We start from the raw sequence: 56623 nt of genomic DNA on the forward strand, positions 1-56623 counted from the left end.
TGCCGACGGACGACCTTTTTCTCGACGACGACCTTCTTGTGGACGACGACCGGCGGACGGCGGTGATCGGCCGCACTCGCTTCCGATGCGACGATCGGCGAGAGCAGGAAAGAGGCGGAAAGAAGAGCTGTAAAAATCTTTTTCATGGGGCTTCCTCGTGTTGAACACACTCCGAAACTACGTCTTCGAAAATGAACGAAATCTGAAAATAAAATTAAAGATCTGTAATGAAATCGGTGGTTTATGCCGGATTCCTAATATCCTAATTTCAGACTAATATGTGATGGCGAGATCATGCCACCAGGGATCACGACTATGTAATCAGGCGTGATGAGAATGGCATTTGCCGCGTGATGAACAGCACCACTTAAAAGGGAAGAGGCCGCCTACCGGAAGATCAGCGCCATGTTGATGACATCCGTGTACTCGCCATCGACGCAGAAGGCATCGCGGCTCACCCCTTCCCGCAAGAAGCCAACCCTCTCATAAAGCCGGATCGCCCGCGCATTATCGGCATGCACGCCGAATTCGATGCGCACCATGCCCGCCTCACGCCCGCCCGCTATCGCCGCCTCGATGAGGCGGCGGCCGAGCCCCTGCCCGCGATAAGCGGGAAGCAGGCCCATGCCGAGCGAGCCGCGATGGACATGCGAAGGAAAGAAATGCCTGCGGATATCGCACCAGCCGACAATCTCGCCGCCATCGACAGCGACGAGGTTCACATTACCCGCGGCAATCGAGGCCAACGCGAACTTGCGCGTCTCCTCCAGCGAGGGCGCCTGGAGAAGGCTCAGATATTTCCGCTCGCGCGCCACCGTATCGAGAACCCGGTGAAAGCCCTCGATATGCTCCTCGCTCATCGGCTCGATACGGATATCGCCTGCCATCGCGGCCCTCACAGTTCCTCGTAGTTGAACCAGTCGAAATCGGCCGTCTTTGCCCGGCCCGACGTATCGAAAGCGAGGATGCCCGCGAAGGCGCCGGTAAACGAGCCATGCTCGCCGCGCCCGCCTTCATCCGAGACGACGCCGGCATCGAGAACCGGGCCGATCGGCTGCCAGGCGCCCTTGCCTTCCGTCTGCCAGAAGAACTGCAGGTCGTTGTCGCGGATTTCCATGGAGAGCTGCACGCGGCCATCGGCCGGAATCGCCACGCCCGCACCGGCGGGGAACGTCATGCGGCCGTTCGGATAGTCGCCATCGCAGGAGAAGATCGTAACGCAACGGCCGAGCTTCTCATGCAGCGTCACCACGACGGCATGGAACTTGTGGCGGTTATAGTAGTGCGTCAGGCCCGCCACCTGCTGATAGGTATCCGGCGCAAATTCCACGACTGTTTCGGCGCGGAAACTGTGATGCTCCTGCCGGCGGGCGACAAGTGCCTGTTCGAACCAGGAGCCGACGCTTTCGCGACCGATCAGCCGCAGATGGCCGGGACGGTCCGTGAGGTTGAAGATGCGCTCCGGCTGCGGCGTGCGCAGCCACTGGAAATCATCAGGCAGTTTGCCGCCGTCGAAGGAATATTCGCTTCGCATCGGCTTTTCCGCCCGCGCAGCACCGCCAAGCCCCGGCACCTCGACATCGGGAACCGTCGTGCCGTTTTCGAGGTAGAGCCAGCCATCCTCACGCCAGACGCATTTCTGCAGCGCCGTCTCGCGCCCCAGCGTGCAGCGGCGCTTCGGCGGCAGCGGCCGGCCGCAGAGATGTGTATGATAGACCTGGCCATCTGATGTTTCGACGTACTGCCCGTGCCCTGCCCTTTGCAGCACCGCTTCCGGATTGTCCTTGGACGTGATCAGGTGCCGGTTCGGATGCAGCTCATAGGGGCCGTCGATATTGCGCGAGCGCGCCATCGTTACCGCATGGTCATAGCCCGTACCGCCCTCGGCGGTCGTCAGATAATACCAGCCGTTCTTGCGGAAGAGATGCGGCCCTTCGACGAGGCCGAGCGGGCTGCCCGCAAAGATGTTCTTGATCGGGCCCTTCAGCGCCTTCGTCTGCGGGTCCCATTCCTGCAGCAGGATGCCGTCGAAGGCCGGCGACTTCGGCGAGCCGCCATAGCTTTCTGTACGGTGGTTCCACTGCATGTTGATGAACCACTTGCGGCCGTCCTCGTCATGGAAGAGCGACGGATCGAAGCCCGAGGAATTGACATAGACGGGCTCGGACCATTCGCCCTCGATGGTGGGCGAAGTCACGATGTAATTATGCGCATCCTTGAAATTGCCGTCGAAGCGCTTGACGTCGGTATAGACGAGCCAGAACTGTCCGTCGGCATAGGAAAGGCATGGCGCCCAGATGCCGCAACTATCAGGATTGCCGCGCATGTCGAGCTGCGAGGCCCGCTCCAGCGGCCGCCGCACCAGTTTCCAGTTCACCAGATCGCGCGAATGGTGGATCTGCACACCCGGATACCATTCGAAGGTGGAGGTCGCGATGTAATAGTCGTCGCCGACGCGGCAAATGGACGGATCGGGATTGAATCCAGGCAAGATGGGATTGCGGATCATGGCGGCTCCTCCAGAGGTAAGATTGCGGTACGTACGTCAGACACGAGCGGGCAGACTTCCGCCTCCCCTCATCTCTGTGCTTGTCACAGAGATCAAGCCAGCCCAAGTCATTGGGCTGAAAGGACTCTTCTCGCCGCGCCGACGCGCGGCGGCTGGATTCCTGTGACAAGCACAGGAATGAGGGAGTACGGGGCACTGCGCTGCCACAAACTCCCCCTGCCTTACGCTATTCCAGCTCTGCGGACTTGGCCCAGAGGTTGATGTCGGCCTCCTTGGCATAGACATCGATCTGCTTCAGCTCCTCTGCCGAGAACTCGAGATTGTCGAGTGCGGCAACGCAATCGACGATCTGCGAGGAGCGGCTAGCGCCGATCAGCGCCGAGGTCACGCGCCCGCCGCGCAGCACCCAGGCGATCGCCATCTGCGCCAGCGTTTGGCCGCGCTTCTCGGCGATCTCGTTGAGCTTCCTGATATTGTCGATGATCGAAGGGCGGATGAAATCCTTCTTGAGGAAGTGGTTCTGTGCCGCACGGCTGTCGGCGGGAATGCCGCCGAGATATTTCGTCGTCAGCATGCCCTGGGCGAGCGGCGAGAACACGATCGAGCCCATGCCGACCTCGTCGAGCGTATCGAGCAGCTTGTCATCCTCGACCCAGCGGTTGAGCATGGAATAGCTCGGCTGGTGGATGAGGCAAGGCGTTCCCAGATCCTTCAAGATCGCGGCCGCCTCGCGGGTGCGCTGCGAATTATAGGAGGAAATGCCGACATAGAGTGCGCGGCCGGAACGCACGATATAGTCAAGCGCGCCACAGGTCTCTTCCAGCGGGGTGTCCGGATCGAAACGGTGCGAATAGAAGATATCGACATAGTCGAGACCCATGCGCTGCAGGCTCTGGTCGCAGGAAGCGATCAGATACTTGCGGCTGCCCCACTCGCCGTAAGGACCCGGCCACATGTCGTAACCTGCCTTGGACGAGATGATCAGTTCGTCGCGGAGACCAGCAAAATCGGTGCGCAGGATTTCGCCGAACGCGGTCTCGGCGCTGCCGGGAGGCGGGCCGTAATTATTGGCGAGGTCGAAATGGGTGATGCCGAGATCGAAGGCCGTGCGGCACATATCGACCTTGCGGTCATGCGGGGTGTCACCGCCGAAATTGTGCCAGAGGCCGAGGGAAACGGCCGGGAGCTTCAGGCCGGAACGGCCCGTGCGGTTATACTTCATCTTCGAATATCGGTCTTCGGCCGGTTGCCAGCTCATCTGAGGTCTCCTCAACCTGTAAAAGTGCTTCTCTTTCGTAGCCGCACGGGGCGCGGTCGAAAGCTGAAAACGCCGCCGCCCTCTTGTCGGGCAAAGCGCGACGGCCACTATTGGAGTAAGCGCGCCAATACGGCAAGCGCATGGCGCGTGTCCTGTACGACTTCGGCAGGGGTCGGGCCTCTCCAGCGGTAGGCCGCTACCGTTCCATGTCGTCATCCTCGGGCTTGTCCCGAGGATCTACTGATGGCGCGGCAGATCCTCGGGACAAGCCCGAGGATGACGGAAGCGTTGGAGCAAGCGCGCTGTTACGACAAATGTACGGCGCGCTCCCTCACCTTACTTCAACAGCGCCTGCGCCTCTTCGATACCCAGCGCCGCCGGCTGCGTGCAGGTCGTCGTGAGCTCCACGAACCGGCCTTCCGCACCCGACTTCAGGATCGAAGTCATGATGTCGACGCCATGCAGTGTGCGGTCGAGCGAGCAGCGTGCATCGCGGCCCTCGATCAGCGCCATGGCCATGTCGGCAAGGCCGGCGGTGCGATAGTTGGCGCGCGGGCCGTTCGGGCTTTCCTGGTTGAACTTGCCGAACGGGTGATCCCAGGCGCCGAGCGCCTTGATGTCCTTGTCGCGGCCGCTTGCCTCGACGACACCGCCAAAGAAGTTCGGATCCGGCACGTAGAGCGATCCGTCCGTGCCGTAGAGCTCCATATTGGCATGGCGGTGCGACCAGACATCCCAGCTCGCCGTCAGCGTCACGGTGGCGCCCGAGACGAATTCGAGCAGCGCCTGGATCGTCGTCGGTGTCTTGACCGGGATGGTCTCGCCATTGCGCGGCTGGCTGGTGATGGTGCGGATCTCCGACGCCATCGAGGTCAGGCCGGCGACACGCTTCACCGGTCCGATCAGGTTGATCAGGTTGGCGATGTAATACGGACCCATGTCGAGGATCGGGCCGCCGCCCGGCAGGAAGAAGAAGTCCGGGTTCGGGTGCCACATTTCCATGCCCGGACCCATGACGTAGCAGGCGCCGGACGTGATGCGGCCGATACCGCCGTCATCGACGAACTTGCGGGCAAGCTGATGCGCGCCGCCGAGGAAAGTATCCGGGGCGCAGCCGACCGAAAGCCCCTTCTCCTTGGCGATGCGGCGAAGGTCTTCGCCCTGCTCAAGCGAGAGAACCAGCGGCTTTTCCGAATAGACATGCTTGCCGGCTTCGAGTGCTGCCTTGGATACCGGATAATGTGCATCCGGGATCGTCAGGTTGACGACGACGTCGATCTCGTCATTGGCGAGAAGCTCTTCGATCGTCTGCGCGATCACGCCATATTCCTCGGCGCGATGCTTTGCGGCCTGCACATTGATATCGGCGCAGGCGAGCACCTTCAGCCCCTTGAAGAGCGGTGCCAGCGAAAAGTAAGTGGTGGAGATATTGCCGCATCCGATGATGCCGACGCCAAGTTCCTTGGTCATGGTCTGCCTCAGTAGCTCTTGAAGGAAGCGATCGAGCGCGTGATGTTGCGGTCGATATCATTGGGATTGTCATGCTCGACGACGAAATGCTTGGCCTTGGTCTTGGCCTTGACGACCGGAAGCAGCTTCGCCCAGCCGATCGTGCCGTGGCCGACATCGGCCCAGCCGCCTTCGTCACTGGCTTCGCCGGCCGGTGCGATGTCCTTGACGTGCACGGCGCTGATACGGGAGCCAAGCTTCTCGACCCAGGCATAGGGATCCGCACCGCCGCGAACGACCCAGGCAATATCCGCTTCCCAGGTGATGCCGGGCGCGCCTTCGAAGATGCGCTCGATCGGCAGCGAGCCGTCGGAAAGCTTCACGAATTCGAAGTCGTGATTGTGCCAGCCGAATTCATAGCCCGCATCCTTGTAGGGCTTGCTCATTTCCTGCAGGCGCTTGCCGAAGGCGAGCCAGCCGGCAGCATCCGTCGGGCGCTGGTCGGGCATCAGGTGCGGCGCATAGATGGAATCCATGCCGAGGATCTTGGCGATCTGCAGCGACTTCTCGACATTGCCGTCGAGGAAATCGGGGCTGAAGTGGCCGGTCGCCATCACGAGGCCGTTCTTGTCGAGATCGGCGCGCAGGTTCTTCAGACCGGCCTCGTCGAGTTCGGCATAAATGCCGCCGAAGCCTTCGACTTCGCCGTAGCCGGCCTTGCCGAGCTTTTCAAAGATCGCCGACAGCGGCGGGAAATTGCGGGCGCTATAAAGCTGATAGCTGAGCTTGGTCATGTCATCCTCCTCGGGCCTCGTGCCCGTTCTCACGTAAGATCAATCTGCCGACTGGCAGGAATGCAGGTCGTAGAAGCGGAATTCCGGCAGCTTGCCCTCTTCGAGCGGTTTTGCCGGCGTAAAGGTGATGCGGCGGCTTTCGCCGGCTGCAAGGTCGAAGGCATTGTCGGAATATTTGCCGTCCACATCCGTCTCGATCATCACGAAGAGCGCCAGGCCCTTGGCGGTGACGTCGATATCGATCGAGCCGTTCTCCTCGACGAATTCGCGGATGACGGAAAGGCCCGCCGGCTCCAGTTCCAGCGCCTTGTAGGTGCCGTTCACATAGTGCCCCTCGCCGCCCATGCCGTTCGAGGCCGTGAAGTGCCAGGCAAGCAGCGTACCCGGGGGTATCTCGGACAGGTCGAGCGTCGCCGCAGTGCAGGCCGCATCCGGCGCGCACATGGCCTGCACATTCTTCAGGTGCTTGCGTTCGCCCTGCATTGTCAGGATGGAGATCGCGAGATCGACGCTCACCTCGGCAAGCGTGTCATTGACCAGCGAGAAGCGGATCGACTTGCCGTCGTCGGACGGAATGGCGGCGACCGCCACCGGCTGGAAGAAGCGCTTGACGAGATAGTGCATCGCCTTCCAGCGGCCACCGTAGTCGAGGCTCGACCAGGAGGCCACCGGCCAGGTGTCGTTGAGCTGCCAGTAGATCGTGCCCATGCAATGCGGCTTCAGCGAACGCCAATATTCCACCGCCGTCTTGATCGCCAGACCCTGCTGAATTTGGCTGAGATAGACGAAATTCGGGAAATCCTTCGGGAAGCGGAAGTAGCGGAACATCGTGCCGGCAATGCGCTCGTTGCCGCCGGCGTTCTTCTGGTGCAGCTCCATGACGGGTGACGCGACATTCATGTCCTTGGCGTCGGCATAGGTCTTGATAACAGGCAGCGACGTATAGGACTGGAAACCGAATTCCGAGCAGAAGCGCGGCCTGACCGAGCGGTAATTGTCGAACGATTTGTTCTCGTGCCAGACCGACCAGTAATGCATGTCGCCGGAACCATCGGCATGCCAGGCATCGCCGAAATCGAGATAGCCGGAAGCCGGGCTCGACGGCCACCAGAGGGCGCCAGGCATCGCCTTCTTCACAGATTGTTCGATGGTGCGGTTCAGGCGGTCGTAGGAAACGAGATAGCGGTCACGGTCCTTGCGGGACTCCTCAAACCAGGTGAGCGCGCCGACAAGCTCGTTATCGCCGCACCAGAGCGCGATCGAGGCATGCGAGGACAGCCGACGAACCTGGTAATCCACCTCGACGGCGACATTCTCGAGGAAGTCTTCGGTCGAGGGATAAAGGTTGCAGGCGAACATGAAGTCCTGCCAGACCATCAGGCCAAGGCGATCGCAGATATCGTAGAACCAGTCGTGCTCGTAGAAGCCGCCGCCCCACACACGGATCATGTTCATGTTGGCGGCCTTGGCCGACTGCAGCAGGTCCTCGGTCTTCTCCTGCGACGAGAGCGAGAACAGCGCATCGGCCGGGATCCAGTTGGCGCCGCGGCAGAAGATTTCGTGACCATTGACCTTGAAGGCGAAACGGCTGCCGGCGGCATCGGGCGTGGTGATAAGCTCGATGGTGCGCAGGCCGATCTGCTTCGTCACGCTGTCGGAGTCAAGCTCGACGGTGAGCGTATAAAGCGCCTGCTCACCGCTGCCGGATGGCCACCAGAGACGCGGATTGTCGATCTGGAAGACGTGGTTGATGTCAGCCTCGCCGGGGTTCACGCCAACATCGAGCCGCACACGCTCGCCATCGAGATCGAAATAGAGCTGGGCGATGCCGGCATTCTTGGCGTAGAGCGTCGCCGTCACCTGCAGTTCCACCGAGCCATCGGCATTATGCGTCTGGCGTGTCAGCACATGCTCGATGCGCGCCGTCTCCAGCTTCTTCAGAGCGATCGTGCCGTAGAGGCCGAGAGGGGCAATGGCGATATTCCAGTCCCAGCCGAAATGGCACTGCGGCTTGCGCAGCATGTTGCCGTCAGGGATCGGCGAGTTGCCGGTGCTATAGGGAATGTAGAAGGGTTGCTTCTTCTGCCGTTCGGCACCGGTGGCAATGCTTGAGGCAAAGACGATGCGGATCGTGTTCTCGCCCTTCTTCAGCATGCTCGAAACATCCGGCCTGTAGCGGCGGAAGCTGTTATCGGCTTCGAGCGCCAGGAAGCCGTTGACGTGAACGCTGGCGACCGTGTCGAGGTAGTCGATGTCGAGATACCAGTCGCCCTCGGCATCAGGAAGCGTGAAGCTGCGCTCGACCACCCATTCGCGCTGGGCGACCCACTGCACCTTTTCCTCGTTTCGACCGAAATAGGGATCCGGGATCAGTCCCGCGCGGTGAAGCGCGGTGTGCACGTCGCCCGGCAGCGTGATGACGCTGCGAATCTCGCCATCGGCGGAGGCAAGCTGCCACGAGCCCGAAAGTTCGATGTTGAAACCGTTCTTCGGCAAGGATGTCATAGTCTTATCCTGATCGGGCCGCTCCTGGGAGTGCCGGACAAGCCGGACTGCGGCCGAATTTTGGCTGGCCTGACGGCCGATTGGAGGATCGGGCGGCACTGTTTCCAGCGCCGCCCGCAGAACTTTCTAGAGGCGCAGTTCGCTTTCGGCGTCGAAGACCGAGGCGAGCGACATGTCGAAGCTGAGCTTCACCTTGGCTCCGACGCTGAAGCGGCGCGCACCGTTGATGCGTACCGACATCGTGTGACCGGCATGTTTCAGCCACAGAAGATTGTCCGCGCCCATCGGTTCCTCGATGTCGACAGTGGCGTCATGCTCTTCACCACCGGTATTCTCGTTGACCTTGATGTGTTCGGGGCGAACGCCGAGCACCACCTTGCGGCCGGGCTGCAGCTTATCGTAGCCGTCATAGGCGACGAGCGAGAAATTGACGCCATTGGCGGTAAAGGCGATGCCGTCACCCGATTTGATCAGTTCGCCGTGCAGGAAGTTCATCGACGGTGAGCCGATGAAGCCGGCCACGAAGAGATTGCGCGGCTTGTTGTAGATCGTCGTCGGATCGTCGAGCTGCTGGATGATGCCGCTCTTCATGATGGCGATACGGTCAGCCAGCGTCAGTGCCTCGATCTGGTCGTGCGTGACGTAGATCATCGTGTTCTTCAGCGACTGGTGCAGACGCTTGATTTCGACGCGCAGTTCCGAGCGCAACTTCGCATCGAGATTCGACAGCGGCTCGTCGAAGAGGAAGACATCGACATCGCGCACCAGGGCACGGCCGATCGCCACACGCTGGCGCTGGCCACCGGAAAGCTCGGCCGGCTTGCGCTTCAACAACGGCTGGATCTGCAGGATCTCGGAGGCACGCGCCACGCGCTTGTCGATCTCGACCTGCGGCACCTTGGCGACGCGAAGGCCGAAGGAGAGGTTCTTTTCAACAGTCATCTGCGGATAAAGCGCATAGGACTGGAAGACCATGCCGATGCCGCGGTCCTTCGGCTCTTCCCAGGTGACGTTTTTGCCCTTGATGAAGATCTGCCCTTCCGAGGCGTCGAGCAGCCCGGCAATGCAATTCAGCAACGTCGACTTGCCGCAGCCCGAAGAGCCGAGCAGCACCAGGAATTCGCCGTCATTGATGTCGAGGTTCAGATCCTTGAGCACGCTGACCGCACCGAAGTTCAGCGACAGGTCCTTGATGGAAACACTTGCATTCATGTTCATGGGATCAACCCTTCACTGCGCCAGCGGCGATGCCACGGACGAAAAGCCGCCCCGACACGAAATAGACGATGAGCGGAACAAGTCCTGTAAGGATCGTTGCCGCCATGTTGACGTTGTATTCCTTCACGCCCTGGACGGAATTGACGATGTTGTTGAGCTGCACGGTCATCGGATAGGTATCCGGCCGGGTGAAGACCACGCCGAACAGGAAGTCGTTCCAGATGCCGGTCACCTGCAGGATCATCGCGACGACGAAGATCGGCAGCGACATCGGCAGCATGATCTTCAGGAAGATCTGCCAGAAGCCCGCCCCGTCGACACGCGCCGCCTTGAACAGTTCCTCCGGCAGCGACACGAAGTAATTGCGGAAGAGCAGCGTCAGGATTGGCATGCCGAAGATCGAATGCACGATGACCAGCCCGGTGAGCGAGCCGTAGATGCCGATTTCGCGCAGGATGATGACGATCGGATAGATCATCACCTGATACGGAATGAAGGCGCCGATGATGAGGACCGAGAAGAAGAATTCCGATCCCTTGAAGCGCCAGTTCGCCAGCGCATAACCATTGACCGAGGCGATCGCGATCGAAACGATGACCGAGGGAACGGTGATGCGCACCGAGTTCCAGAAACCGCGCGAAAGACCGTCGCAGTTGAGGCCGGTGCAGGCCGTCGCCCAGGCCTTGACCCAGGGCTCGAAGGTGATTTCCAACGGCGGCGCGAAGATGTTGCCGAGCCGGATCTCCGGCATCCCCTTGAGCGAGGTGACGACCATCACGTAAAGCGGAATCATGTAGTAGACAGCGGCCACGAAAAGCGAGCCGTAGACGATGATGTTGCGGGCCGAAACCACGGGCCGCGGCTTTGGCCCGGCCGGACCGGAAACCGACTTCTTCTCGAAGGGAGTATCGCCGCCATTGACGGCCTTGAGAGCGATATTGTCAGCCACGTTTGCGCCCTCCGCCAAATTCCAGATATGCCCAGGGAATGACGATGATCGCCACTGTCAGCAGCATCATCGTCGAAGCTGCAAAGCCCTGACCGAGATTCTGCGCCTGGAACATGTAGTCGTAGACGTATTTCGCCGGCACTTCCGACGAGATGCCCGGACCGCCGCTGGTTTGGGCCACGACGAGGTCGTAGACCTTGACGATGCCGCTGGCGATGATGACGAGCGTGGTGATGAAGACCGGCCGCATCATCGGGATGATGACGAAGAGATAGGTCCGCCACATCGGAATGCCGTCGACGCGGGAAGCCTTCCAGATATCCTCGTCAATGCCGCGAAGCCCGGCGAGCATCAGGCACATCACGAGGCCGGTGCCCTGCCACAGAGCGGCGATCAGCACTCCGTAGATGACGATTTCAGACGTATAGAGCGGATCGAAACTGAAGCTCGTCCACCCCAGTGACCGCACGACCGCCTGGACGCCGAATTCCGGGTTCAGGATCCACTGCCACACGAGACCGGTGACGATGAAGGACAGCGCAAAGGGATAGAGGAAGATCGTGCGGAACGTGTTCTCGAAACGGATCTTCTGATCCATGAGAGCCGCCAGCATGAAACCGATGACCAGACTGAAGATCAGCGACAGAATGCCGTAGATCGCCAGGTTCTCGATGGACACGACCCAGCGCGGGGCAGCCCAGAGACGCTGATATTGCTCGATGCCCACGAAGTTCAATCGCGGCAGAAGCTTGGAATTGGTGAAGGAATAAACCACCGTCCAGATCGTGCCACCGAGAAAGATGACCATGGAGGTGAGGATCATGGGAATGGAGGCAATCTTCGAATTCAGATTGCGGAATAATTTAAACGGTCGGCCGGCTTTCGCTTGACCTGTCATTGAGTTTCCTCCTGAAGCACAGTCGCTTCGGTGATCGGGCTCCATCCGAAGACGGCGGCCCTTCCCGTCCCTGTCGCAACCGTCATGCGGTCTTGGCGCGATCGCAGCCGGGTGAGACGTGCCGTCGCCGGAAGGATCAGAGATCCGGGCGGCGCGATCCGGCCCTGCAACATGCAGGACCGGACCTGATGGGCTTGAGGACCGAGGATCAGTCGGCGGCGGCGATGATGTCAGCGAAGCGCTTCTGCGCTGCTTCGGCCGTCATCGTGTTATTGGCGAAGAACTCGGCGAAGAGGTCTTCGATCTGCTTCTGCGTATCGGGCGAAACGAGCTGATCGGAGCTGGTGACGATATTGCCCTCGGCGAGGATATCGAGACCCTTCTTCATGCAGTCGTTTGCGGCCGAGATATCGACGTCGCCGCGAACCGGAAGCGAACCCTTCTTCAGGTTGAAGGCAACCTGGGTCTTGGGGTCGAGAAGCGTGGCGGCAAGCACGTCCTGGGCCTTCGCCTTCTCGGCATCCTTCTGGAGCGGGAAGTAGAAGGCGTCGCCGCTGGTCGAGATGATCTCATTCACGCCGAGGCCCGGAAGGCAGGTATAGTCCTTGCCGGCAACCTGCTTGGCGACCTGGAATTCGCCCTGCGCCCAGTCACCCATGATCTGACCGCCGGCCTTGCCTGTTATGACGAGGTTGGTGGCCTGGTTCCAGTCCTGCACGTTGCTGCCCTTGGACATGCGCCGCGCATCGTCGGCAGCCTTGAAGACCTTGGCGATCTCGGGACCGGCCGCGACTTCGGCATCCTTGTCCTTGAAGACCTTCAGGTAGTTGTCCTTGCCGCCGATGGCGATCATCAGCACGCCGACGGCGCCGCTTGCCTGCCAGCCCTGACCGCCGACCGCAAGAGGAACGATCCCGGCCTTTTCCAGAGCCGGAGCGGCAGCGACGAATTCATCCCAGTTCTTCGGAACCGGCACGCCGGCCTTCTGGAAGGCGGCATTCGACAGCCACAGCCACTGCCAGGAGTGGATGTTGACAGGTGCGCAATAGATCTTGCCGTCGATTGTGCAGGAATCGAGCAGGGTCGACGGACGGATGATTTCCTTCCATTTGCCTGCGGTCGCCACATCGGTCAGATCCTTCATGAGGCCGGCCTGGACGAGTTCCTCGGCCTGACGGCCGTGGTTGAACTGGGTCGCACCCATCGGATCACCGCCGGTGATGCGGCTGATCATGATCGGACGCGCGGTGCTGCCGGAACCGGCGATTGCGCCGTCTACCCAGTGGTTGCCGGTGGCATCGAATGCCTTTGCCAGCTCAGCCACAGCGGCAGCTTCACCGCCCGAGGTCCACCAATGGGTGACTTCGAGATCGGTTGCCTTGGCGGCACCAAACGGAATGGCTACGGAAGCGGCAAGCACAGCCGCCATCATACGGATTTTCATGAGTTCTCCTCCCTCACTGAAACGTTGCCGGAAAAACTTAGAGCAATCGATTTATCCGCGCAACCGCCCGCTCGCAAAATTTTCTGTGAAAGGCACTATTACAGCCTATGAGGGTAATCTCCAGTTCCGCCTTTGCTCAATAAGAAAAGCGTAAGCAAGCGATTTCGCAATTGCGGCATTACATTATGTATTTGATTTTACTATATAATTTCTAATTAATCTGACAATTTCGGCATTTCGGCATTTCGCGGGTGCAAAAAATCGCGCGCTAAACACGCGATTCAACCAGAGAGGACCACTATGCAACGTTGATCAGAAAAAAGGCTCGACATTTCTACTGTATCGTTACAGATTGTCTCGCTCAGGGAGGAGAGCTTTTTCAGCGCCGGCATACTTACAGCGCAGCAAAAAGCCTCTATAAGGCGAAGCAAATCGCGTGAGGCGGGCCTAAAGGGATGGAAAACAACGGAAATTTCGGCGGAGCGGCATCCGGTTCCGTTCCGCGCGAGCGCCCGACATTGAAGACGATCGCCTTCATGACGGGCCTTGGCGTGACGACCGTATCGCGGGCACTGAAAGATGCACCGGATATTGGCGCTGAAACCAAGGAACGGGTGCGCATGGTCGCCCGCCAGCTCGGCTATCAGCCAAACCGGGCCGGCGTACGCCTGAGAACCGGCAAGACCAACGTGATTGCCCTCGTCCTCAGCATCGACGAGGAGATCATGGGCTTTTCCAGCCAGATGGTCTTCGGCATTTCCGAAGTGCTGACTGGCACGCCCTACCACATCGTCGTCACCCCGCATTCGCACAGCAAGGATCCCATGCTGCCTGTGCGCTACATCCTCGACACGGGCTCCGCAGACGGCGTCATCATCTCGCGCGTCGAGCCTGACGATCCGCGCGTGCGCCTGCTCGCCGAAAGCGGCATGCCTTTTACCGCCCACGGCCGCACCGATGCCGGCCTCGTGCACCCCTTCCACGACTTCGACAACGAGGCTTACGCCCATCAGGCCGTGCAGAAGCTCGTCAATCGCGGCCGCAAGCGCATTGCCCTGCTGCAGCCGCCGAGCAAGCTCACCTATTACACCCATACCCGCATCGGCTTTCAGACCGGCCTGCACGATTACGGCGCCGAGGAAGTGCCGCTGCGCGTCAATATCGATGCCCCGCTCGCCGAAATCCGTGACGCCGTGGAACAACTGATGCGCTCGCCGGGCGCCCCCGACGGCATCGTCTCATCCGCCGGCAGCGCCGCCATCGCCGTCAACGCCGGCATCGAAGCCGCCGGCAAACGCCTCGGCCATGACGTGGACCTCGTCTCCAAACAATCCGCGCCGATCCTCAACTGGATTCGCCCCGAGATCATCACCGCTTACGAAGACGTCCGCCACGCCGGCCGCGAGATGGCCAAGCAGGTGATCGCGCGGATCGATGGCGTGGATGCGGAACTGTTGCAGAGTATCAGCAAGCCGGAATGGCCGGACGGGCGGTAGGCTGATCCAAACGCAAATCCGCGAAACCACCCGCCATGGCCATAGAAGCGATCTTCTTCGACGTCGGCGAAACACTCGTCGATGAAACCCGGCAGTGGTTCTCCTGGGCCGACCGGCTCGCCGCCGCTCCCGCCTGACCTTCGCCGCAGCCCTCGGCGCAGTGATCGCCGAAGGCCAGCACGTCTTTCCCGGTAAGGCTCGCCGGACGGTTTGTGCCTGTGCCGAAAAACCCGTCTCCAGCAGCCCGCCTACCGCGCATTCTCCAGATCGGCCCGCGTAAACACTGGATACACGGCAAGCCTCGGCACGCCCTCGATGCGCGCAGCCCCCTCGCCGCGCCAGATCGCGCAGACGACGCCGAGGACCTTGGCCTTCTCGCCGACCGCCATCCGATAGGCATCGGCCACCGCCCCGCCCGTGCTGATCACATCCTCGATGAAGGTCACGCGCCGGCCGGCCACGTCCTGCCCTTCGATCGCCCGGCAGGTGCCGTAGGTCTTGGCTTCCTTGCGGATGAAGGCGGCGGGCAGGCCGGTTTCCAGCGAGATCGCGGTCACGAGCGGTACGCCGCCGAGTTCCAGCCCGGCGATGATTTCGGTATCGGCGGGCAAAAGGGCCGCCATTGCCTGCGCCAGCGGCTTCAGAAGGGCCGGTGTGCCTTCGAAGCGGTATTTGTCGAAATAGCGGTTGGAAACCTGGCCCGAGCGGAGGACGAATTCGCCCTCCAATGTTGCGATTTCAGAGATTTGCCGGGCCAATGCCGCATGGTCGACGGATGCCTTGATCATTTCTACCCCTTCAGAAAGTGCTGGCTCAGAACGCTGCTTCGCACAGAGGAATGCCCTATGCCTGCGCATTCCCGCAACAGTGTCACTGCGATTTGTGCCGGTAGGGCAGTTATGGGCGCGACGATGATGGGACAGAGTCCGGCTTCCGCGGCAGGCCTACGATGGCGGGATGAGCGCTTGTTCGGCAGGCCGACAGCGGCAATTAACGGGCCTGCCGGAATATCGCTCCGCAGCCAATCCGCGCGAAACCCGCTCAGCCTCCTCGATATCGGCACGTGAATGCGTGCCATCTGCTCCCCGCGCGAGGGCTCGCAAACGGCGACTGGAGCGTGTCAAACTGCCGGAAAGGCAAGGTCATATGCCGGAGCACGGCCCCCCAAGGAAACGGCTGATGCACTATGCTCTCGGCACGACGAGGCTGTAGATGGCCCGTCTGTTTACTGCTTGGGCTTTTCGGATTCCCAATTGAGAAAGAAGCCGACATCGCCCGGCATGCCGCTCGGAAAATTGACGACGACAGCCTTCAGCTTATAGCCCTGCGGCCGCCCGTATTTCTCGTAGCGCTCGTAGAATTCCTTGGCTTTTCCCTGCAGCGTTTCCGGCCAGTTATCGGCACCGTTATTGATGGCGCGGCCGCTGTCGGTGCAGTAGTCGGACGAGAACTGATAGACCAGCGCTTCCGTCTTTCCGTCCCTCAGGGCATTATCGACCAGTCGCCGCACGATCTGGATTTCGTTTTCGGTGACATGCTTGAACATAAAATCATTGACGAGGTCGAAATGACTTTTCTCCTTCGCCTCCGTCGCTCGCGTCGCCTTCTGCTTCATCGCCTCCTGAAGATCGCGCAGATCCTGCGCGCTCGGCGGCATCTCGTTTGGGTCAGAGCCTTTCCTGTCCGACATTCCGTGTCTCCCTCTCGGTTCAAAGGAACAACGCAACGCCACGCAGATAGTCCTTCATGGAACTAGTCAAACACCGGGAATAAAAGCCAACTCTTGAGCAGTTCCCCGCCTGAACAAGAGGATTACCTGATAAGGACTATGTGCAAGCGCCTGATGGTGAGATCAGCGCCTTATGACATTGCTGCCAAAGCCTGTACGCACCGCCATATAGTTCTAACACCTAATATTAGTGCCAATTCGAATCGGCAGCAATTAGGGCGATTGCGTACACACTTGCAGCGCGAGGTAACGGATAACGCAGTGGCACCGCTCAGCCGAGCAACCGTCACTCCGCCTGATTGAAAACCGCCTCCACACGATACCCGTCGGGATCGATCACGAAGGCCGCAAAGTAATTCGGCCCATAATGCTGCCTGAGCCCCGGCGCACCATTATCGACGCCGCCATTGGCAAGGGCCGCCGCATAAAAGGCGATGACCGACTGCCGGTCGGGTGCCGCAAAGGCGAGATGGAAACCGGCACCTGGCGCGCCCTGCCCCGCTTCCACCGATTTGAGCGCCAGCTTGTCGCCACCACCGGGCACGCCATAACCGACAGCCTGTCCGACCTCGCCGGGACGCAAGTCCTCCCAGACCCTGATATAGCCGAGCGCGCCGAGCGCAGCATCGTAAAACCGCGCGGCTCTCTCGATATTGCCAACCCCGAAGGATGCATGGTGAAGCATGTCGAAAACCTCCCGTCCGCCATCGGCCTTATAGCAAAAAGCCCGGCACGATGGCCGGGCTCTTCATCTTTATCCTGACAAACCTCAGAAGGTCGATGCACCGCTGCCCCAAGGGCCATGGTGAAAGTCCTTGCCGTCGAGGCGGTCGAAGCCGTGGGCGCCGAAGAAGTCGCGCTGCGCCTGGATCAGGTTGGCAGTGCCGCGGCCCTGGCGGTAGGCGTCGAAATAGCTGAGCGCCGAGGCAAGCGCCGGAACCGGCAGGCCGGCGGCAAGTGCTGCGGTCACGACGCGGCGCAGCGCCGGGATCGATTCCTTGACCATGCCGGAGAAGGCAGGCGTGACGATGAGGTTTGCCGCATCAGGCGCATCGGTAAACGCCTTGGTGATCTCGTCGAGGAACTGCGAGCGGATAATGCAGCCCGCGCGCCAGATACGGGCAATCGTCGGCATCGGCAGCGACCAGTTGAACTCCTTGGAGGCTTCCGCCATGACGGCAAAGCCCTGCGCATAGGCGCCGATCTTGCCGGCAAACAGCGCCAGTTCCAGATCCTTGTTGAACTCAGGGCCGTAGGCGATCGGGAAGGCAGCACCGAGATCACCGAAGATCTTTTCGGCAGCGACGCGCTGTTCCTTCATCGACGACAGGCTGCGGGCAGCGACGGCGGCTTCGATGCCGGTTGCCGGAATGCCCATGTTCTGCGCTTCGATCGCCGACCACTTGCCGGTGCCCTTCTGGCCGGCCTTGTCGAGGATCATGTCGACCATCGGCGTCCTGGAGATCGGGTCCTGAGCGGCCAGAACCTTCTCGGAGATTTCGATCAGGTAGGAGTTCAGGCGGCCCTTGTTCCACTCGCCGAAGATACCGGAGATTTCCGCAGCGCTCTTACCGAGGCCGTCGCGCAGGATGCCGTAGATTTCGGCGATCATCTGCATGTCGGCATATTCGATGCCGTTATGGATGGTCTTGACGAAATGGCCCGCGCCGTCATTGCCGAGCCAGGCGACGCAGGGGTCGCCATCATACTTGGCGGCAATCGAGGTCAGAACCTTCTCGACGCGCTTCCACGAATCTTCCGTGCCGCCGACCATGATCGACGGGCCGTGGCGGGCACCTTCCTCACCGCCCGAAACGCCCATGCCGATGAAGGTCAGGCCGGTATCCTTGAGGCGGTCGAAGCGAGCGACCGTATCGCGGAAGTTGGCGTTGCCGGCATCGATCATGATGTCGTTCTTCTGAAGATGGGGGCGCAGGGCCTCCATCTGCTGGTCCACGGCATCGCCTGCCTTGATCATGATGATGATCGGACGCGGCGGGCGGATCGCCTCGACGAACTCCTCGATCGTCTTGCAGGGAATGATCTGCTTCTTGAGATCGCCGGCGCTCTCGTAGAATTCATCCGTTTTTTCAGGCGTGCGGTTGAAAACCGCGATCTTGTTGCCCTTTTCCGCAATGTTGAGAGCCAGGTTGGAACCCATGACGGCAAGGCCGATCAGTCCGATTTCTGCCTTTTCCACGACAAACCTCCGATGAGTGAAATGGTGCGATGTTGTGGCACTCTCTCGGCCAAACGGCAAGGTCGAAGACCGCGATTCGGGTCGAAAAAAGGCCGTCGGAACAGGCTTTTCGAATGGCCAGGGGAGCACCATATGCGTAGGTTTGGGAGGCCGGAATGACAGCTACCGCAGCAAGGCAAAGCGATATCAGGCCGCTGCTCGCAAAGAGAGCCGGGCGCTACCGCGAATATGCGCCCTCGCCGGTACTCGCCCCGCATTTTCGCTGCCTCTGGTCGCATGAGATTCGAACAGCGAGCCCTGTCGCCATCGTACCTGATGGCTATTGCGACCTGCTTTTCGCGGACGGCCGCCTCTTCGTTGTCGGGCCGGACCGCACAGCCGCCTTCCCTCCGATGACGCCTGGCATGCGCATTATCGGCGCGCGTTTTGCACCGGGCGCCGGCGCCGCGTGGCTGAAGCTGCCTCTGTCAGAGATCACCGGCCTCTCCATTCCCCTGAGCGATATCGCGCCCGAAAAGGCTGCCCTCCTCGAACCGCGCCTGTCCGACTGTCCGGATGAGGCTGCCGCCCTCTCGCTCTTCGCGACCCTGTTGAGTGAACTGGCAAGGGAAGAAGCGGCGCCGGACCCCGAGGCTCGCCTGATCTTTGCCGCTGCAGACCATGAATCGGGCCGTATCGGCGACCTGCAGCAGAGGCTCGATATCGGCGAACGGCAATTGCGCCGCCGCGCCCACCACCATTTCGGCTACGGCATCAAGACGCTGGAACGCATCCGCCGGTTGCAGCGTTTCATGGCCTTGTGCCGCGCAAGTGGGACCCTGTCCCTTGCCGCTCTCGCTCTCGAAGCCGGTTTTTCCGACCAGGCCCATATGACCCGCGAAATCGGCGACCTGACGACACTGACGCCATCCGCCATGCTCGCCCAATTGACGACCCGCTGACCGTTTTGTTCAAGACGGTCCGTGCCGGCCTGCTAGTCTGACACAAAGCAAAGGACAGACCGATGAACACAATGCCCGCCCGCATCGTCCACATCACGATTAAAAGAGACTGGCGCGATGTCTATGATTTCGCCGGCCGGCCGGAGAACATGCCGCTCTGGGCCTCCGGCCTTGCGAGCGGCCTGGAACCCGATGGCGAGGACTGGATCGCCCACGGCCCGCTCGGCAGCGTCCGCGTGAGCTTCGTGCCGCCGAACGAATTCGGCGTCATCGACCATACCGTCACCATCGAATCCGGCCTGCGCGTCTATAACGCGCTGCGCATCGTGCCGAATGGTGATGGCTGCGAGGTGATGTTCACGCTGCTGCGCCTGCCGGGCATGACCGACGAACAATTCGCCGCCGATGCCGCCCATATCCAGAAGGATCTGGCGGCTCTGAAATCGATGATGGAGAAATAAGATGGCCAGCAACGACGCTCAAAATGACCGCCGCATCGACTATGTCGAGTTTAACGTCGCCGATATTGGTGCGGCAAAAGCCTTCTACGGCGCGGCCTTCGGCTGGCGCTTCACCGAATACGGGGAGAGCTACTGCGAGTTCGACGACGGAAGGCTGAAAGGCGGCTTCACCAATCTCGGCCCGGTGCGTGCCGGAGGCGGCCCGCTCGTCATCCTCTATGCCGAGAAGCTGGAAGACGTGCTCGCCAACGTCGAAAAGGCCGGCGGCACTATAGCAAAACCGATCACGCCCTTCCCCGGCGGCCGGCGCTTCCATTTCGTCGACAAGGACGGCTACGAACTCGCCGTCTGGAGCAAAGACTGAAATCAGGCGTCCGCCGTTGCCGTGGTGCCGAGATTCTGGATCGTGATGAGCGCCCCGATCACCTTCTTCGCTGCGTCATGGAGCGGCACCATGCGGCAGCGATTGTGCCGCTCATCCCGCGCGTAGGTGTAATCCGCCGATATGCCGTCGAAGCAGGCGTCGAGCTTTTCCTTCACCTCGCTGGCAAAGCGCTCTTCGCCGATGAACTCGACGATATGGCGGCCGATGAGCTGCATGGCATTCTTGCCGAGGTGGGCGCAATTGACGGGATTGGAATAGAGATAGCGGTAATCCTTCGTCAGCACCGCCACGCGGTCCGGCAGCGTCTGCAGGATCGCCGCATTGAGGAACTGGCCGTTATCGGTATCGGGAATATAGGCGGGCGGTTGCCTGAGCTTCACGTCCACCGGCAGCGGTACGCGCCAGTCCGGCGCATGGGCGCCGAAATAGCGGTCGAGCAGATAGGAGAGCACGGCGGCATATTGCGTCACGAAAGCCGCGTCATCGGCATCCTGCGCGATGAGATAGCTTACAAACTGGAGTTGCATATAGACTTCAATCAGGCTGGAGGCCCTGCATGAGAGGATCGCCTCGACCAGCGGCTGTATATCGCGGTCGAGCGCCTCCACGCGCCCATCATCCCCTAGCCTTATCGCTTCCTCTATCTGCGCGCAGCGCAAGGAAAAGGCTCTGAACAACTCAAGCAAGATACCCCCAATATCCATTCCTGAGAAACGTTCCGAAACCGGTCGAGGCCTATGCTTAATGAAAGACTACGCCTTGCGGTAGGTGCTTTGCGCGCCCTAGTAGAGACGCGTAACATGAACCGTACTCATTTTCAACCGAACCGGACCTGTCGCTTTTCACCGATTATAAATCAGGAGCAAAATCTTACAGGCAGAATCTTACAGACTGACGGAACGCTTGATATCCCAGCGGTCGTGATACCAGAGCCACTGAGCCGGATATTCGCGCACCCAGCTCTCCACCTTGTCGTTCATCATCTGTGCCGTGGCGGGAAGATCCAAATTGCCCTTCTCGTCGCGCGGCATCTCCATCTTCGGCTCGATCTCCAGGCGGTAGCGATTGCCGGGCAGGCGGATGCAGCGGGCCGGATAGACCTCGCAATTGAACTGGCGCACCAGCTTCGGCAGCAGCGGATTGGTCTTGGTTTCCAGGCCGAAGAACGTCGTCTTCAACCCGCGGCTGAATTTCTGGTCGACGAGGACGCCAACGCCCTGCCCTGCTTCCAGCTGACGAGCGAGCGCAAAGGAAGAGCCGGCATGCGAAGGCACGAGCTTGCCCATGCGGCCGCTGCGGAAATCGAAGACCTTCTGCGCCACATAGGGATTGTTCGGCGGGCGGAAGAGCACGGTCACGCTGAGACCGAAGGCATTGCCCGCGACCGGCAGCAGCTCGAAATTGCCGGTATGGCCGGTAAAGACGATGAACGGGCGCGGATTGTCGCGCAGCTCCAGGAAAATCGGAATGCCAGAGACTTCCACCCTGCCCGGCTCGGCACTTTCAGGATCGAAATCGAAGAGCTGGTCGAGGAAGACATATTCGGCCGCAAGCCGGCCCATATTGCCCCAGCTTTCCAGCGCAATCGCTTCCAGCTCCGCATCGCTCTTTTCCGGAAAGGCCCGACGCAGATTGTAGAGCATCAGCTTGTGGCGCTTCAGCCGCTTGCCAATCTGGCGGGTCATCCAGTCGGCAAAGCGCATCGCGCCATCGGCAGGAAAAAGCTTCAGGAAATTCAGGAAGCCGAACATCAGCTGCGCCACCAGCCATTGCTGGAAACGCCTGAGCGCCAGAACGATCCTGGTAACGAAGAGCTTCACTCGGTCAGTCCATCTTCAGGATGATCTTGCCGAAGATCTGACGGGTTTCCATGCGCTCCAGGGCGCGGTCGATATCGTCGAAGCTGACTTCCGTATCGATGACGGGATGAACGAGGCCGCGGCCCATCTTCTGCATGGCATCGGCCATGTTCTCCATGCGGCAGCCGAAGGAGCCGAGCAGCTTCAGCTGCTGCTGGAAGAGCATCATCAGGTTCATCTCGGTCGAAACGCCCGAGGTCGAGCCGCAGGTGACGAGACGCCCGCCGCGCTTCATGCAAAGCATCGAGCCAGCCCAGGTATCCTTGCCCACATGTTCGAAGACGACATCGACGCCCTTCTTCTTGGTGAGCTTGCGCACCACGCCTTCGAAGCGGTCGGTGCGGTAATTGATGACGTGATCGGCGCCGAGAGCCTTCGCCTTCTCGATCTTGTCGTCGGAGCCGACGGTCGTGATGACTGTGCAGCCGATCTTCTTGGCAAGCTGGATCGCAGCCGTGCCGATGCCGGAGCCGCCGGCATGGACAAGGATCGTTTCGCCGGGCTCGAGCTTGGCATTGTCGAACAGCATGTGCTCGACCGTGCCGAAGGTAACGGGCGCAAGTGCCGCCCCGATCGCATCGACGCCGGGAGGAGCCGGTACGAGCAGCCGCGCAGGCAGGTTCACCTTCTCCTGCGCAAAGCCATCGAGATGGAAGCCGTGTACGCCGGAGACATGTTCGCAGAGATTGTCGCGGCCTTCGCGGCACGGGCGGCAGAGGCCGCAGGTGCGCGCGCCATAGATCGACACGAGCTGGCCGGGCAGAACATTGGCGACACCGGGACCGATCGCCTCGACGACGCCGGAGGCTTCCGCGCCGATGACGAGCGGCATCTTGCGCTTGGCGAATGCCATGCCGCGCCAGCCCCACACATCGATATGGTTCAGCGCAACCGCCTTGACGCGCAGTGTCACTTCGCCCGCACCGGGAGCGTCCGGTTCCGGCAGGTCGGTGATCTCAAGCTTGCGGTCATCGATCAGTTGCAAAGCGCGCATGGCAAAACCTCTCGCCTCTGGGGCGTTTTTCTTATCGGTTGGATTGTCGGGAACCGCTTAAGCCGGTTCGAGCGCCATGACAAGGCTGGCATTCTGTCCGCCGAAGCCGAAAGAGTTGGAAAGCACGGCCGAAACCTGGGCTTCCCGCTTCTTGTTCGGCACGACATCGAGAACGATTGACGGATCCGGGTTGTTGTAGTTGATCGTCGGCGGCAGCGTGCCGGTCAGCATCGTCTGCAGCGAGAAGACCGCCTCGACCGCACCGGCAGCCGTCAGCGTATGGCCGATCATCGACTTGTTGGACGACACCGGAATGCCGACCAGCTTCTCGCCGAAGACGGCGGACATGGAACCATATTCCATCTTGTCGTTTTCAGGCGTCGAGGTGCCATGGGCGTTGATATAGCCGATATCGTCCTCGCTCATGCCGGCATCGGCAAGGGCTGCGCGGATCGTCGCGATCGCCGGGGCGCCATCGGGCGAAGAGCGCGTGCGGTGGAAGCTGTCGGCCTTGTCGCCCGCACCCTTCATGATGCCGAGCACCTTGGCGCCGCGGGCAATTGCCGATTCCAGGGATTCCAGCACCAGCGTCGCCGCGCCTTCGGCGATGACGAAACCGTCGCGATCCTTGCTGAACGGCTTGGAAGCCTTGGTCGGCGGATCGTTCTGGGTGGAGAGAGCAGACAGCAGCGAGAAGCGGATCAGCGCTTCCGCACTCAGCGAACCGTCGGTCGCAACCGTCAGCGCCCGGTCGGTGCGGCCCTGGCGGATCGCCTCGATGCCGAGCTGGATGGCGGTAACACCCGATGCACAGGCCGTCGACAGCGTGACCGGCAGGCCGCGCGTGCCGAACCGATCGGACAATCGCTCGGAAATCGCGCCGAAGAGCGCCGCCTCATGGAAGGCCGGATCGGGACGCTGGCGCATGGCAGCGAGGAACCGCTCATAGGCATCGCCCGGATGGTCGGCGGCCGGCGAACGGTCGGCAAGCTCGAAACGGGCGCTCCATTCCGGCTCGATCGGCGGTGCTGCCAGGAACAGCGGACCATTGAAATCGCCGGAAATACCGGCATCGGCAAGCGCTTCGATGGTCGTCTCGCGCGCAAAGGCATAGGAACGCTCGACGGCGTTCGGCACCGGGATATCGATGAAATCGACGGTGCCGGCAATGCGCGTCGAAAGGCCGTCCGTCGGGAAGCGGGTGATGTCGTGAATGCCCGATGTACCTGACGAAAGGGCTGCCCAGTTATCCCTGAGGCCCTGGCCGAGCGAGGTGATGATACCCATGCCGGTGACCGCAACGATCGGACGGCCGAGATGATCCCTGTAAGCGGACGCTGTCATTTCAGTCACTCCTCACGCTTCTGCGGAAAGAACGGCAACGCCTTCGCCGCGCTGATGTCCGACGGTGGTTACGACGGCAGCCTTGGTGCCTGATTTCATCGGCGCTTCGTTCGCGGCATCAAAAGGCGGAACCTTCGCCTTGGCGTCGATCGCAAGCGCTGCAAGCGCAAGGCCGAGCGTGAACTGCGCCTCGATGGTGTGGCCGGAAACGCCGGCGAAGCCGCGGATCGCAGCACCCGGAAGCTGATGTTCAAGCACTGCCTTTTCGCGGGCGGCAAGCTCATGCATGCCGGTCGAGCCGGAGAAGATCGCCGTGGTTTCGGGGGCCAGACCGGCAGCGGGTTTCAGCAGCCGCTCCAGGCGAACTTCGAAATTACCCGCAGCGCGATTGCCGCGGTCGCCTTCGACGGCACCGATTGTCGCATAGATATGCGCGCCGCGCTCTTCAGCATGCTTGCGCGATTCCAGCACCAGGAAGGCGCCGGCGGAACCCGTGATCATGCCGCCACCCTCGAGACCGGAGCGCGACCAAAGCGGCGCCCACTCACCGCGTGTATGCGCACCGATTGCTTCCGTCAGCAGGATCATGTCCGGGCGTTCGGCCGCAAAGGCGCCGCCAACAAGCGCATGGGTGGATTCGCCTGACTTGATGCGCCAGAAGGCCGTCTCGACGGCGGAAACGCCGGAAGCTTCCTCACCCATGAAAGTGCGCGAGGAGCCGGTGACCTTGTGAACGATGGAAATATTGCCTGCAAGCAAGTTGGAAAGCTGTGCCAGAAACAGCGTCGGCCGCAGTTCGGTCGTCAGCTTCTCATTGAGCAGCAACTCGCGGTCGTTGCGCTTCAGGCCCTCATCGACGATCAGCGTATCGACATTGATGTCGCGCTCGCCGCCGCCGGCCGCCACGATCATGTCCATCGTGCCGCAGGCTTCCAGATTGTCCTTGAAGCCCGCATCATCGAGCGCCAGACCCGCTGCAAAAACGCCGATCCGCTGCCAGTTTTCCATCTGGCGCTGGTCGCCGCGCTTGGCGATCTGCTGCGACCAGTCGATCTCAGGAAGCGGATGGACCGGATAAGGCTTGAACTTCTCGGTCTCGATAACGGTCGCAGGTGCGGCATCGGCAGTCAGGATCGCCAGATGCGCATCCTTGCCGACACCCTGACAGGTCACGATGCCGATGCCTGATATCACGACGTCATTGGCGGCCTTGCTCATTCACTCACCCCCTGGGCCTTCGCCCGCTGCGCAGCGATGGCGTCCATCAGGCCCACCTCGCCGGCACGTTTCTTCACGATATCGCCGAGCGGAATTTCACTGAAAGGCATGGTGCGCAGTTTCAGCTGCGCATCGCAGACCTTCTTGCCGCCGCTGGTGATCTTTGCCTTGGTGACGGCAAAACCGGAGCCGTCATGCTCGAGGAAAGCCTCGATGTCGAGCACCGCTTCCGGCTCGACGAAGGTGCGCATCTTGGCGCCATCGACCGACATCAGGAAGGGCATGGACCTAAAATCAGTGGCGGCCAGCACCAGCATGCCTGATGCCTGCGCCATGGTTTCGATGAGAAGCACGCCAGGGACGAGCGGCATGCCTGGAAAATGCCCCTCGAAAACGGGGCTCTTGGCCGGCACGACCGAGCGCGCAACGAGCGTGCGCTTCTCAAGGTCCACCGCCTCGACGCGGTCAATCATCTGGAAATATTCCAGCAGCATCAGACTTCTCCGGCGCGACGCGCATTAAGCCCGTCGGAAGGCCTACTTAGGAACAAAACCGCCCGGCCGCCATATCAATGGCGGCAGGGCGTGAAAAAAAGATGATGATGTTGCTTCAAGCCTTGGCGGCGCGCAGCTCGTCGATCTTGGCACAGAGGTTCTTCAGCACGAAGTATTCTTCGGTGGAAACCTTGCCTTCGTTGACTTCCTGCGTCCACTTTTCGAGCGGAATCTTGATGCCGAATTCCTTGTCGATGGCGAAAACGATATCGAGGAAGTCGAGGCTGTCGATACCGAGGTCGTCGATCGTGTGGCTTTCCGGCGTGATCGTTGCGCGGTCGATCTCGCTGGTTTCAGCAATGATGTCGGCAACTTTATCGAATGTAGCGGTCACTCGCTCTACCTCTTGGAAATGAAGATTCTCCCCCTCATAGGCAAATCCATTTCAAAAGCCAATGCTTTCGTCCCGGTTGCAAGCCAATTTGGCGGGCAGGTGTTGCCTAAACAGCAATGGAATGGCGCCTTTTGACCTGTCTGAGATAGATATCGAAGCGTAAAGCGGCCACCCGGCTAAAGACTTTTCCAGTCTCCGTGACGGCAAAACCGTCCGTCTCGACGGCACAGAAACCGTTCTGATCCATGGCCGCAATGGGGACTAAGCACACAGAGCGACACCTCCGTGTCCCTAAACTTGCGTTCAATTGCGGCACCCGCGGATAGCTCGTATAACGCGAAACAGAGCCGGATATTTCCACAGCAGGGTGATCTTTAAGGCGGGAAATAAACCCGCTGAAAAAGGATACTTTGATTTGGATCAAATCGGAATCCGGTCGGAATTGATAAAGATCAAGACGCAGACGCAAGAAATCGGGATAGATGACTTTGGGGCCGAAGCGTAACACAACGCAGGCACATGGTCGGATCGGGGCATCGAACATGGACATCGCGCGCAGTGAAGATCCTGACATAGGTATTCCGGCAACCTGCCGCGTCTGCGAGGCGCGCCACGGCGTCGTCTGCGGTGCGCTGGCAGCTGCGCAACTGCGCGAACTCTGCAAGCATTCGACTCGCCGCAAACTCGATGCCGGCTGCGAGATCGTTGCCCAGGGCGAAGAAGTCTCGTCCTATTCCAACATCATGAACGGCGTGGTGAAGCTCTGCAAGGTGATGCCCGATGGGCGCCACCAGATCGTCGGCCTGCAATTCGCCCCCGATTTCATCGGCCGCCCCTTCGTGCCGGAGAGCACGCTATCGGCCGAAGCGGCCACGCCGACGGAAATCTGCGTCTTCCCCCGCGGCCTGCTCGACCGCATGATCACGGATACGCCGGAACTGCAGCATAACCTGCATGCCCAGGCGCTGAAGGAGCTGGATGCGGCACGGGAATGGATGCTGACTCTCGGCCGTCGCACGGCCCAGGAAAAGGTCGTAAGCCTCCTCTATCTCGTCGCCACGCATGCAGAGCCGGAAACGACCAGCAGCGCGGCCTTCGACCTGCCGCTCTCACGCAGCGAGATTGCCGATTTCCTGGGGCTGACGATCGAAACCGTCAGCCGCCAGATGACGAAGCTGCGCAAGCGGGGCGTCATCCGCATCGAGAACAACCGTCATATCACCGTTCCCGATATGGATGAGCTGGAGCGCCTGGTTAGCGCCTGATTTGCTTACCGCGTGATCACCACGCGGGTATTGGCAAGGCCGTTTTCCTGCGTCATCGAGAAGAACTGGGCCGCATTGTTGGGGTCGAGACGCACGCAACCATGCGAAGCCGGCGTGCCGAGCCGCTTGCGTTCGAAAGTGGCATGAACGGCATAACCGCCGTTGAAGAATACAGCGAACGGCATCGGCGCGTTGTCGTACTTCTTGGAACGGTGATCGCGAGACAGCCACTTGGCGCTCCAGGAACCGGTCGGCGTGGTATAACCCTTGCGCGCCGTAGAAACCTTCCAGCGATGCTTCACCCAACCGTTCTCGGTAACAGTCATCGTCTGCTTGCTGAGGCTGATATTGGCAACCAGCGTAGCAGCCTGAGCCGCAACTGGAGAAAACTGCAATAACAACACTGCGGTAGCAGCCGCAAAAAACGTCTTCATGGTCGTCCCTCTATCGAACCTTTAAAGGCTTATTTTCGCCCAACGAGAGAAGAGACTACGGCAATACTTGTTATTTTGCTTTAACTCGAATGGTAATCACATTTCTAACAAGCCAGTGCCGGTTGCGGCACTGGCGTCACTCGGGAAAGCCGGCCTTGCGATAGCCGTCGACAAAATGTGCGAGCGTCCCTGCGTCCCGGAACGGTTCCATCGCGGCCCAGTGGCTGATCGTGAAATGCGGGTTTGCGACGAGGAACAGCTCCGCCTCTGCACGGGCCTCATCGAGCCGGCCGAGCTGGGCAAGACCTGCCGCCAGGAAACGGCGTGAGCTCGTGCGATAGGTTTCCTCCCGGCGCAGCGTCTCTACGACGGCTTCATAATTGCCATCAGCATATTGCGCTTGGCCGAGTGTCAAATAATACCAGCTGGCCGGAAACGGGTTCAGCCGAAACGCCTTGCCGATATGCTCCAGGCCCTCGTCGATCCGCCCGGCGAGAACGGAAATATCTGACAGAGCCGCCCACGTATCGGCCTCATTCGGGTCGAGCGCGATGGCCTTTTCGAATTCCGCATCGGCTTCCGAGAAGCTGCGCTCATAGGCAAGCAGGTAAGCAAGCACCCAGCGGCAGCCGGCATCGTTCGGATCGAGCGCGACGGCCTTGCGCGCCAATTCCAGGGCAACGCTGCGATTGGCTTCGGTTGGACCACCGCTATGCACCCATCCCATCCAATGGTTCAGCGCAAGCCACCGATGGGCCTCGGCATAGTCAGGGTCGAGCGCAATCGCCCGTGTCAGCATCAGCTGCGTTTCCCGCGCGCTTTGCGGCGCATCATCCATCAGCGTGCGCGCCCGCACGCAGAGATCATAGGCTTCGAGGCTCTTGGGCCGATTGCGCGGCACCGGTGGACGCAGCCGGCCAAGCAGCGCCTCGACGATCTTGCCGGTGACCTCGTCCTGAACGGCAAAAATATCGTCCAGGCCGCGGTCGAAACGCTCCGCCCAGAGATGATCGCCGCTTTCGGCATCGACGAGCCGGGCGTTGATGCGCACGCGCTCCGCCGCCCGTCTGGCGCTGCCGTCGAGCAGATAGCGCACCCCAAGCTCCTCGGCGATATCACGCACATCCATCGCCTTTCCCTTATAGGCGAAGCTCGAATTGCGGGCGATGACGAAGAGGCCCGAGGTCCGGGAAAGATCGGTGATAAGGTCTTCGGTCAGGCCATCCGCAAAACCCTCCTGCTCCGGATCGCCGCTGACGGTGACGAAGGGCAGTACGGCAATCGAGGGTTTGTCGGGCAGCGCCAAAGCTTTTCGCCTCCCGCTGCCGAGCTGTTTTATGGCGCCGGTGAAGCGATAGCCGATGCGCGGAACCGTCGAGATCCATTCACCACCGTCAGCGGCAGGACCCAGCAGCTTGCGCAGCTGCGCGATCTGGACGGTGAGATTGCCCTCCTCGACGGCCGTGCCCGGCCAGGCCGCATCCATCAGCTCGGTCTTGGCGAGAATTTCGCCGGGCCGCCCGACGAGCGCGGCAAGCAGCATTACGCCGCGGTGCCCGACGGCAACGGGATCGTCGTTCCGCAGAAGCGTTCCCGCCTCCGGATCAAGCACGAACGGACCAAAGGCAAAGCGCGCTCCCTGCATGGCGCGCATCCTAAAGGCTTTCATGCCGGGTTGGAACCGTCCTGCCTGATGCCATTCGATCTCGGCATTCCCGCGGACAATTTCGTCCGCTTAGGCGCGTGGCATCCGAGGCGCGACTGGTTTAATCGTGTTCGATCAGATAATTACCCGGCTGAAAAAAGAGCGTCGAGGTACACCCATGGTTTTCTGGATAGCAAGTCTGGTGGGACTGGCGGTCGCCTATCTCTTCGGCTCCCTGCCCACGGGCTATCTGGCGGGCAAACTGCTCAAGGGCATGGATATCCGCGAGCATGGCTCCAGATCCACCGGAGCAACGAACGTACTCAGAACGCTCGGTAAATGGCCTGCTTTGGCGGTTCTCCTGATCGATGTGCTGAAAGGTGTCGCAGCAGTCGTCTTTGCCCGCTGGTTTTATCTCTGGCTCTCGACAGTACCATCGGGCACGCCGCCGACAGCACCTGACCTGCAAAGCGGGGAGCCCTGGATTGTTTGCCTGGCCGGTCTTGGCGTGCTGTTGGGGCATGGCCGTTCGATCTGGCTGAACTTTACGGGAGGCAAGTCTGCTGCGACGGGGCTCGGCGTGTTGCTGGCAATGTCCTGGCCCGTCGGTTTGGGTGCTGCAGCGGTTTTCTGCCTTGCGCTGGCCGCCTTCCGCATTGTTTCCCTGAGTTCGATGCTGGCAGCGTTGACAGCCATCGCTCTCGTCTGCGGCCTGGAGCAACCGTTGCCCTATCGGCTGCTGGTAATATCAGGCGGCATCTACGTGATTGTGCGCCATCGCGCCAATATCAGGCGGCTGCTGGCTGGGACGGAGCCACGTTTGGGCAAAGTCGCCTAGAATCGAAATGCCCCGATACCAATTGCCGTGAGAGCAAGAAGCGTTTCAATCCTGCCTGACGATGGCGCCGACCGCATTGACGAGCACGCGCGACACGGTCAGCGCCGACAGGCCGTCGATATCGGCCGGAGGATAAAACTCGACCAGATCGAACCCGGCGATTCTCGCCCGCCTGCCGAGGCCGGCGATCAGGTCGATCACCTGTGTGTAGGTGAGGCCACCAGGGGTACGCGCCGCCACGCCCGGCATGATGCCGGGATCGATGCTGTCGCAATCGAGCGTGACGACCACCCGCGCTCCCTCGGGAATATGCCGGAGAGCGGCTTCGACGCCCACTGTGTGGATCTCGCGGGCAGTGACAAAGCGGCTGCCATAAAGCTGCGCCGCTTCCACCTCGGCGATGCGCGCGCTGCCGACGCTGCGCAGACCGACTTGCACCATGCCGGCGACATGCGGCATCTCGCTCGCCCGACGCATCGGACTTGAATAGCCGTAGCGCTCGCCATGCACCTCGTCGCGCCAATCGATATGGGCATCGATCTGCAGGACCCAGACCGGCCCTTGATCCGCAAAGCCGGCGAGGAAAGGAAATGTCACGGAACAATCTCCCCCGAGCAGGATCGGTATGGCCGGCAATGCCAGTATCTCACGCGTCTTCGCCTCGATCCGGGCGCGGTTGCCGGCATTGTCATGCATGGTGGTCTCGATGTCGCCGGCATCGATGCAGGAGATCGGCCTGTCGGCAAACAGCGGGCCGCCGAGATCGAAATCCCAATGCTCGATGAGCCCGGCATCCTCCTGGCTCGCAGCGCGGATGGCGCCGGCGGCCAGCGCATAACCGCTGCTGTCCTTGCCGGGATAGGTGCTGCCGTGCGCGGCTGCGAAGATCACCGCACGGGGCAAACGCCCATCAGCCAGGCGATCGGGAAGGCCGAGGAAGGAAGATGAGGCGGTCATGTCCTTGTTGTCCTGATCAGGCGAAATCCTGTTTTGACCTGTTTAGTCACTTTGGAAGTTTTTGCGAACTTTTTGGAAGCGTTTAATTACGCCCCACGCCGCATCCTCCAGACTCCAGCATCCTTTGAAATCGAAGGTCTCAGGCGAAATCCAAGTTCCCGGACCTTCAAGCTCCATGGAGTTCATCATGAGCGATTGCTGCACCCTTGCATCAGCCCCACGTCAAAAGTTGTCGCGCCGGCACAATAGCCTGATCATCCTGCGAAGCGCGATCATGCGCTGGTTCTGGCGCATCCGCATCCGCCGCGAACGGAAGCGACGGTCCAAAATCAGCCCCGTTCTGATCGACGATATCGGCCTGACGGAACAACAGGCAGGCTCCGAGGCCCCCGGCTTTTTCTGGCACGCGTGAGGCGAATCTCCAATGACACACGATGGCCAGTTTCCTCCAGCCGCAATGATCGACCGGCGCAGCCCGATATCGCCACGCGAAGATCGCATTCCATGGGCCGCGATGGCAGGCATCATCGCCACCGTCACGGTGTTCGCCATGGCGCAGGGCCTGACCTATCCGCTTCTGAGCTTCATTCTCGAGCGGCAGGGAACACCATCAGGCCTGATCGGCCTGTCGGCCGCCATGACGCCAACAGGCTTCATCGTCTCCGCACCCTTCATTCCTGCCCTGTCACGCCGCGTGGGCGCCGGACGGCTTGCCGTCCTCTGCTCGATCCTCGCAGCACTCAGCCTGATTGCCATTGCCTGGACGCAGGACATTTGGGCGTGGATGCCGCTGCGCTTCCTGCTCGGCGTCTTCGCCAACCCGCTCTACGTGATCAGCGAAACCTGGCTGCTCGCCATCACGCCCGCCGCGCGCCGCGGCCGCATCATGGGCCTCTATTCGTCCGTCGTATCAGGCGGCTTCGCCATCGGCCCGCTATCCCTCGGCCTTGCCGGTACGGAGGGCTGGCCACCCTTCCTGATCGGTATTTTCGCCTTCCTCGTCTGCGGCCTGATCGTGCTTGCCGTCACAAGACGACTGCCCGACATGCCGCAGGAGGGCGAATCCATATCTGTCGGCGGCTTCTTCATGCTGGCACCGCTCCTGCTCGTCGCCGTCTTCGTTGCCGCCGGTTTCGAGCAGATTCTGCTTGCCCTCTTTGCCGTCTATGGCGCAGCTCTCGACAGCCCGGAACCGCGCATCACCGCGCTGATCACCTGCTTCATCGCAGGCAATGCCGTGCTGCAGATTGTCCTCGGCCGCCTCGCCGAACAATTCGGCTCGCACCCTACCCTGCTCTTCTGCGTGCTCGCCTCGCTCGCAGGCTGCCTGCTCCTGCCGCTGCTCTTCGATACGTGGCTCATCTGGCCGCTGTTTTTCGCCTGGGGCGGCGTCTCCTTCGGCATCTACACCCTGTCGCTGATCCAACTCGGCGAACGATTCACCGACCAGTCCCTGATCGCCGGCAACGCCGCCTTCGCCCTCGTCTGGGGCCTCGGCGGCATCGCAGGCTCGCCCGCAACGGGCGTGGCGATGCAGCTGATAGGCTATCAGGGCCTGCCGGTGACCCTGGGCCTGCTGAGCTGTGTCTTGGCGGTGCTTTTGATGGCGAAGAGATGGCGGAGCTGACGAGGCACTTGTCTTGGTCAAATCTGTCCATCCGCCAAGAGCAGGCAGCGCGCCGCAAAGGCAATGATTGCTCGACCATCAACGGTACCACGCATTTCAGTGCCGGTCTCCACGGCATCTATTCTGACATGAACGGGAGGCGTTGGTAAGAATGCCTTGGATAGAGTGTCAAGTTCTACAGCAGACAACGGCGGCGTCAGTAGAGAGTCATTTTCACTGTCTCGACGCCACGTCGCTCTCGGAAAGACAATGCGGGGGGCGCTCTTGATTGCTTCATAGGTGCGTATGTCCACTGTCTGCATAAAGAGGACGGTGTGGACACTGGGATAAGTTCCGTTGCGGGCAAATTCCTCCTCTATGGGAAGGCGTGTATTGAGAGCGAGCCTGACCTGCGAGCCTTGGGAGCACGTCACCCAAAGCCCGCTGCTTCTTTCCCCACCCCGTGCGATCTGAAATTGATCAAGGACGGCAATGCCGGGAAGCTCCGGCAACGTCTCTCCATGATCGGGCTTTGTTGCTTTTGCGCTCAGATAGCTGACAGCCTCACGGGAAAACTGCCAATTCAGCGCCGCAAGCGCCAGGACGAAAGCAATCGCAATGATCCACCTTGCCACTTTCGACACCTGAGCCAGCCTCCAGTTCCCAAAACTAGAGCAGGCAGACGAAGGCCACGAAAGTAAGCAGCGTCAGCGCCATGCAGCTGGCCTGGAAGACCGAAATCCCGTCCTCCACATCGCCTGCCGTCGCCACATCCCGGCCCGTGCCGTTGATCATCGGCTCGCGCACGACGACGCCCGAATAGACGCGCGGGCCGGCAAGCTGGAGATCGAGCGCGCCGGCCATCGCCGCCTCCGGGCGGCCGGAATTCGGCGAGCGGTGCAGCTTGCCGTCGCGGATGCCGACGCGGAAAGAGTCCCTGAAGGCTGACGTGCCCCGGCGGATGCCGGCGCCGACGGCGATCAGCAGGATCGACAGGCGTGCCGCCGGCCAGTTGGCGATATCGTCCAGCCGCGCCGAGGCCCAGCCGAAATCGACATATTTTTCCGAACGGTGGCCGATCATTGAATCCGCTGTATTGAGCATCTTATAGAAGAACAGACCCGGCAGGCCGAAGATCGCAAACCACAGGGCCGGCGCCACCACTCCATCGGAAAAATTCTCGGCGAGGCTTTCGATTGCTGCACGGCAGACACCCGGCTCGTCCAGCGTTTCCGGATCGCGCCCGACGATTCGCGACACTGCCTTGCGCCCGCCGACGAGGCCTTCGCTCTTCAGCGCCGCTGCGACCGCCGCGACATGATCCGACAGGCTCTTCTGCGCCAGGAAAATCGCCACGCAGAAGACTTCGAGCAGGATACCGACGGGGCCGAAGAGCATGAGGAACCAGTGCAGCACCAGGCCGGTGACGACGGCGAGCCCCGACAGCGCCAGGATCGCCACCACGCCGTTCTGCCGGCGCTGAGCCTTGCTCAGGCTCTCACGGTTGAAATGCTGGTCGAAATAGCCGACCGCCCGACCGAAGATGGCGACCGGATGCGGCACGCGCATCCACAGCCATTGCGGATCGCCGATGATGCGGTCGAGCAGCAGCGCCAGAACCAGCACGAGAAAATGTTCATCCAGATTCATCGGTTAAAGCTCCGAAGGGCCGCAGCAAGTCGTCCATCCGCCGCAGCATCCGGCGCAAGGCCGATGCGCAGCCAGTCCGGTGCATAATCGAACCGGCGGACGAGAATATGATGGCGGCAGAGGGTCGTGTAAATGTCACCGGCTTTCGCGTCGGCAACGAGGGTGAAAAGCGGCGTGCCGCCGGCAACGGCAAGCCCTGCTCCGGCAAGCACGGCATGCAGGCCTGCCTGGCGCTCGGCAATCGAGCGGGCAATGGCGGAGACATCCGAATTCAACAGCGAGCCCGCCAGCAACAGCGCCGGCCCCGACACCGCCCAAGGCCCGAGCCAGTCCTCGAAATGCTGGAGGATATCGCCCCGTGCAATGGCAAAGCCGAGCCTCAGCCCTGCAAGGCCGAAGAACTTGCCGAAGGAACGGAAGATGATCAGGTTCGGAAGGCCTGCCGCACGCGGCGCGAGGCTCGCCGCCGGGCTCGTATCCCCGAAAGCCTCATCGATAACAAGAAAGCCGCCTGCCGCCTTCAGCCGCTCATGCAGTGCTTCCAGCCTGTCGGACGAGTGTATGCGACCATCCGGATTGTTCGGATTGACGACGACTGCCAGCCCGTGCTGCGCACCGATGTCATCGATATCGCTGACCGCATCGACCACAAAACCAGCGGAGCTGAAAGCGCGGGCATATTCCCCATAGGTCGGCGACAGGATCGCCACCCGCTTGCCCCCGGCGGCTGACTGCCTGCCGACCTCTATCAGCCGCGGCAGAAGCTGAATGACAGATTGCGTGCCGGGTACCGGCAGTGGCAGGATCGCGCCACTGCGATAATGATCCCGCGCAGCAAAGCGTGCCGTCTCGACCAGATGCCGGTCCGGCAGCCGGTGCCACACCCTTGCAGGGATTTCCGGCAACGTCACCGGATTAGGATTGATGCCGGTCGAAAGATCCAGCCAATCCTCTAGCCGGCCGCCGAAACTTGCTGCCGCCGCGGTAATGCCGCCGCCATGCACGATCGGCGCATTCATGCGGCTGCTCCTGCAAGATCGATCAGATGCATGTAGGAGCCGGCCACCTGCCCGCGCCGCAATCCGGCCAGGCCGAGATCGTTGCCGAGCGCATCCTGCGTGGCAAACATCCGGTCGGCCTCCCCTTCGGAGACGATCGTCGAATAGTGGAATTCATGCGCCGTCATCGGCCTGTCGAAAAAGGCGCCGTCGAGCGGCGTGACGCGGCGATAGCCGAGATGCCGCTTGCGCGTCTCATAGCTGGTGACGATAGGCAGCAGGCCGAGCATTTCATGGCGCTCGCCTTGCCCGTCGATCAGCCCGTCGCCGAGCACCATGTAGCCGCCGCATTCGCCATAGATGCGCACGCCCCGCGCCGCCGCAGCCTTCATGCCGGCTACAAAATTCTGCGAAGCCGCGAGCCTGCCCGCATGCAGTTCGGGATATCCGCCCGGAAGATAGATCGCATCGGCAGCCTCGGACGGGGCCTCGTCGGCGAGCGGCGAGAAGAAGGAAATCTCGGCCCCGCGCCGCCGCCAGCCGAGCAGCATATGCTCGTAGCAGAAGGCAAAGGCGATATCGCGGGCGACGGCAATGTGCCTGCCGAAGGGCATCAGCCGGGCAATATTGGCAGCCGACGGCCGGTTCATACCCTGCCGCGCGATGCGCATGAGGAATTCGAAATTGCACTCTTCGGAAACGGCGTTGGCCGCATAATCGATGAACTCCTCGAGCGCCCCATGCTCGCCGGCCTGTACCAGTCCCAGATGCCGCTCTGGCAGGGCCAGCATCGCATCCTTGCGGATGACGGCAACGATGGGCATGCGGATCGCTTCCAGCGCCTGGCGCAACATCGCTTCGTGCCGGTCGCTGCCGACCTTGTTGAGGATGACACCGGCGATGCGCACATCGGCGCGGAAACCGGCAAAGCCGCTGACGAGCGGCGCCACCGATTGCGACAGGCGCGAAGCATCGACGACGAGCACGACCGAAAGTCCGAGCTGGGCCGCAAGGTCCGCTGCCGTGCCGCGCCCGTCCGCAGCACCATCGAACAGGCCCATCATGCCCTCGATCAGCAACACCCGGTCGCCGGAGCGGTGCAGCGTCGCATTGGCGGAAATCAGTTCCGGCCGCATTCCCCAAGGGTCGAAATTCAGGCAGAGCGTGCCGCTTGCCGCCGCGTGAAAGGCCGGATCGATATAATCAGGGCCGGCCTTGCCGGGTGCGACGGCGACGCCGCGATTGCGCAGCGCCCGAAGCAACCCGAGCGTCACTGTGGTCTTGCCGGAACCGGAGGACGGTGCGGCAATCAGCAACCCGCTCATGCTGTCTCCCTCCCTTGCCCGCCGGCATGCTTGAAGGGATCGGGCTGCAGTCGCCGACCGCCAAGCGCGCCAAGCCAGTCGAGAGAGGCGCGCAACCGCACCACCTCGCCGACGACGACGATCGCCGGCGGTTCCAGACCGGAGGCGGCAACGGCTTCAGGCGCTTCGGCAAGCGTCGTCTCCAACACCTGCTGGTCACCGGTCGCCGCATTGCAGACGAAGGCAACGGGCTCGAAAGCCGAACGGCCCGAAGCAATCAGATTGGCGCTGATCTGGGCAATATGCTTCATCGCCATATACATGACGATGACGGGCGAGCCCTTGCCGATCGCTTCCCAGTTGATCGCGTCAGGCACGATGCCGGAGGAATCGTGGCCGGTGAGGAAGGTCACGGCATGGTTGATGTCCCGATGCGTCACCGGAATCCCGGCATAAGCAAGCCCGCCGATGCCCGCGGTAATGCCCGGCACGATACGAAACGGGATATTGTGCTCGACCAGCGTCAGCGCCTCTTCTCCACCCCGCCCGAAGACGAAGGGATCGCCCCCCTTCAGCCGCAGCACGCGTTTGCCGGCCCGCGCCAGCTCCACCAATCTCAGAGAAATATCCCGCTGCTTGGCCGAGGGCTTGCCCCCACGTTTTCCCGCATATTCGAGCTCCGCACCTGACGGCGCGAGCTTCAGACATTCCTCATTGACCAGCGCGTCATGGACGATCACATCGGCCTCGGAAAGCCCCTTGGCGGCAAGCAGCGTCAGCAGGCCCGGATCGCCGGGACCGGCCCCAACGAGCCAGACGCTGCCCGGCTCCAGCGCCGGCAGATGTGAGAATGCGCGATCTATCATCCCGCTGATCTAGGCCCGGCAGCAGACGAGGTCAACGCCATCAGTGGCAGCGCACCGGAAGTTGACAAAATGGCCCAGACTCAATTTTCGAAGAAGCGGAATCGACTTCAGAAGAAACGCATATAACAATTTGATTGGATTCCAGAATATGGAAACAGGCCGGCCGCAGGCATGCAGGACCGGCCCGTTGAAGCCATCAGAGGCGCAGCAGCGTCTCGCGGATCAGCTCGAGCACTTTTTCCGACTCGATGCCGGTGGCAACGATCTGGCTCGGCAGGCCATCCCAGTCGCCCGGCGGGAACCGGCGGCCATCCTGCTTGATCACCGTCTGGCCATCGGCAATGCCGCTGCAGACAACACGCACCGCGCCCGTGATCGTCGTGAACAGCTCGGGCGCCACGACATAGACGCTGGCGCAGCTGTCATGCACCATCATGCCGTCTTCGACCGCATGCTTGTAGAAGTCGATATAGGACTGCGAAAGCGTATCGAGCTGCTTGACCGCCTTGTCGCCCCTGGCGGCCATCTCCCCGAGATAGCTGCGGCTCATCGTCGTGATCGCGGTCACATCGAGGCCGATGACGACGACCTTCCACGGCGCAGTCATGACGATATCGGCCGCTTCCGGATCGCCATGGATATTGGCTTCAGCAACCGGCGAGACATTGCCCGGCACATAGAAATTGCCGCCCATGATGACGACGTCCTTCACGAGGCCTGCAATCTCGGGGTCTTCCTTCAGCGCCAGGGCCAGGTTGGTCATGCGGCCGACGGCAACCAGCCTCACCTCGCCCGGATTGGCGCGCACGGTTTCGATGATGAAGCGATGCGCCGGGCGCGGATCGACCGGCAGGTCGATCGTATCTGGCACCGGCATATCACCGAGGCCATTCTCGCCATGCACCATGGTCGGCCACGGACGCTCATGACGCGCAGGATCGATGGTGACATTGGCGCCCTTGGCAACGGGTGCTGCGATATTCCATTCCTGCTTCAGGAACAGCGCATTGCGCGTCGTCGTCTCGATCGAGGCATTGCCGAAAATCGTGGTGATGCCGATCAGATCGATCTCGGGGTGGCGGTGCAGGAAAAGCAGCGCCATTGCGTCATCGACGCCCGGATCCGTGTCATAAATGACCTTGTGCATATGTATCCTCCAGAGCAATTCCAGCAAAAATCTGCAGCGGTTTTGCGCCCGGAATTGCGTGAAAACAAAGGGATAGAGCACATTCGTGATTCAAAAAACGAAGATGCTCCGGATTCGAATCGCTGGCAGCCGGAGGGCGCCGCGAAGTGCCGCCACCATAACGCCCGTCAGGCTTTCTGCAACCCGATGCGGGCGACGGCTGCTGTCGCATGCTGAGATTTGATCTTGCCGAGCACCAGCTCTGCATCCATGCCAAGAGCCGCAAGGGCCGCCGCTTCCGCCACCCCATGGCAGCCGACACGGGCAAAAACGATGGCAGAGGGATTCCTGAGCCGCGGCGTCTCCTCTTCCAGCCGCGCCGCATCGAAGAACACGGCAGGCGCGGAAAAATGCGCCGCAACGGCAAGGATCGCCGGCTCTTGCCTGCGGCTATCGATCGAGGCAACAGCTGCAAGCTCAGTCCCGCTGATCCCAGCCGCCCTCAACGCCTCGACGGCAAGCGCCGTCACCTCGCCATCAGGCGTCCCGCGCTCGCAGCCGAGCCCGAGCACATGCCGCCTTGCCTCATCAATGGTGATTTCGCTCATTCCCATCAGCCGATTGCGCCCCGCTGTGTCCCTGGAGCCATTGCAGCTTGAGGTGGGAAATGCAACAAGCCCGCCCGAAAGCCCCCGCCCCGCATACCTCTCCCGGAATAGCATCTTGCCTGACATTGCCCTCCATCTGCTTCTGCTGCTCTGCGCGGCGGCCTTCTTTGCCGGTTTTGTCGATTCCATTGCCGGTGGCGGCGGCCTGATCACCGTTCCCGCCATGCTGATCGCCGGCATCCCGCCGCTGCAGACGCTCGGCACCAACAAGGTGCAGTCGCTCTTCGGCGCCGCCTCGGCAACCATCGCCTATGCCCGCAGGGGCCATGTGAAGCTTTCGGAACAATTGCCGATGGCGCTGATGGCCGTCATGGGCGGCGCGCTCGGTGCAGCCCTCGCCACACTCGTCCCCGGCCAGGTGCTGCAGGCCGTCATGCCGGTGCTGCTCGTGGCAATCGCGATCTTCTTCGCCGTCAAGCCGAACCTCAACGACCTCGATACTGTCAGGCGCATGACGCCCTTCCTCTTCGGCCTGACGCTGGTACCGCTCATCGGCTTCTACGACGGCGTCTTCGGCCCGGGCACCGGCTCCTTCTTCATGCTGGCTTTCGTCACGCTCGCCGGCTTCGGCATGCTGAAGGCGACGGCCCATACCAAGCTTCTCAATCTCGGCTCGAATTTCGGTGCGCTCGTCGTCTTCGCAAGCTTCGGTGCGACGCTCTGGAAGATCGGCCTTCTGATGGGTGTCTGCCAGTTCCTCGGCGCACAGCTCGGCTCGCGGCTCGCCATGCGCATCGGCGCAAAGCTCATCAAGCCGCTGCTCGTTATCGTCTGCATCGCCTTTGCGGTGAAGCTGCTCTCCGACCCCGTAAACCCGCTGCGTGTCTGGCTCGGGCTTTAGAACGTGATCTGATCAATCGTGGTCAGCGTCGTCTTGGCCGAAACACCCGGCGCATTGGCAAAATGCCAGGCGACATATTGCTCGGCATAAGGATCGGCAGATGACATGCCATCGACGGGCAGGATGACGTTCATGCCCTTCAGCGCCGCATAGGCTGCCGTATTCAGCACCGCGCCTTCGGATGCCGTGCCGGCCACGATGATGGTCTTGATGTGCTTCTCGGTCAGGATCTTTTCGAGATCGGTGTTGATGAACTTGTTGGCCCCGGCTTGTACGATCGCATCGCCCTCCTTCGGCGCCAGCACGCTGGCGATATCGCCCTTCGTGGCACCACCGGTGATGCTGTAGATGACGGGAACGCCGCTCTTGCGCGCCTCGTTCATCAGCTTTTCCACTTTCGGGAGAGAGGCGATGCAGCGCGGCTTGTTCTTCGCGTTGCACGGCCCTTTGGACGGGTCCTGCGCGCCATTGAAATCGAGCAGCAGCAGCGCCGTATCCGACCTATTCACGCTGACCGGCTTCAGCGTCGGTGCTGCCGGCACCTTGATCGTATTCCAGTCATCGATAACAGTTGCCTGCGTCGCGGATGCGCCGAGAAGCGCGATGGCGAATGCGGCTAAGGCTTTGTATGAACGGGTTTTCACCGATGTCTCCTCCGGGGCAAAAGGGTCGCCGCAAATCTCCGGGCTGCCTCCATGCCTGTCAAATCACCAAGCCGCGAGATGAACAATTCCAGCAAAAATGTGCCGCGGTTTTACGTCCGCAATTGTGTGAAACCCGATTGTTGATCAGCCTTCCATTACCTCCCGCGTAATTGATAGGCTGCACCGCTTTCGCCGATGATCGCCCTGCCTGAACATCACACCTGCCTGAACATGAAAGGCGATCAAAAGGAGATGACCCGATGCCCAACGCCCCCACAAACGACGCAAACACCAACGCCGAGCGCTACCTCGCCATCTGGAACGAGACGGATGCCGCTCGCCGCCGCGCTCTCATCACCGAGAGCTGGATAGAGGCCGCAACCTATATCGACCCGCTGATGCGCGGCGAAGGCCATGAGCAGATCAATTCGCTGGTCGAAGCCGTCCAAAGCCGCTTCCCCGGCTTTCGTTTCGAGCTGATCGGCACAGCCGACGGCTACGGAAACAACCTGCGCTTCTCCTGGGGCCTCGGCCCGGAAAATGGCGAAGCGCTGATCAAGGGCACGGATTTCGCCGAGCTCGAGGACGGCAGGCTGAAATCCGTCCGCGGCTTCATCGATCTCCTGCCGGAAGCCGCCTGATGACCCCGACCGCCCGCTCTCTCGGAGATCACCTGCGCGAATGGCGCCAGCGCCGCCGCATGAGCCAGCTCGACCTCGCGCTGGAGGCCGAAATCTCGCAACGGCATCTGAGCTTCATCGAGAGTGGGCGCTCGACCCCGAGCCGCGAAATGCTGCTGCATCTCGCCGAACGCCTCGGCGTGCCGCTCCGCGACCGGAACCCGCTGCTGCTGGCTGCGGGTTTCGCCCCCGTCTTTGCCGAACGCAGGCTGGATGATCCCGCCCTTGAGCCCGCGCGCCGGGCCATCGATAGGGTGCTGAAAGGCCACGAGCCCTTCCCGGCGATCGCCATCGACCGCCACTGGACGCTGGTTGCCGCCAACGCCGCCATCGCACCACTGCTCGAAGCCGTTGCTGATCCATCCCTGCTGGAACCGCCCGTGAATGTGCTGCGCCTCAGCCTGCATCCACAGGGGCTGGCACCGCACATCATCAATCTCTCGGAATGGCGCGCCCATCTCCTTGATCGGCTGCGTCAGCAGATTTCGGTCTCGGGCGATCCGGTGCTGGAAAAGCTGCTGAAGGAACTGCTGTCCTATCCGGCTCCCAAAGATGCTGGCGAGCCCCACACCGACCTTGCCGGCATCGCCGTGCCCTTGCAGCTTTCGACCAAAGCCGGCCTGCTCTCCTTCATCTCGACAACGACCGTCTTCGGCACGCCCGTCGATATCACCCTGTCGGAACTGGCAATCGAAACGCTCTTCCCGGCCGACAAGGAAACGGCCGCGATACTGCGCGGCCATCTGGCGAATTAAAGATCAGAATTCCACGCCCGGCTGCCCCTTGATACCCGAGCGGAAGGGATGTTTGACGAGTTCCATCTCGGTCACGAGATCGGCGATCTCGATCAGCTCGTCCTTGGCGTTGCGGCCCGTCAGCACAACATGCGTCATATAGGGCTTCTCGGTTTTCAGAAATTCCACCACCTCGTTGATATCGAGATAGTCGTAGCGCAGCGCGATATTGATCTCGTCGAGCAGCACCATGGAATTGCGCTCATCGCGGATCAGTTCCTTGGCCTTTTCCCAGGCCGCACCGGCCGCCGCCACATCCCGCGCCCGGTCCTGCGTCTCCCAGGTAAAACCCTCGCCCATCGTGTGGAACTGGCAGACATCGGAAAAGTGCTTCTCGATCAGATCCCGCTCGCCCGTCCACATGGCGCCCTTGATGAACTGCACGACGGCAGACGGCTTGCCATGGGCGATATGGCGGAAAATCATGCCGAAGGCGGCTGATGATTTGCCCTTGCCCTTGCCGGTGTGGACGATGATCAGGCCCTTCTCATCCGTCTTGCTGGCCATGATCTTGTCACGGGCGGCCTTCTTCTTCGCCATCTTCTCGGCGTGACGGGCATCGTCCTTTTCGGCTGGTACGACTGGCTCTTCGGTCATGGCTGGCTGCCTGCTCTTTTCTTGGTTTCGTTGGATTCAGTGAGGTTGAATTGCGCCGAGTTGCTGCGCGGCGTCCAGAGTCCGCGATCGATCGCCTCCATGAGCCGTTCCTTCATCTCGGAAAGTGCCGCCGGGTTCTTCTCGGCCATGAAATCGCGGACCTTGGGGTCGGCGACGAAGGCCTGATAGACCGCCTCGAAATGATGGTTGCCGACAGCCCCCGTCGTCGCCGCAAAGGCAAAGAGATAATCGACCGTCGCGGCAATCTCGAAGGCGCCCTTGTAGCCGTGGCGCATGACGCCCTCGATCCATTTCGGATTGACGACGCGCCCGCGCACCACGCGCCCGATCTCTTCTTCAAGCGAACGGATAACAGGCTTTTCCGGCCGCGAATGGTCGTTGTGATAGATCGCCGGCCGCGCACCGCCGAGTACCTCGGTCGCCGCCGCCATGCCGCCTTCGAACTGGTAGTAATCGTCGCTGTCGAGCAGGTCATGCTCACGATTGTCCTGGTTCTGGACAACCGCCTGAATGGACCGCAGCCGCTCCTCGAAGAGCCCGCGTTCGGCCTGTCCCTCTTCACCCGCGCCATAGGCATAACTGCCCCAGACGAGATAGGCCTCGGCCAGATCCGCACGCCGCTCCCAGCCCTTCTCATCGATCAGCGCCTGCAAACCCGCACCATAGGCGCCGGGCTTCGCCCCGAAGATGCGATAGCCGGCCCGCTTTGCCGCGGCCTTCTCGTCAAGCCCGGCAGCGGTCAGCCGTGCCGTCTCGCCGCGCATGCGCCCGGCAATCGGGTTGTCGGTTGCATCCTCCTCCAGCGCACCGACCGCGCGGATCGCCTTGTCGAAGAGCGCGATCTGCTCGGGAAAAGCATCGCGGAAGAAGCCGGAGATCCGCAGCGTCACGTCGACCCGCGGCCGCCGCAGCATGGCCGGCGGGATGATCTCGTAGCCGGTGACGCGACGGGACGCCATGTCCCATACCGGCTTGACGCCGATCAGCGCCAAGGCTTGCGCGATATCGTCACCGCCAGTGCGCATGTTGGACGTGCCCCAGGCCGTCAGCCCGAAGGAGACGGGCCATTCGCCGTGATCCTGCACATAGCGGCGGATCAGCAGTTCGGCGGATTTCTTGCCGAGTTCGTAGGCGGCGGGCGTCGGCACAGCGCGACTGTCCACCGAATAGAAATTCCGCCCCGTCGGCAGCACATCCGGCCGCCCGCGTGTCGGCGCGCCGGATGGCCCGGGCGGCACGAAACGGCCGTCGAGGCCGCGCAGCAGACTGGCGATCTCGGCCGGGCCGCAGGCGAGGATCGAAGGTTTGAGACGAGCTTCGATTTCATCGAGCACGCTTCTGGTTTGGGACCAGGGAGGTGGGCAGGTGATTTCGCCGGAGACAAGCTTGGCTGCAAGCAGCTCGATGCGTTCGACGGTGTCGCCGTTCGTGCGCCAGGGGGCGTCGATTAGGTCGGCGAGGATTGGCGGTCTTGGGCCGGTCCAAGAGGCGGCCATGTCGCAGTCGAGAGGGTCGAATGTGGGGTTACCCCCCTCTGTCCTGCCGGACATCTCCCCCACAAGGGGGGAGATCGGCAATACGCCAGACTGTCGCGCTACATCTGTTGTTTGGGGAGATGGTTGCCCCGATTCGATCTCCTCCCTTGTGGGGGAGATGTCCGGCAGGACAGAGGGGGGTGTTACAGGCACAGCGCCCAACCCAGCATCCCCAGCAATCGCCCGCTGCAGGCTCGCATCTCCACCCTCACCTAGCCCGCGCGGCACCCGCGCCAGCGCCACAGTCAGATCCGTCAGCAACCGCCCTTCAGGCGACACGCCAAACACATGCAGCCCGTCACGGATCTGCATTTCCTTGAGATCGCAGAGATAGGCGTCGAGCTTCTTCAGCGCCTCGCCTTCGCTTTCGCCCTTCGCAATCCCCGCATCCCGATCAAGACCGATATCAGCAACGAGATCGAGGATCTGCCGGCTGAGCAGCCGGATGCGGCGCGGATCGCCGCCCGATGCCTCGTAATATTCGTCGACCAGCGCTTCCAGATCCTTGAGCGGCCCATAGCTTTCGGCCCGTGTCAGCGGTGGCGTCAGATGGTCGATGATAACTGCAGCCGTGCGGCGTTTCGCCTGCGTGCCCTCGCCGGGATCGTTGACGATGAAGGGATAGAGATGCGGCAGCGGCCCGAGGATCGCCTCGGGATAGCAGGTCTCCGATAGCGCTAGTGCCTTGCCCGGCAGCCATTCCAGATTGCCGTGCTTGCCCATGTGGATCACTGCCTGTGCGCAGAATTCCTCGCGCAGGAAAGCATAGAAGGCGAGATAGCCGTGCGGCGGCACGAGATCGGGCGAGTGATAACTTTCCTTCGGATCGATATTATAACCGCGCGCCGGCTGGATACCGATCAGCAAGTCGCCGAACCGGGCGAAAGGCAGCGCAAAAGCGCCATCGCGGACATAGGGATCGGCCTCCGGCACACCCCAGCGCGTGCTGACTTCATCCTGAATCTGAGCAGGAAGAGATTCCAGGAAATCCTTGTATCGACTCAGGGAAAGCTGCTCGCGCACGACCTTGCCATCGAAGCCGGAATTGGTCGGCCCCGCCATCAGGTGCCGTATCAGCGCATCACCATCGGCAGGGATATCGGCGACCGGATAGCCGGCCTTCTCCATCGCTCGCATTACCTCGATGGTGCCTGCTGGCGTATCGAGGCCGACGCCATTGCCGAGCCGTCCGTCACGGTTCGGATAGTTCGCCATGACGAGCGCAACTCGCCTGCTCTCCAACGGCATCTGCCGCAGCCGCGCCCAGTTGGCGGCAAGCGATGCCACATAGTTCATGCGCGCCTCATCCGGCTCGCTGGAAACGATGTTGGCCTCGACAGCAACGTCATAGCGCGCGGCTGATTTGAATGAGACGGCACGCGACAGCACCCTGCCATCCACCTCCGGCAGCGCGACATTCATGCCGAGATCACGCGCCGAGAGCCCTTGCGACGAGCCGGCCCAGGCCTCCCGTGACGAAGCGGAGAAGATTGCCTGCAGCACGATCGCGTCGTTGGCCTCCAGCACCGTCGGCTCGCGATCGGCGCCGGGTGCGGAGACGGCAAAGCCTGTCGTGTTGATGACGACCTCGGGCTTCAGTTCGGCGAAGATGGATTCGAGAATGCCCTTGGAGACGGGATCCTTGAGGCTGTAGGCGAAGACCGGCAACGGGCGCAGGCCTTGCTGCTGGAGGGCTTCGATCAAGGCTTCGACGGGCTTGGTTTCGCCGCTCTGCACGAGGGCGCGGTAGAAGGCGATGGCGACAGTAGGTGGCGTCTCCTGCCGGACTCGAACTTCGGCTTTGGCAAGCCGCCGCCACTCCTCAACTCCGACAAGCCCTCGCCCCGGCCACCAGATCCCCGCCTTCATCAGCGGCGCGGCTGGCGCCGGCTTCTCCGCCCCCGAAAGCATCGCTGATGCATGGGCAAGAAAGCCTTGCGCATTGGCGTCGCCGCCCTCGATCAGATACGCCCACAGCGCATTCAGATCATCAAGCGACACATTGGAAAACGGCGTCAGCCCCGCATCCGGCCGCGCATCGCCCGGCAGCACCGCAATCAGCGCCCCGTTACGAGCGGCAACCGCATGCAGCGCCTCCAGCGCGTAGTGAAAGTAGCTCGCCCCACCCAGCGCCCGCACGATGATCAGCTTCGCATGCCGTGCCGTGCGTTCGACGTAGGTATCGACCGACATCGGATGCTTCATGCTCATCAGGCTCGCAAGCCTGAGCGTATGCCCGCTCGCCCCGCCGGAATGAGCCGCAGCGATTGCCGCAAGCTCGGTGTCGGCGGCCGAGAGGAACAGGATATCGCCCGGCGACTGGCCGAGGTCGATGGCCTCGCCCCCGTCGCTGATTGTTCCCTGTTGGGCGAGAAGCAGATGCATCGATTATTCCCTAAGCGAGCGCTTCGATCGCCTTGCGCACCGCGTCCTGATCCATCTCATGCAGGCCGATGACGACGAGGCGCGTGCTGCGTGCTTCGCCCGGCGTCCAGGCGCGGTCGAAATACTGGTCGATGCGGGCACCCACGGCCTGCAGCTGCAGGCGCATCGGCTTGCCGGAGACATCGATGAAGCCCTTGAGACGCAGCACGTCATGCTCGGCGATAATGCCCTTCAGCTTCTCGACGAAACCTGATGTATCGGCGATAGCGCCAAGCTCGACGACGAAACTGTCGAATTCGTCGTGATCGTGCGGCGTGCCGTCCTCATGCTCCAGCTCGTGATGGGACTTGCGGTTGACGATATCGTCTTCCGTGCCGATGCCGAGGCCGAGCAGCACGCTTGCCGGCACGTCGCCATTCCTGGCCTCGATCATCACAGGCTTGCGGGCGATGCGCGAGGCGACTTCGCTCTTCACACGGCCAAGGCCGTCAGCGTCGATCAGGTCGGTCTTGTTGAGCACGATCAGATCAGCGCAGGTCAGCTGATCCTCGAAGAGCTCCTCGATCGGGCTTTCATGATCGAGCGATTCATCCTCGACCCGGCGTGCATCGACAGCATCATGGTCATCGGCAAAACGCCCTGCGGCAACAGCGGCGCTGTCGACCACGGTGATGACGCCGTCAACGGTGACTTCGCTTCTGATGTCCGGCCAGTTGAAGGCGGCGACCAGCGGCTGTGGCAAGGCAAGGCCTGAAGTTTCGATAACGATATGGTCCGGTCGCTGCTCGCGCTCCAGAAGCTTGGTCATCGTCGGAATGAAATCGTCAGCAACCGTGCAGCAGATGCAGCCATTGGTGAGCTCGATAATATCGTCCTCGGTGCAATTCTCCGCCCCGCAGCCCTTCAGCACATCGCCATCGACGCCGAGATCGCCGAACTCGTTGATGATGAGCGCAATCTTCTTGCCGCCGGCATTGGTGAGCAGGTTGCGGATCATTGTCGTCTTGCCCGCACCGAGGAAGCCGGTGATGACGGTTGCGGGAATTTTCTGCTGCATGGATTTAACCCTTCATTTTCAGCGGCAGACCTGCCGCGATAAAATACACGTCGTCGGCCGAAGCCGCGATCATCTGGTGCAGCCGGCCGGCATGGTCGCGAAACTCCCGCGCCATGCGGTTCTCAGGCACGATGCCGAGGCCGACTTCATTGGAAACGATGACGAGCCGCGCCTTTGCCTGCGGCAGAAAGGCGGCAAGGGCGGCGGACCGGGAGGCGATATCGCGCCCCTCCATCATCAGATTGGTGAGCCACAGCGTCAGGCAATCAACGAGAACAGCCCTGCCCTCGCCGTCGATTGCCGCAAGGCGCTCGGTAAGGTCGAGCGGTTCCTCATGCGTGGTCCAGGAGGGGCCGCGGTCGGCCTTGTGCTGGTCGATACGCGCCTGCATTTCGTCATCCCAGGCGCGGCCTGTGGCGATGTAGTGGCGGTCGAGGCCGCTTGTGGTGACGAGGTTTTCGGCGAAGCGGGATTTGCCGGAGCGGGCGCCGCCGAGGATGAAGGTGGCGTTGAGAAGGCTCTTGGTCATGCCACGGCCGCCCTTGGAGCGAAGGCGCGGCTCCACCCACCTCCCTCATCCCTGTGCTTGTCACAGGGATCCAGCGTGCCCAAGTCCTTGGGCACAAGAGACTCACTCAACGACGGCGTAGATTCATTCACTGCGCGGACGCGCCGTGGCTGGATTCCTGTGACAAGCACAGGAATGAGGGAGGAGAGGAAAGTGCACGCCGGGTAACGTCCACCAACAGGCACCAGACGCATCCCATCAGGGGATACCGAACCGACACCTTTCACACGCACCACCAGAGGCAGCGCTGAATCAAATCCTTCAGCCAAGACAACCTCCGTGCTGGCAGCGGGCAAACGGCCCAGTATGGGCATTATGCCCGGCACGGATGGCAGGTCTCCTGGCTCGCAGTTATCGGCCGCGACAGGGGCGACCTGATACGGTCGCCCCTGGTCGTGCCAGCGGATCTGCCTCGCCTTCCCGGCTGCGTCTCGTGAAAAGGCGGACGATTCGTAGAGATAGAGGCGTCCTGCCCCGGCTGATCACGATGCATTCCAGTGGCTTTTCCGGCATTTATCCCGCCTTGCCCGCCTGCAGAATGCGAGGCTGTCAGCGCAACGGTTAAAATACCGGACGGAAGACCCTGACTGCTCTACAGTCGCGGGGTCGGCTGTGATGAAGGCGCCCGGCTTGGGTCCGCCCCGTCACATTCCCTTTTCATCCGGAAGGCGTAAGGCCGATCCGGAACCATCCATTATGTCAATTCATGGTTAGGCTTCCGCCCCGGGCATGTCAATCGGTGCACCGGGTGCACACAGAGATCATCTCGACTTACACTACCGATATTATCGTCTTTAATCAAAGGTTTACGTCACAAAAACTTTACGGCTCAGTCGGTATTTTGCCGCAATTGCCGCTCATGCGGATGCCGGCTCCGCCCTTGACCCCCACTCCTGCCGCCTAGTTTCCCCATGATGCTCTCCCGAATGGATATTCGCCGCCTCGGCCCTCTCGGCACCGTCTTTGATCCGGGACGCCTGCGCGCGCTCATACGACACAGCGAAATGGGAATGGTCTTTGCCGGCGCGCTCGTCGGTATCGCCTCGGGGCTTGCGGTCACCGCCATGAGCTATGTCTCGGAAGAGATGCACAGGCTGATCTTCGGCATAGACGGCACGACGAGGCTCAGTGCCTCGCAAATCGACAGCAAGTTCCTGCTGATGACGGCCCCGGTTGCCGGCGGCATGCTGCTCGGCCTGTTGATCTTCATTCTCGCCAGATGGCGCAAGAAACCGATGGTCGACCCGATTGAGGCCAATGCCCTGCATGGCGGCCGCCTGTCGCTGACGGACAGCATTCTCGTCGCCATCCAGAATCTCGTTTCCAACGGCTTCGGCGCATCCGTCGGTCTGGAGGCCGGCTATACGCAGCTTGCAGCCGGCATAGCCTCGAAATTCGGCCTGAAGCTGCAGCTGCGCCGCTCCGACATGCGTGTCCTCGTCGGCTGCGGTGCAGCCGGCGCCATCGCCGCCGCCTTCAATGCACCGCTGACGGGCGCCTTCTATGCCTTCGAGCTGATCATCGGCACCTACACCATCGTCTCGCTGACGCCTGTCGTCGTCGCCGCCCTCGTCGCTACACTGGTCGCCCGCCTGCTCTCCGGCAGCGATTTCATCATCGATGTCGGCAGCTTCGGCGCTGTCCAGCCCGCCGATTACGTGCCGGCGATCGCCCTTGGCGCCTTCTGCGCCGGCATCGGCATCCTCATCATGCAGGGCGTCTCCTTCGTCGAGGAGCTGGCGCGCAAAAGCGCCATCGCGCTACCTTTCCGCCCGGCGCTCGGCGGCCTCGTCGTCGGCCTGCTGGCGCTGGTCTCGCCGCAGGTGCTGGCCGCCGGCCACGGCGCGCTGCATCTGAACCTCTCCCATGAGATCACCATTCCCGCGCTGATCGGCCTCTTCCTTCTGAAATCGGTGGCATCGGCCATTTCGATCGGCTCCGGCTTCAGGGGCGGCCTGTTCTTCGCCTCGCTCTTCATGGGTGCCCTGCTCGGCAAGCTCTTTGCCTATTCCGCCCCCTATTTCGCCGATGCGACACTGACGCCCGTGATCTATGCCGTGGTCGGCATGAGCTCGCTCGCCGTCGCCGTCATCGGCGGGCCGCTGACCATGACCTTCCTGGCGCTGGAGATCACCGGCGACTTTCCGATCACCGTTCTGGTACTCGCCGCCGTCATTACCTCCTCGCTCGTGGTGCGCACCACCTTCGGCTACTCCTTCGCCACATGGCGCTTTCACCTGCGCGGCGAGAGCATCCGCAGCGCCCATGATGTCGGCTGGATCCGCAACCTGACCGTAGACAAGCTGATGCGCTCAGACGTGAAGACCGCAAAACTTGGAATAACGATGGACGAATTCAAGGAGGTCTTCCCCATCGGCTCGACGCAGCGCGTCATCCTCGTCGATGACGGCGACAAATATGCCGGTCTCGTGCTCGTGCCGGAAATCTACGCCAACCCCACCAGCGCGCAGGACGAAGCCCAGCAGCTGACCGATTTCATCCGCTACAAAAACGATTTCCTGCAGCCGCAGATGAACGCCAAACAGGCAGCCGCGATCTTCGACAAGACCGAAAGCGAAGCGCTCGCCGTCGTCAACAACCTCATCGAGCGCAAGGTGATCGGCCAGCTCAGCGAAAGCCACACGCTGCGCCGCTACAGCGAAGAACTCGACCGCCGCCGTCGTGAGGTCTCAGGCGAGATCTGAGGCATTTGCCGCTGAAGTCAGAAACACGCCGCCATTAGAGCTACGCATCAAACTTTCTGAAAATCGATTCCGATTTCAGGCCACTGCCGTAGTCGGTGCCGCGAGCTTGAACACGTCCGCCCTCCTCGAAACGCCGCGCAATTCGAACGATCCCAGATGTTCGCAGGCGACACCGCAGGCGGCCGCGAAGCTTTCCGACATCAGAAGGGGCTGGCCGAGTTCGCCGCAGAGTTTCTCGAGCCGTGAGGCCTCGTTGACGGCCCTGCCGATCACGGTGAAATCAAGCCTGCCGCGGGCGCCGACATTTCCGTAGAACACCTCGCCGAGATGCAGGACGACGTCGACGCCGATATCAGGCCCGCCCTCGCGCGCCCGTTGACGATTGAGCGCCTCGTTTGCCTCCAGAACATTTCGGGCCGAGGCGAGCGCAGCCATGCAGGCCGTCTCAGGATCCTCGCCGTCTTCACCGCCTGTCGGAAAGATCGCCAATACGCTGTCGCCCATGAACTTGAGAATCTCGCCGGAATTTTCCTCGACATGCCGGCCGATCAGCTCGAAATGCTCGTTCAGAAACCCGGCGATCTCACCGGGTTGATAGACCTCGGTCAACGCCGTGAAGTTTCTGAGGTCTGCAAGCAGGATCGCGGCATTGATGGCGCCTCCCGTTCCCCTCTGGACCTCGCCCGCAAGGATGCGCGCACTCGTCTTGGCGCCTGTATAGACAGCAAGGATATCCGAGGCGGTTCTCGATGCCGCGATGCGGTAGCAGGCAAGCCCCAGTGCCGGGAAAAGCTTTGCGATGATCGTCAGCTGATCATTGGAAAATCCGCCCGGCCTGTCGCTTGTCAAGGACAGGCTGACCCCGCGCAACGCGGCCTCCTTCGGGAACTCCAGCAGGCTGACCAGATGATCCGTGCCGCCGCCAAGCGCGAATTCCGCAAGCTGCGGATAGTCGTCGACACCCTCCCCCTTGGCAATGATCCATCGTCCCGACGTTTCGCCTCGGCCCAGCAGATAATAAATCGGCGTCTTCTCGAAGCTCAGCTGCGCCGCGCTGCCATATTCGGCCCTCTCGATGGTGGTCGCGCCGCCGCGCACGAAATTGGCCGAGATGCCGGCATACATGGGATGAATGGATGGCATCGCGATACTGCCCCGCCAGATGGGAAAGCCATCGGCGATCAACCGGTCGCACAAACCGGCAATGAGCTCACCGATATGCTCGCTCCTGATTCCCTCATCTATAAGCCACTGAATATGATCGTTAATTTCGGAACCTCCACATGGGTCGGCGCAATTCTATGATCGGAAATAGGGCGAATGGGCGGCAATGCCGAACCGGGCTGCGACCTCAGGCAATGGCTGCGAGGCCAATGTTTCTAACCATCCATCCCGGCAACGATGACCGCGGGGCAGGCGAAGAGAGAACGATACCTGGCAACACCTTCATTCGCCTGCCTCGCCTCCTCATACCATTCCCGGGCAATGGAGGCGGTGCGGAATTCGATGATCAGAAGCCTGTTCATCTGCCGGTTTCCCTGGACAGGCTGGACCTTGCCTCCCGGAGACCGGACGCGGCCTCCATGGAACGTCATATCCGCCGATATGCATGCAAGATATTCATCGATCGCCTGATCTTTGATATCGGGATGGATTTCGAGAATGAAATAGGCGCTCATGGATCGCTGCCTCTAACAAGGGCCGAACAGCCATGCGAGAGTATCGACATGACGATGACAATTCCTTAGAATATCGAAACAATTAGTTCGGAGATCTAAACGTTTTGCCGAAAAAGTCAACTGACCGCCTCGCGCGCTACATTCCGACGGTCCAGCTGTTTTCGGCCCGGCTCGGGCTGTTCCACCAGAAGGTGGCCGAGCAGGTGGGCTTGACCAGCACCGAATTCAAGTGCTTCCGGCTGTTGGAAAAACTCGGACCGCTGTCGATGACGGCCCTGTCGCGCGAGGTCGGATTGAAGATCGGTACGGTCAGCGGGCTGATCGACAAGCTGGAGGCGACCGGCTTCGTCGTCAGGCAACGGGATGAGACCGACAAACGCCGCCTTGTCCTGGTTGCCTGTCCCGAGGCCTCGGCACGCGCCACCCGGCTCTACGAGGAGCAGAGCGAGCCGGTCTCCGCGATCCTGGACTCCTACAGCGAGCCGGAATTCAACCTGCTGCTGACCTTCCTCACCGATCTCGGCAATATCTTCGCCCGGACCTCTCCGCCGTCGCGGAAAGAACCGCATCCCGAGCAGGCCTCCACCCACTCCGGTGAGAAGCCATGAAAAACGCCGCAGGAATGAAGGCGGGCATCTCCGATCACATCCTTACCGTCATGCCGCCATCGACGGTCAGTACGTGGCCGTTGACGAAGGAAGCGGCACCGCTTGCAAGAAACAGCGCCGCGCCGGCGATCTCGTCCGGGCGGCCCCAGCGTTGGACCGGGATGCGCTGGCGCACGAAGGGCATCAATTCCTCGTTTGCAGCCATCGCCGCATTCGTCTCGGTGGCGAACCAGCCGGGCGCAATCGCGTTGCTGGTGATGCCATGCGGCCCGAATTCGACCGCCATGGCGCGCATCAGGCCGGTCAGGCCCTGCTTGGCCGCCGGATAGACGCAGTCGCCGGGCATGACGACATGGCCGCTGATCGAGGTCACCGCGATCAGGCGGCCGTAATTGCGCCGCTTCATCAGCACGGTTGCGTCCCGCGAAAGCGTTATCGCTGCGGCCAGATCGGTGCGCAACAGCTCGATGATGGCATCGTCGTCGAATTCGGCCAGCGGCCGCCTGTCGCGGGCGCCGACATTGTTGATCAGGATATCGAGACGGCCATGGGTCCTTTCGATGTCGGCCATCAGCCCGCGCTGGGCCTCGCGGTCGGCAATGTCGAACGCCGCGGCCTGCGCCGTGCCACCAGCGGCGCGGATGGTCTTTACGGCATCTTCCAGCGTCGCCGCCGTGCGCCCGGTGACAATGACATGCGCACCGGCCTCGGCAAGTGCGCGTGCCATCTCGAAGCCCAGGCCACGGCCGCCGCCGGTCACGAGCGCCACCTGACCTGCCAGTGAAAATCTATCCAGTATGCTCATGATCTCCACCGCTCTCGACTGGGTGCGTTGCAGCGATAATTAATGGACTCAGTCAACTAATTTGGCAATAGCGGAGCATCATCGATGAACGCAGGCCATCCGGCCTAGTCAAGCAGTCCTGCAAGCCAGCGCGGGTCGAGATGTTTCTCCAGGTCGACTGCGACCTCATCGAGTGCCCGGTCGACGCTCTCGCGGTAGTTGCCGCCCTCGCCTGAGAGGCCAAAGCTTTGAAGCAGCCGGGCGCGGTAGGCGTCGCTGCCGAAGAGGCCGTGCAGATAGGTGCCCGTGATCCGGCCGTCGGCCGAAACCGCACCATCCGCCAATCCATCCACGATCGCGGCCGGCCGTTCGCAATCAGCCCCTCGCGTGACGCCGAGGTGGATCTGATAGCCTGACAGCGGCACATCATATTCCGCCGAATGAGCGGAGCTGTTGCGTACCGTCTTCTCCGGCGCCATCTCCGTCTCGACATCAAGCAGGCCAAGCCCTTCGATCTCTGTCGTCGTACTCTCGATGCCGAGCGGATCATTCACCTTGCGGCCGAGCATCTGGTAGCCGCCGCAAATGCCGATCACCCGGCCGCCACGGCGCACATGGGCGGCAAGGTCGAGGTCCCATCCCTGCGCCCTGAGATCGGCGAGATCCGATATGGTCGATTTCGAGCCGGGCAGGATGATCAGCGCTGCATCGGCTGGCAGCCGCTCGCCAGCGCGCACGAAGACGAGCTCAACGCCAAGCTCGGCCCGCAGCGGATCGAGATCGTCAAAATTGGCAATGCGCGGCAGCACCGGCACGGCGATCTTCAGCGCCCCCCGCTCGCCCTTCACCAGCCGCTCCAGCACGACGGAATCCTCGGCGGGCAGCCGCCCGGCCGCCTTAAGCCAGGGCACGACGCCGAAGCAGGGCCAGCCGGTGAAACCTTCGATGGCGCGGATACCGTCGTCGAACAGGCTTACATCGCCGCGGAACTTGTTGATGATGTAACCCGAGATCATCTTGCGATCTTCCTCGCTGAGGATCGCGTGCGTGCCGACCAGCGAGGCGATCACCCCGCCACGATCGATATCGCCGACGAGAACGACAGGGACGTTCGCCCGCGTCGCAAAGCCCATATTGGCGATATCGCCGGCCCTGAGATTGATTTCGGCGGGTGACCCTGCCCCCTCGACGATGACGAGGTCGGCACCCTCGGACACCTTGGCGAAACTCTCCAGCACGGAAGAGAGCAGCTGCGGCTTCAGCCGTTGATAGTCGCGCCCCTTCGCCTGCCCGAACACCCTGCCCTGCACGATGATCTGGCTGCCGTTTTCCGACTGCGGCTTGAGCAGCACCGGGTTCATATGCACCGATGACGGTGTGCGTGCTGCGAGCGACTGCAGCCATTGCGCCCGGCCGATCTCGCCGCCGTCGTCGGAAACCGCCGCATTGTTCGACATATTCTGCGGCTTGAACGGCCGCACCGTCAGGCCGCGATTGGCCGCCAGCCGGCAGAGCCCCGCCACCAGCACCGTCTTGCCGACATCCGAGCCGGTTCCCTGCAGCATGATGGCTCTGGTCATTGGCGCCTATCCGTGAAGTATTTCCGGCAGGCCTACAATGCGCGCGGATATCAGGTCAACAAAGGGCCAGAAATGCGAAAACCGCGATCGGGCCATAAGCCCTACGCGGTTTGCCGTAAAAACGCAGGCGTCTTCATCATTACGCAATGAAGCTCGCTTTTTCCGGGACGCAGTACCTGATCCGGAAAAGCAGCGGATGTCCCCCGCCGCGTCACAACAGATAACGGCACATTCTTACCGGATGGTTAG

The 56623-nt window shown here is 61.6% G+C and carries 55 protein-coding genes, 1 pseudogene and 1 riboswitch (1 of these 57 only partly in view); of the genes and pseudogenes, 13 read left to right on the top strand and 43 right to left on the bottom strand.

Annotated elements, in window-relative coordinates; genetic code table 11:
• From J2X71_RS28125 to J2X71_RS28175, 11 genes are all read right to left on the bottom strand, one after another.
• Positions 1–146, bottom strand: partial view of an RcnB family protein gene (locus J2X71_RS28125; RefSeq protein ID WP_310387357.1) — the 5' end (the start) only. Its footprint begins 187 nt before the window's first position; 146 of the gene's 333 nt are visible here — the first part of the coding sequence; the start codon lies at positions 144–146; the stop codon falls past the left edge of the window.
• A gap of 240 nt (positions 147–386) precedes the next feature.
• Positions 387–887 (bottom strand): GNAT family N-acetyltransferase, encoded by a 501-nt coding sequence (locus tag J2X71_RS28130; protein ID WP_310387360.1) that lies wholly within the window; start codon positions 885–887, stop codon positions 387–389.
• A gap of 8 nt (positions 888–895) precedes the next feature.
• The gene (locus J2X71_RS28135; RefSeq protein WP_310387362.1) at positions 896–2509 is read right to left on the bottom strand and encodes a glycoside hydrolase family 43 protein; all 1614 of its coding nucleotides are present in this window, start codon (positions 2507–2509) and stop codon (positions 896–898) included.
• 226 nt (positions 2510–2735) lie between these two features.
• Positions 2736–3767 carry an L-glyceraldehyde 3-phosphate reductase gene (gene mgrA / locus J2X71_RS28140; RefSeq protein WP_310387364.1) on the bottom strand — a complete coding sequence of 344 codons (1032 nt, stop codon included), beginning with the start codon at positions 3765–3767 and terminating at the stop codon, positions 2736–2738.
• 336 nt (positions 3768–4103) lie between these two features.
• Positions 4104–5237: a Gfo/Idh/MocA family oxidoreductase gene (locus J2X71_RS28145; RefSeq protein WP_310387366.1), complete on the bottom strand. Its 1134-nt coding sequence runs from the start codon at positions 5235–5237 to the stop codon at positions 4104–4106.
• A gap of 8 nt (positions 5238–5245) precedes the next feature.
• Positions 5246–6010 (bottom strand): sugar phosphate isomerase/epimerase, encoded by a 765-nt coding sequence (locus J2X71_RS28150; protein WP_113320649.1) that lies wholly within the window; start codon positions 6008–6010, stop codon positions 5246–5248.
• A 39-nt stretch (positions 6011–6049) separates the two neighbouring features.
• The gene (locus J2X71_RS28155) at positions 6050–8515 is read right to left on the bottom strand and encodes a glycoside hydrolase family 2 protein (protein ID WP_310387368.1); all 2466 of its coding nucleotides are present in this window, start codon (positions 8513–8515) and stop codon (positions 6050–6052) included.
• A gap of 126 nt (positions 8516–8641) precedes the next feature.
• Entirely contained in the window at positions 8642–9733 is a 1092-nt protein-coding gene (locus J2X71_RS28160) for an ABC transporter ATP-binding protein (RefSeq protein ID WP_310387370.1), read from the bottom strand.
• Between the two features lie 4 nt (positions 9734–9737).
• Positions 9738–10670, bottom strand: coding sequence for a carbohydrate ABC transporter permease (locus J2X71_RS28165; protein ID WP_310387589.1), 933 nt, complete (start codon positions 10668–10670; stop codon positions 9738–9740).
• 4 nt (positions 10671–10674) lie between these two features.
• Positions 10675–11580, bottom strand: coding sequence for a carbohydrate ABC transporter permease (locus J2X71_RS28170; protein ID WP_113320652.1), 906 nt, complete (start codon positions 11578–11580; stop codon positions 10675–10677).
• A 208-nt stretch (positions 11581–11788) separates the two neighbouring features.
• A complete protein-coding gene (locus J2X71_RS28175; RefSeq protein WP_310387373.1) occupies positions 11789–13024 on the bottom strand; it encodes an ABC transporter substrate-binding protein in 1236 nt (411 codons plus the stop codon).
• A 455-nt stretch (positions 13025–13479) separates the two neighbouring features.
• Between J2X71_RS28175 and J2X71_RS28180 the strand changes: the two genes are divergently transcribed.
• Positions 13480–14520 carry a LacI family transcriptional regulator gene (locus tag J2X71_RS28180; RefSeq protein ID WP_310387375.1) on the top strand — a complete coding sequence of 347 codons (1041 nt, stop codon included), beginning with the start codon at positions 13480–13482 and terminating at the stop codon, positions 14518–14520.
• Between the two features lie 248 nt (positions 14521–14768).
• On the opposite strand, the gene pyrE is transcribed toward J2X71_RS28180, so the two are convergent.
• The 5 genes and pseudogenes from pyrE to gndA all read right to left on the bottom strand — a co-directional run bounded on the left by pyrE (position 14769) and on the right by gndA (position 18449).
• Complete coding sequence (gene pyrE / locus J2X71_RS28185) at positions 14769–15308, bottom strand: orotate phosphoribosyltransferase (RefSeq protein ID WP_310387377.1); 540 nt, start codon at positions 15306–15308, stop codon at positions 14769–14771.
• Positions 15309–15418: 110 nt separating this feature from the next.
• Positions 15419–15598: pseudogene (locus J2X71_RS38170) on the bottom strand (sulfate transporter); the annotation flags it as partial.
• A gap of 147 nt (positions 15599–15745) precedes the next feature.
• Complete coding sequence (locus J2X71_RS28190) at positions 15746–16210, bottom strand: histidine kinase (protein WP_310387379.1); 465 nt, start codon at positions 16208–16210, stop codon at positions 15746–15748.
• 325 nt (positions 16211–16535) lie between these two features.
• Positions 16536–16934 carry a VOC family protein gene (locus J2X71_RS28195; protein ID WP_113183544.1) on the bottom strand — a complete coding sequence of 133 codons (399 nt, stop codon included), beginning with the start codon at positions 16932–16934 and terminating at the stop codon, positions 16536–16538.
• 84 nt (positions 16935–17018) lie between these two features.
• Positions 17019–18449, bottom strand: a complete 1431-nt coding sequence (gndA, locus tag J2X71_RS28200; RefSeq protein ID WP_310387381.1) for an NADP-dependent phosphogluconate dehydrogenase — start codon at positions 18447–18449, stop codon at positions 17019–17021.
• Positions 18450–18604: 155 nt separating this feature from the next.
• Between gndA and J2X71_RS28205 the strand changes: the two genes are divergently transcribed.
• The 3 genes from J2X71_RS28205 (at position 18605) to J2X71_RS28215 (ending at position 20215) form a co-directional block, all read left to right on the top strand.
• A complete protein-coding gene (locus tag J2X71_RS28205) occupies positions 18605–19390 on the top strand; it encodes a DUF6597 domain-containing transcriptional factor (RefSeq protein WP_310387383.1) in 786 nt (261 codons plus the stop codon).
• A gap of 62 nt (positions 19391–19452) precedes the next feature.
• The gene (locus J2X71_RS28210) at positions 19453–19851 is read left to right on the top strand and encodes an SRPBCC family protein (protein ID WP_113320658.1); all 399 of its coding nucleotides are present in this window, start codon (positions 19453–19455) and stop codon (positions 19849–19851) included.
• Position 19852: 1 nt separating this feature from the next.
• The gene (locus tag J2X71_RS28215; protein WP_310387384.1) at positions 19853–20215 is read left to right on the top strand and encodes a VOC family protein; all 363 of its coding nucleotides are present in this window, start codon (positions 19853–19855) and stop codon (positions 20213–20215) included.
• 2 nt (positions 20216–20217) lie between these two features.
• On the opposite strand, the gene J2X71_RS28220 is transcribed toward J2X71_RS28215, so the two are convergent.
• The 8 genes from J2X71_RS28220 to J2X71_RS28255 all read right to left on the bottom strand — a co-directional run bounded on the left by J2X71_RS28220 (position 20218) and on the right by J2X71_RS28255 (position 27089).
• Positions 20218–20922, bottom strand: a complete 705-nt coding sequence (locus J2X71_RS28220; protein WP_310387386.1) for a PAS domain-containing protein — start codon at positions 20920–20922, stop codon at positions 20218–20220.
• Positions 20923–21120: 198 nt separating this feature from the next.
• Entirely contained in the window at positions 21121–22056 is a 936-nt protein-coding gene (locus J2X71_RS28225; protein ID WP_310387388.1) for a lipid A biosynthesis lauroyl acyltransferase, read from the bottom strand.
• A gap of 4 nt (positions 22057–22060) precedes the next feature.
• Entirely contained in the window at positions 22061–23089 is a 1029-nt protein-coding gene (locus tag J2X71_RS28230; RefSeq protein ID WP_113320662.1) for a zinc-binding dehydrogenase, read from the bottom strand.
• 57 nt (positions 23090–23146) lie between these two features.
• Positions 23147–24433, bottom strand: coding sequence for a beta-ketoacyl-ACP synthase (locus J2X71_RS28235; protein ID WP_310387391.1), 1287 nt, complete (start codon positions 24431–24433; stop codon positions 23147–23149).
• Between the two features lie 12 nt (positions 24434–24445).
• Positions 24446–25651 carry a beta-ketoacyl-ACP synthase gene (locus J2X71_RS28240; protein WP_310387394.1) on the bottom strand — a complete coding sequence of 402 codons (1206 nt, stop codon included), beginning with the start codon at positions 25649–25651 and terminating at the stop codon, positions 24446–24448.
• Positions 25648–26145, bottom strand: coding sequence for a 3-hydroxyacyl-ACP dehydratase FabZ family protein (locus J2X71_RS28245; protein WP_310387396.1), 498 nt, complete (start codon positions 26143–26145; stop codon positions 25648–25650). The genes J2X71_RS28240 and J2X71_RS28245 overlap by 4 nt, the downstream gene beginning before the upstream one ends.
• A gap of 115 nt (positions 26146–26260) precedes the next feature.
• Positions 26261–26539, bottom strand: coding sequence for an acyl carrier protein (locus J2X71_RS28250; protein WP_007814022.1), 279 nt, complete (start codon positions 26537–26539; stop codon positions 26261–26263).
• Between the two features lie 106 nt (positions 26540–26645).
• Entirely contained in the window at positions 26646–27089 is a 444-nt protein-coding gene (locus J2X71_RS28255; RefSeq protein WP_310387411.1) for a hypothetical protein, read from the bottom strand.
• Between J2X71_RS28255 and J2X71_RS28260 the strand changes: the two genes are divergently transcribed.
• The gene (locus J2X71_RS28260; protein ID WP_310387413.1) at positions 27082–27804 is read left to right on the top strand and encodes a Crp/Fnr family transcriptional regulator; all 723 of its coding nucleotides are present in this window, start codon (positions 27082–27084) and stop codon (positions 27802–27804) included. The two genes, J2X71_RS28255 and J2X71_RS28260, sit on opposite strands and share 8 nt — an antisense overlap.
• Before the next feature lie 5 nt (positions 27805–27809).
• On the opposite strand, the gene J2X71_RS28265 is transcribed toward J2X71_RS28260, so the two are convergent.
• Complete coding sequence (locus tag J2X71_RS28265) at positions 27810–28238, bottom strand: L,D-transpeptidase (protein ID WP_310387415.1); 429 nt, start codon at positions 28236–28238, stop codon at positions 27810–27812.
• Positions 28239–28374: 136 nt separating this feature from the next.
• Positions 28375–29883: a winged helix-turn-helix domain-containing tetratricopeptide repeat protein gene (locus J2X71_RS28270; RefSeq protein WP_310387592.1), complete on the bottom strand. Its 1509-nt coding sequence runs from the start codon at positions 29881–29883 to the stop codon at positions 28375–28377.
• A gap of 178 nt (positions 29884–30061) precedes the next feature.
• On the opposite strand from J2X71_RS28270, the gene plsY reads away from it, so the two are divergent.
• Positions 30062–30721 (top strand): glycerol-3-phosphate 1-O-acyltransferase PlsY, encoded by a 660-nt coding sequence (gene plsY, locus J2X71_RS28275; protein ID WP_310387418.1) that lies wholly within the window; start codon positions 30062–30064, stop codon positions 30719–30721.
• Between the two features lie 45 nt (positions 30722–30766).
• Here plsY and J2X71_RS28280 read toward each other — a convergent pair whose 3' ends face one another.
• Complete coding sequence (locus J2X71_RS28280; RefSeq protein WP_310387420.1) at positions 30767–31678, bottom strand: agmatinase; 912 nt, start codon at positions 31676–31678, stop codon at positions 30767–30769.
• Between the two features lie 175 nt (positions 31679–31853).
• Between J2X71_RS28280 and J2X71_RS28285 the strand changes: the two genes are divergently transcribed.
• Both J2X71_RS28285 and J2X71_RS28290 read left to right on the top strand, forming a co-directional pair.
• A complete protein-coding gene (locus J2X71_RS28285) occupies positions 31854–32090 on the top strand; it encodes a DUF1127 domain-containing protein (RefSeq protein ID WP_310387422.1) in 237 nt (78 codons plus the stop codon).
• A 12-nt stretch (positions 32091–32102) separates the two neighbouring features.
• Complete coding sequence (locus tag J2X71_RS28290) at positions 32103–33305, top strand: MFS transporter (protein ID WP_405049766.1); 1203 nt, start codon at positions 32103–32105, stop codon at positions 33303–33305.
• A 17-nt stretch (positions 33306–33322) separates the two neighbouring features.
• Here J2X71_RS28290 and J2X71_RS28295 read toward each other — a convergent pair whose 3' ends face one another.
• The 7 genes from J2X71_RS28295 to J2X71_RS28325 all read right to left on the bottom strand — a co-directional run bounded on the left by J2X71_RS28295 (position 33323) and on the right by J2X71_RS28325 (position 39836).
• Positions 33323–33928 carry a hypothetical protein gene (locus J2X71_RS28295; protein WP_310387423.1) on the bottom strand — a complete coding sequence of 202 codons (606 nt, stop codon included), beginning with the start codon at positions 33926–33928 and terminating at the stop codon, positions 33323–33325.
• Between the two features lie 25 nt (positions 33929–33953).
• Positions 33954–34934: an adenosylcobinamide-phosphate synthase CbiB gene (gene cbiB / locus J2X71_RS28300; protein WP_310387425.1), complete on the bottom strand. Its 981-nt coding sequence runs from the start codon at positions 34932–34934 to the stop codon at positions 33954–33956.
• On the bottom strand, positions 34931–35953 hold the full coding sequence (gene cobD, locus J2X71_RS28305) for a threonine-phosphate decarboxylase CobD (protein ID WP_310387427.1): 1023 nt from the start codon (positions 35951–35953) through the stop codon (positions 34931–34933). The genes cbiB and cobD overlap by 4 nt, the downstream gene beginning before the upstream one ends.
• Positions 35950–37257 carry a cobyrinate a,c-diamide synthase gene (locus J2X71_RS28310; RefSeq protein ID WP_310387429.1) on the bottom strand — a complete coding sequence of 436 codons (1308 nt, stop codon included), beginning with the start codon at positions 37255–37257 and terminating at the stop codon, positions 35950–35952. The genes cobD and J2X71_RS28310 overlap by 4 nt, the downstream gene beginning before the upstream one ends.
• Positions 37254–38102, bottom strand: a complete 849-nt coding sequence (gene cobA, locus J2X71_RS28315; protein WP_310387431.1) for a uroporphyrinogen-III C-methyltransferase — start codon at positions 38100–38102, stop codon at positions 37254–37256. The genes J2X71_RS28310 and cobA overlap by 4 nt, the downstream gene beginning before the upstream one ends.
• 196 nt (positions 38103–38298) lie before the next feature.
• Positions 38299–39249 (bottom strand): nucleoside hydrolase, encoded by a 951-nt coding sequence (locus tag J2X71_RS28320; RefSeq protein WP_113325771.1) that lies wholly within the window; start codon positions 39247–39249, stop codon positions 38299–38301.
• Between the two features lie 167 nt (positions 39250–39416).
• Positions 39417–39836, bottom strand: a complete 420-nt coding sequence (locus tag J2X71_RS28325) for a cobalamin biosynthesis protein (protein WP_310387433.1) — start codon at positions 39834–39836, stop codon at positions 39417–39419.
• A gap of 115 nt (positions 39837–39951) precedes the next feature.
• On the opposite strand from J2X71_RS28325, the gene J2X71_RS28330 reads away from it, so the two are divergent.
• Positions 39952–40737 (top strand): TSUP family transporter, encoded by a 786-nt coding sequence (locus J2X71_RS28330; protein ID WP_310387435.1) that lies wholly within the window; start codon positions 39952–39954, stop codon positions 40735–40737.
• Here the strand turns inward: J2X71_RS28330 and J2X71_RS28335 are convergent.
• Entirely contained in the window at positions 40734–41381 is a 648-nt protein-coding gene (locus J2X71_RS28335; protein ID WP_310387437.1) for an isochorismatase family protein, read from the bottom strand. The two genes, J2X71_RS28330 and J2X71_RS28335, sit on opposite strands and share 4 nt — an antisense overlap.
• 260 nt (positions 41382–41641) lie before the next feature.
• Between J2X71_RS28335 and J2X71_RS28340 the strand changes: the two genes are divergently transcribed.
• On the top strand, positions 41642–42022 hold the full coding sequence (locus J2X71_RS28340; protein WP_310387439.1) for a nuclear transport factor 2 family protein: 381 nt from the start codon (positions 41642–41644) through the stop codon (positions 42020–42022).
• Entirely contained in the window at positions 42022–42816 is a 795-nt protein-coding gene (locus tag J2X71_RS28345) for a helix-turn-helix transcriptional regulator (protein ID WP_310387441.1), read from the top strand. Before J2X71_RS28340 ends, J2X71_RS28345 begins: the two co-directional genes overlap by 1 nt.
• 3 nt (positions 42817–42819) lie before the next feature.
• Here the strand turns inward: J2X71_RS28345 and cobO are convergent, their stop codons facing one another.
• The 4 genes from cobO to cobU are packed head-to-tail and all read right to left on the bottom strand — an operon-like array spanning position 42820 to position 48979.
• Entirely contained in the window at positions 42820–43452 is a 633-nt protein-coding gene (gene cobO / locus J2X71_RS28350) for a cob(I)yrinic acid a,c-diamide adenosyltransferase (protein WP_037099329.1), read from the bottom strand.
• Entirely contained in the window at positions 43449–47393 is a 3945-nt protein-coding gene (gene cobN, locus J2X71_RS28355) for a cobaltochelatase subunit CobN (protein WP_310387444.1), read from the bottom strand. Before cobN ends, cobO begins: the two co-directional genes overlap by 4 nt.
• Positions 47394–47403: 10 nt before the next feature.
• Positions 47404–48450 carry a cobalamin biosynthesis protein CobW gene (cobW, locus tag J2X71_RS28360; RefSeq protein ID WP_310387446.1) on the bottom strand — a complete coding sequence of 349 codons (1047 nt, stop codon included), beginning with the start codon at positions 48448–48450 and terminating at the stop codon, positions 47404–47406.
• Positions 48451–48454: 4 nt separating this feature from the next.
• Positions 48455–48979: a bifunctional adenosylcobinamide kinase/adenosylcobinamide-phosphate guanylyltransferase gene (cobU, locus tag J2X71_RS28365; protein WP_310387447.1), complete on the bottom strand. Its 525-nt coding sequence runs from the start codon at positions 48977–48979 to the stop codon at positions 48455–48457.
• Positions 48980–49330: 351 nt separating this feature from the next.
• Positions 49331–49725, bottom strand: a riboswitch (cobalamin riboswitch).
• 207 nt (positions 49726–49932) lie between these two features.
• On the opposite strand from cobU, the gene J2X71_RS28370 reads away from it, so the two are divergent.
• On the top strand, positions 49933–51723 hold the full coding sequence (locus tag J2X71_RS28370) for a chloride channel protein (protein WP_310387595.1): 1791 nt from the start codon (positions 49933–49935) through the stop codon (positions 51721–51723).
• 75 nt (positions 51724–51798) lie between these two features.
• On the opposite strand, the gene J2X71_RS28375 is transcribed toward J2X71_RS28370, so the two are convergent.
• Entirely contained in the window at positions 51799–52866 is a 1068-nt protein-coding gene (locus J2X71_RS28375; protein ID WP_310387449.1) for an adenylate/guanylate cyclase domain-containing protein, read from the bottom strand.
• 236 nt (positions 52867–53102) lie between these two features.
• Positions 53103–53402 carry a DUF1330 domain-containing protein gene (locus J2X71_RS28380; protein WP_310387451.1) on the bottom strand — a complete coding sequence of 100 codons (300 nt, stop codon included), beginning with the start codon at positions 53400–53402 and terminating at the stop codon, positions 53103–53105.
• A gap of 104 nt (positions 53403–53506) precedes the next feature.
• On the opposite strand from J2X71_RS28380, the gene J2X71_RS28385 reads away from it, so the two are divergent.
• A complete protein-coding gene (locus J2X71_RS28385) occupies positions 53507–54010 on the top strand; it encodes a MarR family transcriptional regulator (protein WP_310387452.1) in 504 nt (167 codons plus the stop codon).
• A gap of 34 nt (positions 54011–54044) precedes the next feature.
• Here the strand turns inward: J2X71_RS28385 and J2X71_RS28390 are convergent, their stop codons facing one another.
• Together J2X71_RS28390 and J2X71_RS28395 are read right to left on the bottom strand one after the other, a co-directional pair.
• The gene (locus J2X71_RS28390) at positions 54045–54815 is read right to left on the bottom strand and encodes an SDR family oxidoreductase (protein WP_310387454.1); all 771 of its coding nucleotides are present in this window, start codon (positions 54813–54815) and stop codon (positions 54045–54047) included.
• Positions 54816–54919: 104 nt separating this feature from the next.
• A complete protein-coding gene (locus J2X71_RS28395; RefSeq protein ID WP_310387456.1) occupies positions 54920–56374 on the bottom strand; it encodes a cobyric acid synthase in 1455 nt (484 codons plus the stop codon).
• Between the last annotated feature and the right edge of the window lie 249 nt (positions 56375–56623).

The organism is Rhizobium sp. 1399, assembly GCF_031455475.1.
In the GTDB taxonomy this organism is placed as follows: Bacteria; Pseudomonadota; Alphaproteobacteria; order Rhizobiales; family Rhizobiaceae; genus Rhizobium.

Excerpts from the sequence above, each read along its gene's own strand:
- J2X71_RS28130 (WP_310387360.1), bottom strand. The coding sequence starts at position 887 with ATGGCAGGCGATATCCGTATCGAGCCGATGAGCGAGGAGCATATCGAG.
- J2X71_RS28135 (WP_310387362.1), bottom strand. The coding sequence starts at position 2,509 with ATGATCCGCAATCCCATCTTGCCTGGATTCAATCCCGATCCGTCCATT.
- mgrA (WP_310387364.1), bottom strand. The coding sequence starts at position 3,767 with ATGAGCTGGCAACCGGCCGAAGACCGATATTCGAAGATGAAGTATAAC.
- J2X71_RS28145 (WP_310387366.1), bottom strand. The coding sequence starts at position 5,237 with ATGACCAAGGAACTTGGCGTCGGCATCATCGGATGCGGCAATATCTCC.
- J2X71_RS28150 (WP_113320649.1), bottom strand. The coding sequence starts at position 6,010 with ATGACCAAGCTCAGCTATCAGCTTTATAGCGCCCGCAATTTCCCGCCG.
- J2X71_RS28155 (WP_310387368.1), bottom strand. The coding sequence starts at position 8,515 with ATGACATCCTTGCCGAAGAACGGTTTCAACATCGAACTTTCGGGCTCG.
- J2X71_RS28160 (WP_310387370.1), bottom strand. The coding sequence starts at position 9,733 with ATGAACATGAATGCAAGTGTTTCCATCAAGGACCTGTCGCTGAACTTC.
- J2X71_RS28170 (WP_113320652.1), bottom strand. The coding sequence starts at position 11,580 with ATGACAGGTCAAGCGAAAGCCGGCCGACCGTTTAAATTATTCCGCAAT.
- J2X71_RS28175 (WP_310387373.1), bottom strand. The coding sequence starts at position 13,024 with ATGAAAATCCGTATGATGGCGGCTGTGCTTGCCGCTTCCGTAGCCATT.
- J2X71_RS28180 (WP_310387375.1), top strand. The coding sequence starts at position 13,480 with ATGGAAAACAACGGAAATTTCGGCGGAGCGGCATCCGGTTCCGTTCCG.
- pyrE (WP_310387377.1), bottom strand. The coding sequence starts at position 15,308 with ATGATCAAGGCATCCGTCGACCATGCGGCATTGGCCCGGCAAATCTCT.
- J2X71_RS28190 (WP_310387379.1), bottom strand. The coding sequence starts at position 16,210 with ATGTCGGACAGGAAAGGCTCTGACCCAAACGAGATGCCGCCGAGCGCG.
- J2X71_RS28195 (WP_113183544.1), bottom strand. The coding sequence starts at position 16,934 with ATGCTTCACCATGCATCCTTCGGGGTTGGCAATATCGAGAGAGCCGCG.
- J2X71_RS28205 (WP_310387383.1), top strand. The coding sequence starts at position 18,605 with ATGACAGCTACCGCAGCAAGGCAAAGCGATATCAGGCCGCTGCTCGCA.
- J2X71_RS28210 (WP_113320658.1), top strand. The coding sequence starts at position 19,453 with ATGAACACAATGCCCGCCCGCATCGTCCACATCACGATTAAAAGAGAC.
- J2X71_RS28215 (WP_310387384.1), top strand. The coding sequence starts at position 19,853 with ATGGCCAGCAACGACGCTCAAAATGACCGCCGCATCGACTATGTCGAG.
- J2X71_RS28230 (WP_113320662.1), bottom strand. The coding sequence starts at position 23,089 with ATGCGCGCTTTGCAACTGATCGATGACCGCAAGCTTGAGATCACCGAC.
- J2X71_RS28235 (WP_310387391.1), bottom strand. The coding sequence starts at position 24,433 with ATGACAGCGTCCGCTTACAGGGATCATCTCGGCCGTCCGATCGTTGCG.
- J2X71_RS28240 (WP_310387394.1), bottom strand. The coding sequence starts at position 25,651 with ATGAGCAAGGCCGCCAATGACGTCGTGATATCAGGCATCGGCATCGTG.
- J2X71_RS28245 (WP_310387396.1), bottom strand. The coding sequence starts at position 26,145 with ATGCTGCTGGAATATTTCCAGATGATTGACCGCGTCGAGGCGGTGGAC.
- J2X71_RS28260 (WP_310387413.1), top strand. The coding sequence starts at position 27,082 with ATGGACATCGCGCGCAGTGAAGATCCTGACATAGGTATTCCGGCAACC.
- J2X71_RS28255 (WP_310387411.1), bottom strand. The coding sequence starts at position 27,089 with ATGTCCATGTTCGATGCCCCGATCCGACCATGTGCCTGCGTTGTGTTA.
- J2X71_RS28265 (WP_310387415.1), bottom strand. The coding sequence starts at position 28,238 with ATGAAGACGTTTTTTGCGGCTGCTACCGCAGTGTTGTTATTGCAGTTT.
- J2X71_RS28270 (WP_310387592.1), bottom strand. The coding sequence starts at position 29,883 with ATGCAGGGAGCGCGCTTTGCCTTTGGTCCGTTCGTGCTTGATCCGGAG.
- plsY (WP_310387418.1), top strand. The coding sequence starts at position 30,062 with ATGGTTTTCTGGATAGCAAGTCTGGTGGGACTGGCGGTCGCCTATCTC.
- J2X71_RS28280 (WP_310387420.1), bottom strand. The coding sequence starts at position 31,678 with ATGACCGCCTCATCTTCCTTCCTCGGCCTTCCCGATCGCCTGGCTGAT.
- J2X71_RS28285 (WP_310387422.1), top strand. The coding sequence starts at position 31,854 with ATGGAGTTCATCATGAGCGATTGCTGCACCCTTGCATCAGCCCCACGT.
- J2X71_RS28290 (WP_405049766.1), top strand. The coding sequence starts at position 32,103 with ATGACACACGATGGCCAGTTTCCTCCAGCCGCAATGATCGACCGGCGC.
- cbiB (WP_310387425.1), bottom strand. The coding sequence starts at position 34,934 with ATGAATCTGGATGAACATTTTCTCGTGCTGGTTCTGGCGCTGCTGCTC.
- cobD (WP_310387427.1), bottom strand. The coding sequence starts at position 35,953 with ATGAATGCGCCGATCGTGCATGGCGGCGGCATTACCGCGGCGGCAGCA.
- J2X71_RS28310 (WP_310387429.1), bottom strand. The coding sequence starts at position 37,257 with ATGAGCGGGTTGCTGATTGCCGCACCGTCCTCCGGTTCCGGCAAGACC.
- cobA (WP_310387431.1), bottom strand. The coding sequence starts at position 38,102 with ATGATAGATCGCGCATTCTCACATCTGCCGGCGCTGGAGCCGGGCAGC.
- J2X71_RS28320 (WP_113325771.1), bottom strand. The coding sequence starts at position 39,249 with ATGCACAAGGTCATTTATGACACGGATCCGGGCGTCGATGACGCAATG.
- J2X71_RS28325 (WP_310387433.1), bottom strand. The coding sequence starts at position 39,836 with ATGAGCGAAATCACCATTGATGAGGCAAGGCGGCATGTGCTCGGGCTC.
- J2X71_RS28340 (WP_310387439.1), top strand. The coding sequence starts at position 41,642 with ATGCCCAACGCCCCCACAAACGACGCAAACACCAACGCCGAGCGCTAC.
- J2X71_RS28345 (WP_310387441.1), top strand. The coding sequence starts at position 42,022 with ATGACCCCGACCGCCCGCTCTCTCGGAGATCACCTGCGCGAATGGCGC.
- cobO (WP_037099329.1), bottom strand. The coding sequence starts at position 43,452 with ATGACCGAAGAGCCAGTCGTACCAGCCGAAAAGGACGATGCCCGTCAC.
- cobN (WP_310387444.1), bottom strand. The coding sequence starts at position 47,393 with ATGCATCTGCTTCTCGCCCAACAGGGAACAATCAGCGACGGGGGCGAG.
- cobW (WP_310387446.1), bottom strand. The coding sequence starts at position 48,450 with ATGCAGCAGAAAATTCCCGCAACCGTCATCACCGGCTTCCTCGGTGCG.
- cobU (WP_310387447.1), bottom strand. The coding sequence starts at position 48,979 with ATGACCAAGAGCCTTCTCAACGCCACCTTCATCCTCGGCGGCGCCCGC.
- J2X71_RS28370 (WP_310387595.1), top strand. The coding sequence starts at position 49,933 with ATGCTCTCCCGAATGGATATTCGCCGCCTCGGCCCTCTCGGCACCGTC.
- J2X71_RS28375 (WP_310387449.1), bottom strand. The coding sequence starts at position 52,866 with ATGCCATCCATTCATCCCATGTATGCCGGCATCTCGGCCAATTTCGTG.
- J2X71_RS28380 (WP_310387451.1), bottom strand. The coding sequence starts at position 53,402 with ATGAGCGCCTATTTCATTCTCGAAATCCATCCCGATATCAAAGATCAG.
- J2X71_RS28390 (WP_310387454.1), bottom strand. The coding sequence starts at position 54,815 with ATGAGCATACTGGATAGATTTTCACTGGCAGGTCAGGTGGCGCTCGTG.
- J2X71_RS28395 (WP_310387456.1), bottom strand. The coding sequence starts at position 56,374 with ATGACCAGAGCCATCATGCTGCAGGGAACCGGCTCGGATGTCGGCAAG.